A 48,713-nucleotide genomic window follows, 5' to 3' on the forward strand; every position below is an offset into this window, starting at 1 on the left:
GACTATTTCTACTTCTTCTTCCTGACCCAGCCTTTTCCGGTACCGGACCGGCTGATCGCAGGCGACCCCCGAGCCTTCATGGGTGACATCCTGACGAGCCTTACAAAGCCGGGCTTCAACTACCATCCAGGCGCTCTGGAGGCCTATCTCGCCGCGTCGACGACCGAAGAATCGATCAACTCGATCTGCGAATGCTTCCGGGCTGGTATTTCAAGCGACGTGGAAGACGACAAGGCAAGCCGGTCGGCTGGCCGGCGGATCACCTGCCCGACGCTGGTCTTCTGGGGTGAACTGGGCGTGGTCGGCCGCTACTTCGACATGCAGCGAATCTGGTCGGATTGGGCAGCGCCGGTGTCCTTTGCGCCAATGCCGTGCGGCCATTTCATTCCCGAAGAGGAGCCTGAACTTACGGCCACTCATCTGATTCGATTTCTGCAGTAGCGGATCGCAGCGCGGCTGGTGATGCGGTGCCGTTGCTCGTCTGACACCCGAGCAACACGCTCATGCGGGATCGGGGCATGGAATTCTCGATCACTTGTATCGGCATCGACACCGACACCGGTGCGCACCTCGCAGCACGCCATTTCGGAGCCGGCACCGCGAAAGCATTTGCCCCGGCAATGCTGAGGACGCAGGCTGCCACGGTGAATTCCGTATCCTGGCTGCACGGCGGTTGCCGGTTAGGTCAGGAAAGCTTACCTTATTTGCCGTGTCCTCGACCCCACATCAGCCGTGGCGAGAAGCGGGGACCGGGAGGCGTAGAACGATGGCATTGGCCGAGGTATCGCTCGACGACAAGTACGTCCTGGACCGGGGGCGGGTGTTCCTGACCGGCGTGCAGGCGCTGGTCCGCCTGCCGCTGATCCAGCGCCGCCGCGACCTGGCGGCCGGCAAGAACACCGGCTGCTTCATCTCCGGCTATCGCGGCTCGCCGCTTGGCGGGTACGACCAGCAACTGTGGCGCGCCGGCAAACTGCTGAAGCAGCACCACGTGCATTTCCAGGCCGGGGTGAACGAGGAACTGGCGGCCACCGCGGTGTGGGGCAGCCAGCAGCCCAACCTGTTCCCCGGCGCCACCCACGACGGGGTGTTCGGCATCTGGTACGGCAAGGGACCGGGCGTCGACCGCTCCGGCGACGTGTTCAAGCACGGTAATTTCGCGGGCACTTCGCCCTGGGGCGGTGTCCTGGCGATCGCCGGCGACGACCACGTCGCCAAGTCGTCGACCGTTCCGCATCAGAGCGAGTTCGCCTTCCTCGACGCCTCGATCCCGGTGCTGAACCCGGCCGGGGTGCAGGACACCCTGGATTTCGGCCTGCTCGGTTTCGCCATGGGCCGGTTCGCCGGCTGCTGGGTCGGCTTCAAGACAACGGCGGAGATCATGGACAGCTCGGCCTCGGTCGAGGCCGATGCCGACGCCCTGAAGATCGTCACCCCGGACTTCGACATGCCGCCCGGTGGGCTGCACATCCGTTGGCCGGACCCCTGGCTGGAGCAGGAAGAGCGGCTGCAGAACTGGAAGCTGCCGGCGGTCGCCGCGTTCGCGCGGGCCAACGGCATCGACCGGGTGGTGATCGACACCCCGAAGCCGCGGCTGGTGATCGCCACCACCGGCAAATCCTATCTCGACGTCCGTCAGGCGCTCGACGACCTGGGCATCGATGCCGAGCTGGCGGCCGAGATCGGGTTGCGGGTGTTCAAGGTCGGCATGCCCTGGCCGCTGGAGCCGCAGGGCGCGCGCGCCGCCTGCGCCGGAGCCGAACGGGTGCTGGTGATCGAGGAGAAGCGCTCGCTGATCGAGTGGCAGCTCAAGGAACAGCTGTACGACCTGCCGAACGGCCAGCGCCCGCGCGTCGAGGGCAAGCAGGACGACGCCGGCCGCACCCTGTTCCGGGCCAACGGTGAGCTGAACGCCACCGAGGTCGCCCTGGCGATCGCCGAGCGGATCCTGGCGTATGCCGACGTCGAGCGGATCAAGGCGCGCCGCGCGCTGATCGCCCAGCGGGTCGAGGGCGGCAAGGCGAAGCCGAGCGAGTTCCAGCGGACCCCGTATTTCTGCTCGGGCTGCCCGCACAACACCTCGACCCGGGTGCCGGAGGGCTCGCGCGCCGTCGCCGGGATCGGCTGCCACTTCATGGCGGCGTGGATGCCGGAGCGCACCACCGAGACCTTCACCCAGATGGGCGGCGAGGGGGTGTCCTGGGTCGGCCAAGCGCCGTTCACCGAGACCGGCCACATCTTCGCCAATCTGGGCGACGGCACCTACAACCACTCCGGCATCCTGGCGATCCGCATGGCGGTCGCCTCCAAGGTCACCATGACCTACAAGATCCTGTTCAACGACGCGGTCGCCATGACCGGCGGCCAGCCGTCGGACAACGGCCTGACCCCGTGGATCATCGCCCAGCAGGTGGCGGCCGAGGGTGCGGCACGGGTCGACGTGGTTACCGACGATCCGGACAAGTATCCGTCGGGCGACATCTGGCCGAAGGGCACCAGCATCCACCACCGAGACGACCTGGACGAGGTGCAGCGCACGCTGCGCGAGACCCCCGGCGTCACCGTCCTGATCTACGACCAGACCTGCGCCGCCGAGAAGCGCCGCCGTCGCAAGCGCGGCACCATGGAGGACCCGAACCGACGGGTGTTCATCAACGAGGCGGTCTGCGAGGGCTGCGGCGACTGTGGTGTGAAGTCGAACTGCGTGTCGGTGCTGCCGGTCGAGACCGAGTTCGGCCGCAAGCGCCAGATCGACCAGTCGAGCTGCAACAAGGACTTCTCCTGCGTGAAGGGCTTCTGCCCGAGCTTCGTCGACGTGATCGGCGGCAAGGTCCGCAAGGGCGCATCCGCCGCTGCCGCGAAGCCGGCGGCCGGGGTTCCCGACGTGTTCGAGGCACTGCCCGAGCCGACGCTGCCGGGGCTGGACGAGCCCTACGGCATCCTGGTGACCGGGATCGGCGGCACCGGCGTGGTGACGATCGGCGCCCTGCTCGGCATGGCCGCCCATCTCGAGGGCAAGGGCACCAGCGTGCTCGACATGACCGGCCTCGCCCAGAAGGGCGGCTCGGTGATGAGCCATGTGAAGATCGCGGCCACGCCGGCTGCCGTGCACGCGCCGCGGATCGCGGCCGGTGCGGCCGACCTGCTGCTGGCCTGCGACATCGCCACCGCGGCGTCGAAGGACGGGCTGGAGGCGATCAGCCGGGACAAGACCCGCGCGGTGGTCAATACCCACCAGACCATGACCGGCCGGTTCACCCAGAATCCGGACATGCAGTTCCCGGCCGCCTCGATGATGGACATCCTGCGCAAGGCTGCCGGCGACAACTCCACCGAGTTCGTCGATGCCTATGGGACTGCCACCCGGCTGTTGGGCGACTCGATCGCCTCCAACCTGTTCATGCTGGGCTACGCCTGGCAGCGCGGGTTGGTGCCGCTGTCGCGCGAGGCGATCGAGCGGGCGATCGAGTTGAACGCGGTGGCCGTGGCCTTCAACACGCAGGCGTTCCTGTGGGGACGTCGCGCGGCCCACGATCCGGCCGCGGTGCAGCGGCTGACCGAACCGAAGCCGACGCCCGCTTCGCTGCGTCCGGAGATCGCGACCACCCTGGACGAGATCGTCAAGGTGCGGGTCGCGGAGCTCACCGCCTACCAGGACGCCGCCTACGCGGAGCGCTACAAGGCGCTGGTCGACAAGGTTGCCGCAGCCGAACGCAAGACCGTGCCGGGCAAGGACGACCTGGCCCAGGCAGTGGCGCGCTATGCCTTCAAGCTGATGGCGATCAAGGACGAGTATGAGGTCGCACGGCTGTACGCCGACGGAAGCTTCGAGCGCAAGCTGCGCCAGCAGTTCGAGGGCGACTTCAAGCTGCGTTTCCACCTGGCGCCGCCGAGCTTCGCGCCGCGCGACCCGCAGACCGGGCACCTGAAGAAGTTGACCTTCGGGGCCTGGATCATGCCGGCGTTCCGGGTGCTGGCATCGCTCAAGGGTTTGCGTGGAGGGCGCTTCGATCCGTTCGGCCGCAGCGAGGAGCGCGTGATGGAGCGCCGCCTGCGCGACGAGTACTTCCAGACGGTGGAAGAGATCGTCTCACGCCTGACGCCGCAGACCCATGCGATCGGTGTGGAGCTGGCGCGGCTGCCGGAGCAGATCCGCGGCTTCGGTCACGTGAAGGAAGCCCACGTGGCTCGCGCCGAATCGAGCAGGGCGGCTCTGCTGGGCCAGCTGCGCAACCCGCAGGCGGCAAAGACCGCGGCGGAGTAGCGACTTCGTTGCGTGTTCGGTGCCCTGCCTCGCAGGTCACTCCATGCCGAGCGCGCGCTTGTACAGGTCGAGGACGGTTTCCTGCTCGTCGCGGTCGTCCTTGTCGAGTTTCCGCAGCTTCAGGACCTGCCGCATGATCTTGACGTCGAAGCCGTTGCCCTTGGCCTCGGCGAACACGTCGCGGATGTCGGCCGCCAGGGCCGCCTTCTCTTCTTCCAGACGCTCGATCCGCTCAATGTAGGAGCGGAGCTGATCGCCCGCGATGCCGCCCACGTCCACCATGTCATCCTCGATTCGGCCACTTGAACAGGGGCCGGAACCTAGCGGCCTGCACTCGGGCGTTCAAGCGGCAAACGGCGCTTGACAGAACGAGAACAAAAAAAGAACAATCAGGTCATGTTGGCAACCATGATCTCCGATCCCACCGACCCGGTCCGCGCCTTGTGGGAGCGGATGAACGCCCGCGACTGGGACGGCATCCAGCGCCTGCTGGACGGCGGGTTCCAGGCGGTGTGGCCGCAGACCGGGGAGCGGATCCCGACCCCGGTGGCCTATGTCGGGCTGAACCGGACCTATCCGGGGGTGTGGCGCTGCACGGTGCTGGCGGTCGACGCCACCGCCGAGGGGGCGGTCGCGCGGGTCCGGATCAGCGACGGGACAGTGTCGCTGTTCGCCATCGGCTTCTACCGGGTGATGGGCGGGCGGATCCTGGCGGCGGAGGAGTACTTCGGCGATGCCGGCCTGCCGCCGTACGACCGTTCGGAGTGGACGGAGAAGCTGCCAGCCCCGCGGTGAGAGTTCCATCCGGGTTCCCTGAGCGCCGGATTGGCGTGGCCGTGCACGGACAATACATCGATTAATTCGAATTCTTGAATGTTTTTGTCTGCCGCCGCATAATCGGTCCGCTGATGAAGCGCTCCGACCAGAGAGCGCTCGATGCGGGAGGAAAGGACAGAGACATGAGAAAGCTGGCAGTTCTTCTGGCGGCTCTCGCCGTCATGGCCCTGCAGGTCGGAACGGCGACAGCCGAGAGCCGGTACGGGAAGCAGAAGGTCGTCTACCACATCAACTACACGGGTGGCGAAGAGGACAAGGCGTACCGTGCCGCCCTGCGCAACATCCAGAACCACATCAACGCCGTTGGCGCCGACAACATGGACATCAAGGTAGTCCTGCACGGCAATGGCGTATCGCTCTTGAAGAGTGCCGTGTCGAACCAGAAGCTGCAGGGCGACGTGCTCGGCCTCAAGGCCCACCGGGTAGCATTCAACGTCTGCAACAACACCCTGGTCGGCCGCAAGATCGACTACACCAAGGATCTGTTCGAGGTCTTCGACGACGACATCGTCCCCAGCGGGGTTGCCGAACTGTCGCACCTGCAGCAGCAGGGCTACACCTACATCAAGCCGTGACGGCCGCCGCCGCGGCACCCGGTGGAGGCCGCGGCGGACTGCCCGGGCCGACGATGGCCCCGGCTCAATGCCCTGGATTGGCGGCGGCGAACTTGGTCTTCTGCTCGTGCGTTGCCTCGTTCTGGTGCTTGGCCTTCCATTCCGGGTAGGGCATGCCGTAGACGATCTCGCGGGCCTGCTCGTAGTCGATGTCCAGGCCCTTCTCATCGGCCGCTGCTCGGTACCATTTCGACAGGCAGTTCCGGCAGAACCCGGCGAGGTTCATCAGGTCGATGTTCTGCACGTCGGTACGCTCGCGCAGGTGTTCCACCAGGGTGCGGAACGCAGCGGCCTCCAACTCTGTGCGGGTCTGCTTGTCGAGGTTCTGGTCGGCGGCCATCGGGTCTCTCCATGCGGTCGTGGTGTATAGGGAATATCGGTGGTCGGGGCGGGTTTCGCTACCCCCTCAGCCGGGCAGGCCCTGTTCCAGCAAGGCATCAAGCGCGTCGCCGAAGCGCCCGGCCCAGGCGTCGGCACCATCGGGATCTGACACCAGATCCTGGCGGAACTCCGGCGTGATGTTGTGCAGGCCGCGCCGCTCGGCGTGCACCGGGATGGTGTAGCCCTCCGGACTGCCGCCGGAATACGGCTGGTTGGCGCCGACCACCGCGTCGGGGTTCAGTTTGGCGAACAGCATGATCATTGGCGCCGTCGCCCGGTCGTCGGCGCCCCACAGGAAGCCGATGTGCCAGGGCCGCTCGCCGCCGTTGTCCCTCAGCCTGGGCGTGAAACTGTGCAGGGCTATCACCAGCGGCCGGGTGCCGGTTGCGACGACACGGTCCAGATGCCAGGTGATCGCCGCATGGTACGGCGCGAACAGCGCGTCGTAGCGCGCCTGCCTGGCCGCGTCGTCCAGCGCGTGGTTGCCGGGCACCGCTGTGCCGTCCGAGACCGCGGGGATCGAGCCCGGGGTGAACGGCACGCGATTGCAGTCGACCACCAGCCGCGAGTAGCTGGTGGCGATCATCGGCGCATCGAACCGTTCGGTCAGGCGCCTGCCGATCCGCGCAATGCCGGGGTCGTAGGCGATGTGGCGCGCCAGTTCGTCGTCCGGCAGGCCAAGCCGGTTCAGGCCGGCCGGCACCTGATTGGAATCGTGATCGGACACCAGCAGGATCGGCGCGCGGCCGTCCGGATTCTCGATCCGGAACGCCGGCGGATCGTCGGGTGACAGCAGGGACAACTCGGTCTCCAGAGGGTTCAGGCCGATCGCTGCAGCTCGGCGTGCCGGCGCATCAGGTCCTTGTTGTTCGGAACCGCGTCCGGATCAATGGCGCGCATCCGGGTTCCCTCCGCATCCGGAGCGTAGGCGGCCGCCAATGCGGCGAGGTCGCCGATCGGGTCGCTGGAGCGGTCGACCCGCAGGTCCATCCAGGCGAAGGCGTCGTCACGTACGATCAGCAGGGCGGCGGAGCCAAGCGGATCGAGCTCACCGCCGGCCGACAGGCCCGCGGTCAAGGCCGACACAAGCCGGGTCTCCATCGGAGCCGTGCGGTCGTCGAGGAAGGCATCGAGCATGGCCTGGGGGATAGCCTCGCTGCGCAGGATGTTGCCGATCGCGATGGCGCCGTCGGCGGCAGCGTGGCCGTGCCAGGAATAGATCGCGTCGCCGTGGAACGCGGCCGTGCGCCCGGCCGCATCGACTACCGCGATCTGCCGCCATTTGGCGTCGTCGCGTCCCTCGGTCAGGGCGGCCACGGTCTGCTCGGCGGTCAGTCCGCGCTCCAGCAGCTGCAGGCCGAGCGGGCCGAGCCGAGGGTCGGTGCGGTGCTGGGTCAGGACGGCGCCGACGCCGGCTAACGCGTAGGGGCAGCGGGCGCCGACGCACAGGCCCGAGGTGGTGACGGCCAGCCCGAAGGCACCGGTCAGCGGGTCGCGGGCGGCGATCGAGAAGGTCATGGGGCGAGGCTCCGGCGTGACGCGGGCGCGACGGTGCGCTAAGGACGGTTGGCGAATCCAACCACAGGAGGGCGCCGTGAACCAGATCGAATGGAGCGGGTGAGGGTGGCGTTGCGCGTTCTGTTCGGGTGGGAGTTCGGTGCCGGCCTTGGCCATCTGACGCGATTCAGGCCGATCGGTGATCGGCTGGTGGCGGCCGGGGCCGAAGTGGTGCTGGCGCTGCAGGACGTCGACCGGGCCGGACCGTTCCTGGATCCGGCGACCGGCCGGCCGCGGCCGGGCTACCGCCTGCTGCAGGCGCCGCGCTGGAACATCCCGTCCGACCCGGCGATCCGCAAGATTCCGACCCACAGCTTCGCGGACGTGCTGCGGCTGATCGGCTACGGCCACCGTGCCGCCCTGGCTCACCGGCTGACCGCCTGGGAGGGGTTGCTCGATACGATCCGCCCGGACCTGGTGATGGGCGACTTCTCGCCGACCCTGAACCTGGCGGCGCGCGGCCGGGTGCCGCGGGTCGTGATCGGCAACGGCTACACGATCCCGCCGGCGGGCCGGCCGATGCCGCCGATCCGGCCCTGGCAGGATGCGCTGGAGCCGTTCAGCGTGCGGCACGAGGCCGAGTTGCTGGATGCCGCCAATACAGGGCTGCGCGCCCGCGGCTCGGCGCCGATCGACCATCTGGCCGACGCGCTGCACGGCGACACCACCTTCGTGTTCTCGCTGCCGATGGTCGATCCGTACGCTCGATACCGGCCGGAGCCGACCCTGGCACCGTTCAACATGCCGCGCGGCATCAAGCCGCTGCCGTGGAGCCAGCGCCGCAAGGACGGGGTGTTCCTGTACATGCCTGGCGCCCACACCCGCACGCGGCTGGCGCTGGATGCCTTGGCAAGCGCCGGGGTGGCGGGAGAGGCCTATGTCAGCGACCTGCCGGAAGCGGCGGTGCGGGAATTGGCCAAGCCCGGACTGGCAATGCACACCACACCCCAGGATTTCGCCGCCGTCATGCCGGCGGCCCGGCTGGTGATCCACCATGGCGGCCTGTCAACCGCGGTTGCCGCCCTGATGGCGGGCACGCCGCAGCTCATCCTGCCGTGGAACCTGGAGCATCTGGTGACGGCGCGCGGGGTGGAGGCGACCGGCGGCGCTGCGGTGGCATCCGCCGACGACCTGGACGCCGGCAAACTGGCGAACGCGATCCGCAATCTGCTGGCCGATCCGACGCGCGCCCGCAAGGCCGCCGCCGCGGCGGCCACCGTCGACCTCGGCGATCCGGAGGCCGGCGTCGCGGCGGTGCTGGCCGAGGTGCAGTGCCGGGCCGGCATCGCCTGATACCGGCCCCAGGGTTTGGCTTCAGTCGTCGGCGCCGGTCTCGTTGGCTTCCGACTGCAGATGCGTGAAGTGCTCGGGGCCGATGCGGCCGAGCAGGTCGAGTTGGGTTTCCAGGTAGTCGACATGCTCCTCCTCGGCGTCGAGGATCTTCCGGAACAGGTCGCGGGAGACGTAGTCCTGGACCGACTCGGCGTGGAGAATCGCGGCCTTGAGGTCGGGGATGCCCTTGTGCTCAAGCCGCAGGTCGCACTCCAGGATCTCCTTCACCGACTCGCCGATCTGGAGTTTGTCGAGTTCCTGCAGGTTCGGCAGGCCTTCCAGGAACAGCACGCGCTTGATCAGCCAGTCGGCGTGCCGCATCTCCTCCAGCGACTCGTCGTATTCGTGCTTCGCCAGCTTCGACACGCCCCAGTCGGCGAGGATCCGCGAATGCAGGAAGTACTGGTTGATCGCCGTCAACTCGTTCTTGAGGATGCGATTCAGGTGCTCGATGACCTTCTTGTCGCCCTTCATGGCAAAAATCCTTCTCGATGAAAACGTCGCAAGGATACTCTCAGATGGCTTGTTCGAAAATAATCTTTATAAAATAAATACTTAACTGATAATCACTTGCATTAACCAGTTGGAGGCGACCGTGTCGGACGCGTCGGCAAGAGACGGCAACACCCTGGTTCTGTTGCCGGGTTTCATGTGCGACGCCGACCTGTGGACTGATGTGACCCCGCACCTCGACACGCGTTGGCGAGCCGAACACGGCGATCTGTTCCAGGATTCCTCGATCGAAGCGATGGCGGCCCGGGTGCTGGCGGCGGCGCCGCGACGCTTCGTGGCGGTCGGGTTCTCCATGGGCGGGTTCGTCGCGCGCGAGATGGCGCTCCGCGCGCCGGAGCGGATAAGCGCGCTGGTCCTGATCGCCACCTCGGCCATGGGCACGTCGCCGGAACGCTCGGCCGTGAACCGGCAGCGGCGGGCGAGGATTGCCGACGCGCCGTTCCGCGGTCTGTCCCGCACCGACTTGCGGCGTGCCCTGCACCCGTCGCGCCAGGGCGAGGAACGACTGGTGGAGCGGATGCTGGCCATGGGCGCTCGGCTCGGCAAGGACGTGCTGCTGCGGCAACTTGCGGCCGAGCGCGAGGACGGGCATGGCCGGCTGAAGGACATCGGCTGCCCGACTTTGGTGATCGCTGCCGACGCCGATGCTCTGCGGCCGCGCGGCGAGACCGACCGTCTGGCTGCCGGCATACCCGGCGCCCGCTACGAGATCATCGCCGATTGCGGACACATGATCCCGATGGAGCGGCCGGCAGCGCTGGCCGAACAGCTGAACGGCTGGCTGCCTCAGGCGGTGCCGGCAACCGCCAGCGGTTGATCCATCAGCCGGGACAGGTGCGATCCGCGCCGGCGCAGGAAGTCCAGCAGGCGGGCCGGGTAGTCGACGGCAACCGCGGAACGGACCGACGGACGTGCCGCCAGCGCGGTCCGGTAGGCGGCAACCCTGCGGGCGCCGTCCTGCAGGCCGAAGGCGCCGATCGCCTCGAACGCGTCGAGATAGCGGAACACCGGCGCCCAGGCCGCGTCGACCAGACGGAACGCGGGGCCGGAAAAGTACGGGCCTTCGCCAAGACCGTCGTTCAGACGGGCCAGCCGGTCGGCGAGCGCCGTTCGCTTGGCTTCAAAGACCGGTGCGTCGGGAGCGGCGTACAGCCCGGCGATCGTGTCGAGCGTGGCGGACGCCATTTCGATCCAGGCGCGGTGCCGGGCCTTGTCCAGCGGGTCGGCCGGGTGCATCGGGCCACCGGTCACTTCCTCCAGGTACTCCACGATCACCGCCGACTCGAACAGCGCAGCGTCGCCGACCTGCAGCACCGGCACCCGGCCGAGCGGGGAGACCGCGCGGAACCAGTCGGGCTTGCTGGCCAGATCGATGTCGATGCGGCGGAACGGCACGGCCTTTTCGGTCAGGGTGATGACGGCGCGCTGCACATACGGACACAGCGCGTGGCTGATCAGGACATAGGGTTCGGTTGTCACGACGGTTTCTTCCTTCCTCAAACTGGAATGGCGCGGCGCAGAGCGCCGAGCGACGGGGTGCGACGGGCGGCCCAGGCGCCGTCGCCGATCAGGGCCTGGGCGATCGACGCCACGATCAGGTAGGCCGGGTACTCCCAGCCGCCGCCGGTGTTCGTGAACAGCCAGCCGTTCGGCAGGTGGGTCCACATGGCGACCGCCAGGATCGGGATCAGGATGGGCGCCACCAGCCGCGGCCACACGCCGAGGATGAGGGCGGTACCGCCGACGATCTCTAGCACCAGGACCGGACCGGCCAGGAAGCCGGGAAGGCCGAGGCCGTCCAGCCAGGCGGCGAAGCCGGGGACCGTGAACACAACGATCTTCATGAGCGCGTGCGACAGCCACATGGCACCGAGCGCGAGACGGAGAAGCAGGGCGCCGATCGAGACGGCGCCGTCATCCGGAGACATCGCAAACCTCCATGTTAGATGCGATTGCATGAATAAATATGCAAATGCATTTAACTGTCAAGATTGATGCAGATGCATATTTATCCGATACTCCGGGCATGAACGGGAAACCATCCGATGCCGCGGTGTCCGCCTGGGTCGCCCTGGTGCGCGCCGGCCAGAGCGTGCTGGCGGCGGTCGAGGCCGACCTGAAGACGGCGGGGTTTCCGCCACTCGCCTGGTATGACGCGCTGCTGGAACTGCGGGGTGCCGGCGAGACGGGGTTGCGGCCGGTGGATCTGGAGCGCCGGATGCTGCTGGCGCAGTACAACGTGTCCCGGCTGGTCGATCGGCTGGTGCGTGCCGGGCATGTCGCGCGTCGGCCCTGCCCGGAGGATGCGCGCGCCAGCCTGCTGACCGTGACGCCGGCCGGGCGGGATCTGCAGAAGCGGATGTGGCCGGCCTACGCGGCGGCGATCGAGCGGCACCTTGGGGCCAGGCTCAGCGACGGCGAGGCAACGGAACTCGCCCGGTTGCTGGGCAGCCTGCGGAAGGGCTGAGCCGAAGCCGGGTTCAGGCGATGGCCGGTTCGGCCGGCATGCCGAACGGCCGCGCCGCCTCGGCCGGACTCTGCAGAGCATGCCGGTCGGTGATCATCTCGCGGATCATGTCCTTGCACTTGCCGCATTGCGGGACGGCCTGCAGGGTCTTGTAGACTTGGCCGACGGTGTGGGCGCCGGTGTCGATCGCGCGGTTCACGTCGCGGTCGGTGAAGGCGTTGCAGAGACAGACGTACATGCGGCATCCCTCAAGGAAGTCACGCTAACCTGTCTCTGCTGCGAACGATTGTCAATATCAGACGTTTGCGGGTCAGACGGCGTGAGCGCGCTTGAGGGCGGCGATGTCGAGCTTGGTCATCGTCAGTATCGCCTCCATCACCCGGTTGGACTTCACCGGGTCGGGATCGCTCATCAATTCGCCGAGCACCGTCGGTACAATCTGCCAGGACACCCCGAACTTGTCCTTGAGCCAGCCGCACTGGCTGGTCTGGCCGCCGTCGCTCAATTGTTCCCACAGGCGGTCGATCTCCGCCTGATCGTCGCAGTCGACCATGAACGAGACCGCCTCATTGAACTTGAAGTGGGGACCGCCGTTGAGTGCCTTGAACGGTTGGCCGTCGAGTTCGAACGACGCCACCATCACGCTGCCCTTCGGCCCGGGGCCGGTGTCGCCATAGCGCGAGACCGCGCCGATCTTGGAGTTCTTGAAGATCGAGGCGTAGAAATTCATCGCCTCCTCGGCCTGGGTGTCGAACCACAGAAACGGGGTGATCCTGTGCATCGCTTCGTCCTTCAACGTGGATGATTGAATAAGTTGATATCAACATAATAAAACTAGACCCGTCAACCCCTAAGCGAACCGGGGTCGTCTAGCGTTTGCCGCCGGCCATCCGCACCGATTCCGGCATGGCCCGTAGCTTCAGCATGGCCCACACGCCGAACACCGGACCGAGAGCGAGCGGGGCGAACGCCCATCGCCAGCCGACGATATCGGCGACGGCGGGAACCAGATGAATGGTCGCCAGGGTCAGCAGGAAGCCGACCGAGGTCTGCAGGGTCAGCATGGTGCCGACAGTCTCCGGCGCCGACAGTTCGGCCACGCCGGCGGAGAACTGGGCGGAGTCGGCGACGATCGTCAGGCCCCACACCATCACCACGACGGTCAGCAGGACCGGCCAGTCGGTGAACAGGAACCCGACCAGCAGGGCGCAGCCGCCGCTGACCACCATGCAGCCACCGGCGACCAGGGTCCTGCCCAGCCGGTCGGCGGCATAGCCGGCAATCACCGCGCCGATCCCGCCAACCGCGATCGCGGCAAAGGTGGCGACCGTGGCGTAAGTGCCGGCGCTGGCTCCGGCGGCGGGGGCGTAGGCCTTGCCCAGGAACACCGCGAGCCAGGCCCACATGGCGTACAGCTCCCACATGTGGCCGAGGTAGCCGAAGTTGGCGTAGCGAACCGGCCGGTCGGTCCAGTACCGCAGGATGTGCCGGGGGTCGAACCGTGCGGCGCGGCGGGTGGCCGGTCCCTCCTGGACCAGCAGGATCAGTGCCGCGCCGGTTGCGGCGGCGGCCGATCCGGCGATCAGGGTCAGGCGCCAGTCGAGCCCGCCGAGCGCCAGGAACAGGTGCGGGCTGGCGGAGCCCAGCGTTACCGCTCCGACCAGGAGCCCGACCACCAGCCCCATGTCGCCCAGCGCCCAGCCGGCGGCCAGGCGCATGCCCACCGGATAGATCCCGGCCATGCAGAACCCGGTTGCCAGGCGCAGTCCGACGATGGCCCAGGAGTCCGGCGGCAGGGCGAGGATCGCGAGGTTGGCGGCCGATGCGAGCAGGGCGCTGGCGCAGAACAGATGGCGGCCGTCGATCCGGTCGGAGAGGCCGAGGAAGGCGCTGACAAGCGTCCCAAGGACGAAACCCAGCTGGACCCCGCCGGTGAACCACGAGGCCAGCGCCGCCGGGATCGCCACCTCGGCCCGCATCGCCGGGACGACGGCGGTGGCGGAGAACCACAGCGTCATGGCCGCCACCTGGGCAACCACGATCAGGGTCAGCGAGAACAGGCGCGACGGAGGCACTGCCGTCGCCGGGATCCTGCTCATGGGTCGCCCGGCACGCCGTAGGCCGGCGCGGTTGACGGGTCGAGCGCCCGGGTGATGTAGGCGTCCATCTCCGGCGCCCAGCGCGCCCACAGCGCCGCCAACTCGCCGATCGGATCGGCGGACCAGTCGACCCGCAGATCGGCGACCGGCCACGCGGCGTCCTTGACCAGCAGGAGTCCGGCGGAATGCACCGACCCGGCCTCGCCGCCGGCGTCGAGCCCGCTGCGCAGCGCGGCAACCAGCCGGTCGCCGAGGGCCTGCCCGGCGGCCCCTTCGAACGCCGCGACCATGGCTGCCGGCACGCCGTCATTGGCGAGCAGGTTGCCGGCCGCAACGCAGTCGCGGCCCCGGGCAGTGGCGTGGATGCCGAGGGTCTTGGCGCCGCTGTAGGCGGCCGTTCCGCCGTTGCGGTCGATCAGCGCCAGTTGCCGGTAGGCAACGTCGGGGGCTTCGGCGACCAGCCGGTCGAGCGCGGCTTGCGCGGTCGCTCCCGATGCCAGCAGGTCGAGGCCGGCCGGCCCCAGCCGGGGGTCGGTGATGTTCTGGCTGGCGACCGCCCCGACCCCGGCCCTTGCGAACGCACAGCGCGCGGCGACCGCCGTGGAGGACGAACTGACGACCATGCCGAACGCGCCGGTGTCGGCGCAGCGGCCCAGGAGGGAGAAGGTCATCGCGGTGGTTCCATCGTGCTGGTTTGGCGGATGTGCAACGCAAGCTCGGCATGGGCAGGCACCCGCCAGGGACGCTATACCGGTCGGCGACTGCGGTAAACGGATCGACGGAGGTACAGGCATGCGCATCGGCATCGTTGGGGCAGGGGCGGTCGGCGGGTTCCTGGCCGGGCATCTGGCACGGGCCGGAACCGAGGTGGCGCTGCTGGCGCGCGGCCCGCATCTGGCGGCACTGCGCGAGCGTGGGCTGACGGTGGAAAGCCAGGGGCAGCGCTGGACGGTCCGGGTGCTGGCCTCCGATCGGGCGGGCGACCTGGGGGAAATGGATGCAGTGGTGGTCACCGCCAAGGCGCCGGCCCTGCCGGCGATCGCGGCGGCGATCGCGCCGATGCTCGGCCCGGACACTCCGGTGATCTGCGCCATGAACGGCATTCCCTGGTGGTACGATCACGGGCGCGCCGGCGCGGCCGCGGACCGGACGATCGCTCGGCTCGATCCCGACGGCGCGATCTGGCGCGGCATCGGCCCGCAGCGGGCAATCGGCTGCGTGGTCGACTGCCCGGCCCAGGTGGTGGAACCGGGACTGGTGCGGCATGTGGCCCCGCGGCCCGGCGCGCTGACCCTGGGCGAGCCGGAGGGCGGCACCTCGGAGCGGATGACCCGGCTGGCGGCGGCGATCGAGGCATCCGGGGTGAAGGCGCCGATGGTCGACGACATCCGCGCCGCCCTGTGGTCCAAGCTGTTCGTGAACATCTCGCGCTCGCCGCTTGGCGTGCTGACCGGTGCGACCGAGCGGGAACTCGCCGCCGATCCGGGCACCTTGTCGGTTACCCTGGCGATCATGCGCGAGGCCCAGGCGGTGGCCCGGGCCCACGGCATCGAGGTCGCGATCGACGTGGACCGGCAGAGCGACCCGCAGAACCGGTCGGAGCACCGCTCGTCGATGCTGCAGGACTGGGACCTCGGCCGGCCGATGGAGATCGACGGCATCGTACGGGTCGTCCAGGACTTTGCCCGCGCCGCCGACGTGCCGACGCCGACCCTGGACGTGGTCGCGACCCTGCTGGAGGCGAAGGCGCGCGGGGCGGGTACCTACGAGGGGTGACGTCGGGGTGGGACGGGTCGAGAGTTACTCGGCCGCTTCCCGATTGAAGAACTTGTTCGGGCTGAGGAAGGTGCCGAGCAGGAGCGCGCCGTTGCGCGACTTGGCGACGTGGCGCGAGCCGGCGGGGCGCCACACGAAGTTTCCGGCAGTCGCCTCGCCTTCCTCGTCCTCGATCGAGCCTTCCAGCACGAAGGTCTGCTCGATCTCCACATGCTCGTGCAGCGGCAGCTCGGAACCGGGCGCCCATTTGAACAGCGCGGTCAGCAGGCCGGTCTCCTCGTCCTTCAGCAGGACCTTCCACTCGACGCCAGGATACGGTGTCGGCTCCCACGGCATGGCGTTGACGTCGACGTAGCGCGAAGCGAGCGCGCCGAGCCCGGCGTGGTTGGGAGCTTTCGGAGTATGGGCCGTCATGATGTCCTCCCTCGGACGGGGTTGGCCTGAACCGGTGGGCCATTGTTCCGCCGACCGCCGCCGACTACAAGGTTGAAGCTGGTGCGATAAAAACCTGGAAAATAGAAATTATGCCGGTAATATTCCGGATATGGATGATATTGACCGTAAGATTATCGACACCGTGCAATCCGACGGGCGTGTAACCAGCGCCGCGCTGGCGGAGGCGACCGGCCTGTCGGTATCGGCGGCGAACGATCGGCTGCGCCGGCTGGGCGAGCGCGGGGTGATCGCCGGGTGGACCGCCCTTATCGATCCCGAAGCGGTCGGCCTGGGCCTCCTGGCCTTCGTGTTCGTGCTGATCGACCGCACCGAGCGCAACGCGCCTTTTCTGGCGGCGGCGTCGGCGCTGCCGGAGGTGCTGGAACTGCATCACGTCACCGGCGAATGGTCCTACCTGCTGAAGGTCCGAGCGGCCAGCCCGCGTGCCCTGGAGGGACTGATCAGCGACCGCATCAAGGCGATCCCGGGGGTGGCGCGCAGCCTGACCGTGATCGCTTTGTCCAGCAGCAAGGAGACCTCGGCCCTGCCGGTGGAGGCGATGCATGATGGCCGGCGCTGATCTTGCGCTGTCGGCGTCAGGCGCATCGGCTTTCCTGACCGGGCTGCTGTTCGGGCTGGCGCTTGCCATGCCGGTCGGGCCGATCGGCCTGCTGTGCATACGGCGCAGCCTGGACGACGGCTTCACGGTCGGCTTTGCGACCGGCCTGGGGGCCGCGGTGGCCGATGCCGGGTACGGTGCGGTCGCTGCGTTCGGATTGACCGCGGTCTCGGCGTTCCTGCTGGCGTGGCAAGGACCGTTGGCGCTGCTGGGCGGCGGGCTGCTGGTGTGGCTGGGCGTTGCGTCCTGGCGAGTTCGCCCTGCGGCGGACGCGGCACCGGGGTCCCGTGCCGGACGGCCGATCGCGGCGTTCGCCCAGACCGTGCTGCTGACCGCCGGCAACCCGCAGACCGTCCTGACCTTCGTGGCGCTGTTCGCCGGGCTCGGCCTCGCCACAGCCGCTGATGCCGGATGGCAGCGGGCAGCCGCTCTGGTGCTTGGGGTGTTCCTTGGCTCGGCGGCATGGTGGCTGGTGCTGGCCGGCGGAGTAGCCGGCCTTCTGCGCGGCCGATTGAGCGCGGTCCGAATGCTGTGGATCAACCGCGGCGCCGGCGCGGTGATCGCCGGTTTCGGATTGGTCGCGATCGCCCGCGGGCTGGGGATGATCTGACCGTGGAGCCGTGCGTCGACGGAACGGGTGTCTGCATCGAAGCGCCGTAGGACGCTGCGGCGACGATCCGCTAGGTTTCGTCTCCCACCGCCAGGAGGCTTCATCGTGACCGACCGCGCCCGCATTCTGCTCTGGACCGACGCCGCCGCGCGCTATGTCGAAGCCATCGATGCCGCCGGGCTGTCCGGCCGGGTCGCGGTCGACCAGCTGTCGCGCAAGGACAAGCCCTCGGCCGACCAGCTTGCCAACACCGAGGCGCTGATGGCGGTCGGCGTGCCGGCCGGGATGCTGCCGGCGATGCCGAAGCTGCGCTGGGCCCAGTCGATGACCGCGGGGGTCGAGGGATGGCTGGCGCTGCCCGACCTGCCGGCCGGCCTGACGCTGACCTGCGCGCGCGGCACCCACCGCGAGTCGATGCCGGAGAACATCATCGGCGCGCTGATGTTCGTCGCCAAGCCCTACGCGGTGAACGCCGAGAACCAGAAGCGCCGGCAGTGGGTGCAGACCGTGGCCCAGCCGATCAACGGCAAGACCCTCGGCATCCTCGGTCTCGGCGAGATCGGCCAGGAGGTGGCGCGGATCGCCGCCGCGCTCGGCATGCGGGTGATCGGCACCAAGCGCCGCCCGCAGCCGATGGACCATGTTGCCGAGGTCCTGCCGCCGGAACGGACCGCCGAGGTGCTGGCACAGTCCGATTTCGTGCTGCTGCTGCTGCCGGCGACGCCGGAGACCGACAGTCTGATGAACGCCGAACGGTTGGCGATGATGAAGCCGAGCGCGTGGCTGCTGAACTTCGGCCGCGGCCACCTGATCGACGACGATGCCCTGATCGCGGCGGCGAAGGCCAAGACCATCGCCGGCGCGGTGCTCGACGTGTACCGCCAGGAGCCGCTGCCGGCCGACCACCCGTTCTGGATCACCGACGGCATCGTGGTGCTGCCGCACATCGGCGGCCCGCACCCCCAGCGTGATTCGATCGTGGCCAAACTGTTCGTGGAGAACCTGCGCCGCTTCCTCGATGGCGAACCGCTGAAGGAAGTGGTGGACCGCGCCGCCGGTTACTGATCGAGTCACTCCGACCCGTTTGACGTTATCCCATTCCAGGAGACTGCCATGAAGACCGTCAAGCAGATGCTCGCCGACGCCGAAGCCGCGGTGCCGCGGATCAGCCCCGATGAAGCCAAGGGGCTGGTCGGCAAGCCCGACGTGCTGTTCCTCGACGTGCGCGAACCGGCTGAGGTGGCGACCTCCGGCAAGGTGCCGGGTGCGGTTGCCATCCCGCGCGGCCTGGTGGAGTTCCGCGCCGACCCGGAATCCGCGCTGCACGACGCGGCGTTCGACCGGGCCAAGACCGTGGTCGCCTACTGCGCCTCCGGCGGCCGCTCGGCCCTGGTCGGCAAAACTCTGAAGGACATGGGCTACACCAACGTTCGCAACCTCGGCGGCTTCAAGGGCTGGGTCGACGCCGGCGGCGAGGTCGAGAAGGGCTGAGAAGGCCTGTCCTTCGGAGCGCTACCCGATCTGCGAGGACAGCCCGCCGTCGACCGGCATGATCAGGCTGGTGATGTACTGGGCCTCGTCCGAGGCCAGGAACACCGCGGCGTTGGCGACGTCCCAGGCGGTGCCCATCCGGCGCAGCAGCGGCACCCGGTCGTCGCGCTCGCGGCGCACGGTGTCGCGGTCGACGTTGCGTTCCCGCGCCCGCCGCTCGATGGCCATCGGGGTGTCGATCAGGCCGGGCAGGATGGCGTTGGCCCGGATGCCGAACTCGGCATTCTCCAGCGCGAGATGGTGGGTCATGGTGTTCACCGCGCCCTTGCCGGTCTTGTAGGCGATCCCGGAGCGGTGGCCGGGCTCGCGCCGGGCGCAGATCGAGGCGATCGACGAGACGTTCAGGATCACGCCCGAGCGCTGTTCGCGCATCACCGGCAGGACGTGCTTGCAGGTCATGAACATGCCTTTGAGGTTCATGGCGAACAACTGGTCCCAGATCCCGGCGTCCATCTCGGTGGTCGCGGCGTCGCCCTGGGATCGGCCGACGTTGTTGTGCAGGATGTCGATGCGGCGGTAGCGCTCCACGCAGGCCCGGGCGATCGCGCGGCAATCGTCCTCGCGGGTGATGTCGGCGACCAGCACGGATGCCTCGCCCCCGGAGTCGGCGATGATCCGCCCGGACTCCAGCGCCGCCTCTTCGTTGAGATCGACCAGCAGCACCTTGGCGCCCTCCTGGGCGAAGCGGATCGCAGTCGCGCGGCCGTTGCCCATGGTCTCGCCCGGCTGCTGGCCGGCACCGACCACGATCGCCACCTTGTCCTGAAGTCGCATGGCCGGTTCCTTCCTGTTGATGGGGCGGTCAGGCCGGCGGTGTCGCGGGCAGCGGGAAACGCTCCAGGTACGGCGCGTAGTCGTCCTCGACGTCGATCTGCAGGCTGGCCAGGATCCGCACCACGCCGCAGTAGAATCCGACGGTGACGATCAGATCGGTCAGCATGTCGCGCTCCAGCGCCCGCTCCAGGACCGCGAAGGTGGCGTCGGAGACCGCGAGTTCGGTGACCATCTCGCGGGCCGCCCGCAGCACGGCGGTCTCCAGTTCCGGCAAGCCGCCATCGCCGTGGTCGGTTTCGCGGGCGATGGCGTGGATATCCTCGGGCGTCACCCCGAACTGTTCGATCCCGAGCTTGGCGTGGTGGGAGTACTCGTACGGGCTGCGGGTCAGGTAGCCGACCTGGATGATCGCCAGCTCGCGCAGCCGCGCGTCGAGCCGGCTGCCGTAGCGGATGTATTGGGCGAGCCCGCTCCATCCGCGCGCCAGGCCGGGGCTGTTGGCCAGCGCCCGGTTCAGCGCAATCGGCCGCTTCAGCAGGTCGCGGTCGGCTTCGGCGAGGTCTTCGACGTCCAGATAGGGGATACGGGCCATGCGGACGGCTCCTGCTGCTGCGGCGGGTCTCGCAGTGTGGCGCAATATCGCGACGGAACGAGTCGCTTTCAGTGCACGACGGCGGTGCGGGAAACGCGTTGTTAGGATTGTCGACAATCCTATTAATTGACAATCCTAACAAGTACTCTCATGGTTTCGCTGCTGCCCGCGAACCCTGTGGGGACCCGATGTCGCTCTCGTCGATCAGGTTTGTCTCGTTCGATTGCTACGGCACGTTGACCAACTTCCGGGTCGGCGACGTGACGCGTGACCGTTTGGCCGGGCGGGTCGCGCCGGACCGGATGCCGGCGTTCCTGTCGGATTTCAGCGCCTACCGGTTCGATGAAGTGCTCGGCGCCTGGAAGCCCTACGCCGAGGTGCTGCACCGATCGCTGGAGCGGACCTGCCGATGCTGGGGCGTGGACTTCGATCCGACCGATGCTCAGGCGATCGTGGACGCAGTGCCCACCTGGGGTCCGCACGCCGACGTTCCGGCGGCGCTGGCCCGGCTGGCGGGCGAGGTGCCGCTGGTGATCCTGTCGAATGCCGCCGACCACCAGATCCAGGCCAATGTCGACAAACTGGGCGCGCCGTTCCACGCCGTGCTGACCGCCCAGCAGGCCCAAGCCTACAAGCCGCGTTTCCAGGCGTTCGAGTACATGTTCGACACCCTGGGCTGCGGGCCGGAGCACTTCCTCCACGTCTCGTCCAGCCTGCGTTACGACCTGATGTCGGCCCACGACCTGCACATCGGCCGGCGGGTGTTCGTCGACCGCGGGCACGGACCGGGCAACCCTGAATACGGTTACCAGCGCATCGACGACCTGGGCGGGCTGCCCGGCGTGCTGGGGCTGGGGAACGGCGGCCGATGACGGCAGCCGCCCCGTCGCGCCGTCCGCTGCCGCGGGCCACCTTGTCGGTGCAGATCGCCGAGCGGGTCCGCGAGGACATCCTGTCCGGGGCCTACCAGCCGGGAGCGCAGTTGAGCGAGGCGGAGCTGGCGCTGAGCTTCGGGGTCAGCCGCGGCCCGCTGCGCGAGGCCATGCAACGGCTGATCCAGGAAGGCCTGCTGCGCAGCGAGCCGCATCACGGCGTGTTCGTCCCCGACCTGACCGAGGATGACCTGGCCGACGTATTCTTCGTGCGGGCGACCATCGAGGCGGCCGCGATCCGCCGGATCGTCACCCGCTCGGCACGCGGCACGGTATCCCGCGACCTCTCCGGGATCGCCGACCAGATGGACCGGGCGATGAAGGCCGGGGACTGGAGCGTCGGCGGCGAGCTCGACTTCGCGTTCCACCGCACCCTGGTCGATGCCGCCGGCAGCGACCGGCTGTCTCGGACCTACGCCACCGTCCAGGCCGAGACCCGGCTGTGCCTGCACCGTTTGATGGGTGGTTACCGACGCAGCGAGGACCTGGCCGATGAGCATCACCGGCTGGCACGGCTGGTCGGCACGGCGCCGCTCGACGAGGTGCTGGCGGAGCTGGAGCGCCATTTCGGCGATCCGGCCGAGACGCTCCGCAAGATGCGCGCGGCGCGGGCCGCCGGTACCAACGCGAACCCTTCCTGGGCCGACATGACCGATACCATCACGCTGCCGCCGGTATCGATGGCGGATCTGGACCCGATCCTGGACCTGGTGGCCGCGGTGCGCTGGCCGCACCGGCGCGCCGACGTCTCGCCGCTGATCGAACTCGGCTTCGGGCGCGTGGCGCGCGACGAGGCGGATGGCCGGACGGTGGCGGCCGGGCTGTGGTGGCCGTTCGGCGAGGCGTCGGCGCGGCTCGGACTCGTGATCGTCGCACCGGACAGCCAGGGCCGGGGCGTCGGGCGCCGGCTGGTTGAGGCGCTGCTCGCCGACGCGGCGCCCCGGTCGGTCATGCTGCTGGCGACAACGGCCGGCCGGCCGCTCTACGACGCCCTCGGCTTCGTCCAGGTCGGCGCCAATACCCAGTACCAGGGCGTCTACAGGGGCACACCGGTTCGGGATCCCCGCGTACGTCCGGCCACCGCCGCGGATCGTTCGGCGCTGCACGCATTGGACTCGTCGGCCCTTGGCAGCGAGCGGCCGGATGTTCTTGACCATCTGCTGGCGGTTGGGCGGACCATCGTGCTGGCAGACGGTGACACGCTGACCGGCTATGCGGTCGAACGCGAGTACGGCCGCGGCTTGAGCATCGGCCCGATCGTCGCCGGGTCCGAGGCGGATGCGGTCGCATTGTTTCAGTCGCTCGCCCGGCCGGGGTTCGTGCGGGTCGACTGCGCGTCCGAGGCATCGCTGTTGTCCGGGCACCTGATCCAGGCCGGGTTGGAATCGGTCGGCGAGTCGCCGGTGATGCTGCGCGGCACCTGGTCACCGCCGGCAGGACCCGCCCGCATCTTCGGGCTGGCCAGTCATGCCTTGGGATAGGGAGTGGAACGGATGCACCGGGTGATCGTGATCGGACGCGGGTTGATCGGCAGTGCCGCCGGGCGGCACCTGTCGGAACGGATGGACGGCATCGCCCTGCTGGGTCCGGATGAGCCGGCCGACCGGCAGACGCACACCGGCGTGTTCGCCAGCCACTACGACGAAGGCCGGATGACCCGGATCGTCGATCCGGACCCGGCCTGGGCGGTCACCGCGAGGCGTTCGATCGAACGTTATGCGGACCTGGAGGCGCGCAGCGGCGTCCCATTCTTCACCAACGCCGGCTATCTGGGGATCGGCGAGCCGGGATCCGATTACCTGGATCGCAGCGAAGCGGCCGGGCGCGAACTGGGCGCCGATGTCACCCGGCTGGATGCCGCAGGGATCAGGCAGCGGTTCCCGTTCCTGACTGTGCCGGACGACGCCGACGGGCTGCACGAGGGGAGCCGGGCCGGCCACATCAGCCCGCGCGCCATGATCCGTGCCCAGACGACTGTCGCCCGGCGCCAGGGCGCCGAGATCATCGCCGATGAAGCCAAGGCGATCCGCGTCACTGCCAGCGGCGTGGAGGTGGACACCGCCAACGGCGCCACCCTGCGGGCCGAGCGGGTCCTGGTCGCCACCGGCGCATTCACCGATGCCTGCGGCCTGTCGCCGGTTGCCCTCGACCTGCGGGTGTTCGGCCGCACCGTGGTGCTGGCCAGGATCGAGGATGACGTCATGGCGGAGCTCGAGGGAATGCCGACCCTCGGCCACGCCGGGACCGGTGCCTACATCCTGCCGCCGATCCGCTACCCCGACGGCCAGCGCTACCTGAAGATCGGCATCGGCACGACCGCCGACGCCGACCTGCGCTCGCTTGCCGACCTGACCGGCTGGTTCAAGAGCAGCGGCTCAGCCGCCAACCGCCGGGACTTCCAAGCCTTTCTCACCGCGCTGATCCCGGCGCTGCAGCGTTGCCGGGACTGGCACACCGACACCTGCGCGGTGGCCTGGACCGGAACCGGCCTGCCCTACATCGACTACGCGGTAGACGGGCGGATCGCGGTCGCGGTCGGCGGCAACGGCAAGGGGGCCAAGTCCTCCGACGATTGGGGCTGGCTGGCGGCGCAACTGGTGGGCGGAGGCGGTTGGGACCACCCGGTGCCCAGGGACAGGCTGCGGCTGCCAAAGCGGTAGACGCCCGGGCAGAGCCTCTCGTTGGCACTCGTTGACGGCGAGTGCCAAAATTTGAACGCGCTGATCTTGAACCGGGGTGCGGCGCCGACTAACTCGATTTCTGCCTCCGGCCGAAACCGGCCGTCGAGGCGACTGACAGCTCATTCCTGCACGGAGGAACCCATGCGTTTCCGCCCTCTGCACGACCGTGTTGTCGTGCGCCGCATTGAAGCCGACCAGAAGACGGCCGGCGGAATCATCATCCCCGACACCGCCAAGGAAAAGCCGCAGCATGGCGAAGTGCTGGCGGTCGGTCCGGGCGCCCGTGACGACCGGGGCGAGATCGTCGCGCTCGACCTGCGGGTCGGGGACACGGTGCTGTTCGGCAAGTGGTCCGGCACCGAGGTCAGGATTGATGGCGAGGACCTGTTGATCATGAAGGAGTCGGACATCTTCGGCGTGATCGAGAGCGCCGAGAACGCCCGGCGGGCTGCGTGACGCGCGCCTGGCAGGTGAGGAGGGAAGATCATGGCTGCCAAGGAAGTGAAGTTTTCGACTGACGCCCGCGAGAAGATGCTGCGCGGCGTCGATACCCTGGCGAACGCGGTCAAGGTTACCCTGGGCCCGAAAGGCCGCAACGTGGTGATCGAGAAATCGTTCGGCGCGCCGCGGATCACCAAGGACGGCGTCACCGTCGCCAAGGAGATCGAGCTCTCGGACAAGTTCGAGAACATGGGCGCGCAGATGGTGCGCGAGGTGGCGACCAAGACCAGCGACGCCGCCGGCGACGGCACCACCACCGCAACGATCCTTGCCCAGGCGATCGTCAAGGAAGGGGCGAAGGCGGTCGCGGCCGGCATGAATCCGATGGACCTGAAGCGCGGCGTCGACCTGGCCGTCGAAGCGGTGGTCGCGGAACTGACCAGCCGGGCCAAGAAGATCACCAACAACGCCGAGATCGCCCAGGTGGGATCGATTTCCGCCAACGGCGACGCCGAGATCGGCCGCTTCCTGGCCGATGCCATGCAGAAGGTCGGCAACGAGGGGGTGATCACCGTCGAGGAGGCGAAGTCCCTGACGACCGAGTTGGAGGTCGTCGAGGGCATGCAGTTCGATCGCGGCTACCTCTCCCCGTACTTCGTCACCAACGCCGACAAGATGCGGGTCGAGCTTGAGAGCGCCAACATCCTGATCCACGAGAAAAAGCTCTCGAGCCTGCAGCCGATGCTGCCGCTGCTGGAAGCGGTCGTGCAGTCAGGCAAGCCGCTGCTGATCATCGCCGAGGACGTCGAAGGCGAGGCGCTGGCGACATTGGTGGTCAACCGCCTGCGCGGCGGTCTCAAGGTCGCGGCCGTCAAGGCCCCGGGCTTCGGTGATCGTCGCAAGGCGATGCTGCAGGACATTGCCGTCCTGACCGGCGGGACGGTCGTCTCGGAGGATCTCGGCTTCAAGTTGGAGAACGTGACGATCGACATACTCGGCAAGGCCAAGAAGGTGGTGATCGACAAGGACAGCACGACCATCGTCGACGGTGCCGGGTCCAGGGACGAGATCCAGGGCCGGGTCGCTCAGATCCGCGCCGAGATCGAGGAGACGACCTCCGACTACGACCGCGAGAAACTGCAGGAGCGGCTGGCCAAGCTGGCCGGCGGCGTCGCGGTGATCCGGGTCGGCGGCGCCACCGAGGTCGAGGTGAAGGAGCGCAAGGACCGGGTCGACGACGCGATGCACGCGACCCGGGCCGCGGTCGAGGAAGGCATCCTGCCGGGCGGCGGGGTGGCGTTGTTGCGGGCCACCAAGGTGCTCGACGACGTGAAGCCGGCGAACGACGACCAGAAGGTCGGTGTCGGCATCATCCGCCGCGCCATCCAGGTGCCGGCCCGGCAGATCGCCATGAACGCCGGCACCGACGGCTCGATCGTCGTCGGCAAGCTGCTGGAGAAGACCGAGTACAACTGGGGCTACAACGCCGCGACCGGCGAATACCAGGATCTGGTCGCCGCCGGGGTCGTGGATCCCACCAAGGTGGTGCGCACCGCGCTGCAGGACGCCGCGTCCGTGGCCTCGCTGCTGATCACCACCGAGGCCCTGGTCGCCGAGAAGCCGAAGAAGGAGACCGCCCCGGCGCCCGCCGGTGCCGGCATGGACGACATGGACTACTGATTGACCTGAACGTCGGTTGCTGGCGGAGGGTCCGGCCGATGCCCGGGCCCTCCGTCCCTGCCCCTCTTTCCCGGCCCCGAATCGTTGACGCGGCGCCGCCCGGGCATTAGTGCTCCAGGTCGTTTTCACCTGGAGGCTCCGATGGCCCAGTCCCCGCTTCGACCGCTCGCCCAGAACGCCCGCGCCTGGCCGTTCGAGGAGGCGCGCAAACTGGTCGAGCGGATCGGCGGCAAGACCCCGGACAAAGGCTATGTTCTGCTGGAGACCGGTTACGGCCCATCCGGCCTGCCGCACATCGGCACCTTCGGCGAGGTGGTGCGCACCACGATGGTGCGCCGCGCGTTCGAGACCATGTCCGACGTGCCGACCCGGGTGTTCGCGTTCTCCGACGACATGGACGGCCTGCGCAAGGTGCCGGACAACATTCCGAACAAGGAACTGATCGCCCCGCATCTCGGCAAGCCGCTGACCCGGGTGCCGGATCCGTTCGGCACCCACGAGAGCTTCGGCCACCACAACAACGCCCGGCTCCGCGCATTCCTCGACAGCTTCGGCTTCGACTACGAGTTCAAGAGCGCCACCGACTGCTACGCCAGCGGCGAGTTCGACGCCGCCCTGCTGCAGACGCTTCGGCACTACGACAAGGTCATCAAGGTGGTGCTGCCGACCCTGGGGGCCGAGCGGCAGGCGACCTATTCGCCGTTCCTGCCGGTGTGCCCGCGCACCGGCGTGGTCCTGCAGGTGCCGATCGTCGAGCACGACCTGGATGCCGGCACGGTGTCCTACGACGACCCGGAGACCGGCGACCGGACGACCGTCAAGGTCACCGGCGGGGCCTGCAAGCTCCAGTGGAAGTGCGACTGGGCGATGCGCTGGTACGCGCTGGATGTCGACTACGAGATGTCGGGCAAGGACCTGATCGACTCGGTCAAGCTGTCGAGCCGGATCACCTCGATCCTCGGCGGCCGTCCGCCCGAAGGTTTCAACTACGAGCTGTTCCTGGACGAGGCGGGCCAGAAGGTCAGCAAGTCCAAGGGCAACGGCCTATCGGTCGACGAGTGGCTGGCCTACGGCCCGCCGGAGAGCCTGTCGCTGTTCATGTACCAGCAGCCGCGGCGGGCCAAGCGTCTGTACTTCGACCAGATCCCCAAGGCGGTCGACGACTACCTGACGTTCCTGGCGAAAGTCCAGGACGAGGAGCCGGCGGCTCGGCTGGAGAACCCGGTCTGGCACATCCACGAGGGCAACCCGCCGGCCCCGGAGGCCTCGGGATTGAGCTTCGGGCTGCTGCTGAACCTCGCCAGCGTGTGCCACGCCGAGGACAAGGCGGTGATCTGGGGCTACATCGCCCGCTACGCGCCGGGCGCCAACGCCGAGGCAAATCCGCTGCTCGACCGACTGGCGGGCTACGCGGTGCGCTACTACCAGGACTTCGTGCGCCCGGCCAAGGTGTACCGCGCGCCGACCGACGTGGAGCGGGCCGCCCTGGAAGACCTCAAGGCGGCGTTGGAGAACACCGCCCCCGGAACCTCGGCCGAGGATATCCAGACCGAGGTCTACGAGGTCGGCAAGCGCCACCCGTTCGAGAATCTGCGCGACTGGTTCAAGGCGCTGTACGAGGTCCTGCTGGGCCAGTCCCAGGGGCCGCGCTTCGGCTCGTTCGTGGCGCTGTACGGGATTCCGGAAAGCGTGGCGCTGATCGACCGGGCCCTCAAAGGCGAGGACATGGCCGCCTGAGGCGACGGCCGGTCAGGGGCAGCGGTCGATCCGGATGACGGCGAAGCGGTCGCACTTCTGCGAGCCGGTGCGGCTGCTTTCGGCCCGTCGCTGCTTGACCCCCTGCTCGATGCAGGAATCCAGGTTGCGGCGCTGGGATTCGTCCATCCAGGCATCCGGCACCCTGCCGATGTAGGCGAAGCTACGCAGCCGCTTGCAGACGAACTCGTCCGACTCCTGCGCGATCTCGCCCTGTGACATCGCACGGGCGCGGTCCATTCCGCTGACCCCGCAGCCTGCCACCGCGCCGCCGAGGATCAGGACGGACAGCATCGGTCCGATGGTCTTGTATGATAGGCTCATCATGTCCCCTTGCCGAGCATGGGTGCCGGCGGCCGCGCCGGGGAACCCCGCCGGCGGGCCGGCCGTTGTACGGTCTGCCAGCCCACAACTCCGACAACCGACAGCCGAGGTCAACATGGCATTGCGGCCACATTCATCGACCGGCTTCGAACGGGCGCGCCGGTGAGCTACCGCGGGCCGACGACCTATGTGCTGTACCGCCTGCGCGCCAGCTTCTGGTTCGTGCCCGGCGCGATGGCGGTCGTCGCGTTCATTGCGGCGGCGCTCAGCCTGTGGGCCGACGGCGCCGGGGTCTCGGAACTGCTGAAGCCGCTGGGGGCGCCGTTCAGCATAGAGAAGGATACCGCCCGCGACCTGCTGTCGACCCTGGCCGGAGCCACCGTGACGGTTGTCAGCCTGGTGATCTCGCTGACCCTGGTCACCCTGACGGTGGCCGCCGGCAATCTCGGCGCCCGGCTCTTGGAGCGCTACATGCAGAACCGGGTGACCCAGGTCACCATGGGGTTGTTCGTCGGGACCTTCGTCTACACCGTCGTGGTGCTGTCGGCGGTCGGGATCGGCCCGGTCGAGGTGCCACGGTTGTCGGTCGTCACCGCCCTGGTGATGTCGATCTTCAGCGTCGGCTGGCTGATGTATGCGTTCCACGACCTCGCTCGCTCGCTGCAGGTCGACCAGGCGGCTGCCGAGATCGGCGCGACGCTACGCCGGGATATTTCCGTGGCGGCCGCGCGAGCCCGCGAGCTCGGGATTGCCGGCTCCGACGACCTGCCGACCGGAGGGCCGCAATGCGTCGTCGATGCCCGCGCCATCGGGTACGTGGAGTCGATTGACTGGCTGATCCTGGGCGCGGTCGCCCGCGAGCACGGCCTGGTACTCGACGTGCCGATCGCGCAAGGCGCCTACGTCACATCGGTCGATCCGATCGCCACGGTGTACGGCCGTGCCGAGGCCGACGATGCGTTGTGCGCGCAGATCCGCGAGGCCGTGATTCTCGGCAGCGTGCGCACCGAGGCCGACGACCTGATGTTCCTGCTGCATCTGCTGGTCGAGATTGCGTCGCGGGCCCTGTCGCCCGGCATCAACGACCTCTATACGGCGCTGGCCTGCGTCGACCATGTGACCGGCAGTCTGGCGCAGGCGATAAAGGAAGGACTGGAGCGTATCAGCGTGCGTGACGACGTCGGCCGGTTGCTGGTTCGCACCCGGTCGGCGGATGTGTCCCGGATGGCCAGTACGGCGCTGTCGACCCTGCGCCGCAACGGCATGCACAACCCGACCTTCGCGCTCCGTCTGATCCGCAACATCGAGCGTCTCGCTCCGCTGGCACGCAGCCACCCGACCGGGCCGGTTTTCCTTGAACACCTGGACCGGATTGCCGAACACGCCGCCGCCAACGTTCCGCAGGTCGACCGCGAAGCAATCGAGGCGGCGGCCGATCGTGCCCGGGAGGCGTTCGGAGTTTGATCGACACGGACAGTCCGGCGATTGGCAACTTTACAAACCCACGGCGGGCGCCCTGACGGACCTGTCATCGGGTGGACCAAGTGGGACACAATGTGACGCCATGGGACGTAGTGGGACGAAACGGCATCAGACGGCATTTTGAATTTTTCAGAGAATCAGGTACAAAGTGCGTAATCCGCACATCATATGCGGAAGGTGACTCGGGCATCATCGCCCGTACGGCAACGAGGTTCCATAAGAGCCCAGCCGGGGAGGAGGCGTCAGGAAGCCGAAGCAGCCGCTTTGGGTATTCGTTCGGAAATTTAGGTGGTGGCGTCGGCGGGACTTGAACCCGCAATCCGTCGGAGGAGCCCGGTTCCAAACCGGGTGCGTTTACCAGTTTCGCCACGACGCCACCATATCGGGAAGGCCTCCGCTCTGGTGCGCAAACACCGTATGAGCGGAGGCCCCCACCCCGACCAGCACCGGAGTAGCGAATCAGGCGCTCTGGTGCTGGGTGAATATACGCGATGAGCAACCGGAAGTGGCGTCTATGTCAGCGACCGCGAGCGACAAGAAGCGACGACAAGACGGTACGCGCGATACTTCGAGTAAAACTTTAACTACCTCGGACCCCGTCGCCGGCGCGACTCGGCAGAAGCCTGCCGAAAAGCCGGTGTCGCTTTCCCCGCTGGCATTCGAGGACGCGCTTCGCGGATTGCTGAAGGTTGGGCGGCGGGAAAAGGACGGTAGGTGAAGGCCCTTTCAGCGGGGGTGGTCGCGGGCATCCTGATCGCCGAGGTGGCTGTCGCCGCGTTGCTCGCATACCTGTATTTCAGGGGCGACCTGATCGTATTCGAGTATCCGACTGATCTTGCCGCGATCTCCCTGACTGCAGCCGGCGTGATAGTGACGATAGCGATGCTGTTCATCGCGTTGTTTGCGATCTACGGAATCAGGGAGATGGCAGATAGGGCGGCGGCGGCTGGAAGGAACGCTGGGGTGGAGTTTCTGGAGACCCCAGAGTTTAAGGCGATGGTGTATCGAGCAGCCTCGGACGCGGTGCGTAACGATTTAGAAAGCGGGGTTGATACAGACAAGAACACGGACTTGACCGCCAAGGCACTGATGAGCGGAGACGGAGATGACGGAGCATAAGAGCGCGCTAGAGGTCATTCGCAGTCACCAGATGGCTGCGCCGGTCGACGTGCACGCCATTGCCCGAAATCTAGGGCTTCGGATTAGGTCGCTCGACCTCGGTGAGAACGTTGGAGGGCGCATCAAAAGGGCGTGGAGCGGAGGGTATGAGGTCCATGTCAATGAGCGCGACCACCCGCGACGACAACGCTTCACGATAGCCCACGAAATTGCGCACTTCGTTATGCATCGCGACCTGATTGGCGATGGCATCACCGAGGACGCTTTGTTTCGTGGGCCATGGGGCGATCCGCATGTTGAAACGCAAGCGAATCGTTTGGCAGCCGATATTTTGATGCCGTACTTCCTGATTCAGATCTATTGGCTTCGTGCCGAACGGTCGGTTGATCAGTTGGCGCGTCGGTTCGACGTGTCGAAGCAGGCAATGGAGATCCGGCTGGAGGGTTTTAGGCGTAGTGCGGTCAGTTGGCCCGCTGGTCGGATGGCATCCGATACAGGAGCCGCTTTCCCCGGGCTTGCCTGATTGCGGCGAAAGCGCGGTCGCCGTCGTCCTCCTTCCGGGTGTTCCACCGGTATTCGAACTCGCGCAGATACCTGTGAAGGTGCTTCTCGCTGACGTGATGATACGCGCCGATCAGGCCGCGCTTCAGCAGCGAGTGGTAGGACTCCGCGAAGTTCGTATGGAAGATGATCGACCGGACGTAGGTCTTGCTGTGGTCGACCGTGTGGTGGCTGGCGAAGTGCTTTGCGATGCCGCGATATGACGGGTTCTCGTCGGTCACGATGTGGGCGGTACCGCTGACCACTGGCCGGGCGATGGTCTGAAGGGTCGACTTCTTCGTGTTCGGGACCACGAACGTGCGGGCGTCGCCCTCGCGGTCGACCAGCGTCATGACGATGGTCTTCTTGCCGGCGGCGGCTGTCTTGTTCTTGTGCTTGTTGTTCTGGACCTTCCCGCCGACGTACGTCTCATCGATCTCAATGATGCCGCCGCCGCCGCCCAGCATGCCGCGCAGTGGCTCAACGTTCATCGCCTCGCGAACGCGATTACACAGGAGCCAAGCCGACTTGTAGCTGATCCCGAGTTCGCGCTTCAGCTGGTTGGCGCTCACGCCCTTCTTGGACGAGCACATCAGGTAGATCGCGAAGAGCCACTTGTTCAGGCCGATATGCGAGCCCTCGAAGATCGTCCCGACCTTGACGGTGTACTGCTTCCGGCAGTGACCGCACTTCCACAGTCCCTTGCGGGTGGCCTGGCCCTGAAGGCGGAACTGACGGTCGGTCGCTTCGCAGTGGGGGCACACGGCGCCGTTCGGCCACATCAGGCTTTCGACAAGCTCGATAGCCTTGTCTTCGTCGGCGAAGTAAGCGGCAAGTTGGATCGCGTTCATATCGGCCCCCGATTCGCTCGGGCCGCGATCTGATGATCTACGCTAACCCGATGATTTGTAGATGGGAATCGGGCGTGGGTTTGTAAAGGTGATAATCGCCGACAGTCCAGCAACAGGAACTTTGCCGTCGGTGCGGGGTTGTCAAGGCGAACCACAGTAATTCGCTATGCAATCCAGGAGATTCGATAATGACTTCCGTGCGGGCTCTTATGGCTGTTCTGATGTTGGGCGGAGCGCTCGGGCTCGCTGCCTGCGAGGAAGAGAAAGGGCCGGCGGAGAAAGCTGGTGCGGCCATCGACGAGGCGGTCAACGACACCAAGCGCGCCGTGCAGGACGCCAAGGACTGACGTCCAGGCGCCACGTTCTGTACATCCGATGCGAGGCCGGTGCCCCTCAGGCGCCGGCCTTCGCCGTGTGGCCCTCCAGCGCCTGGGTCATCGGAGCGTTTGCAGGATCGAGCGCGCGCTGCAGGTAACCCTCCATGACCACGTCCCACTTCCGCCACGCCACCCGCAGATCGGCGATCGGCGTCGCCGACAGGTCCACCCGCAGGTCAACGATCGGGAACCGGTAGCCGGGGTCGCAGACGATCAGTGCCGCCGACTGCAGCGGATCCAACTCGCCGCCTGCGGCCAGTCCGCCCTCCAGGCCCTGAATCAGCCGGTCGGCCAGGTCGGCGGCCGGGTCGGCTTCGTAGCCGGCCCCGATCGCCGCGATCACACTGTCGTCATGCACCCAGTTGCCGACCACCACTGCTCCATCCAGCGTCAATCCGCCGGCCGGACGGGCCACGTCGCCGCCGGTGGCGCAGGCGGCGTCGCCCGCGGCGGTCAGGGCGGCAATCTGTCGCCATCTGCCGTGCGAGGTGGAGGCCAGGATGCCGGTAATCGTCTCGGCAGCCGATCGACCGGCGGACAGCAGGTCCAGCCCGATGGGGCCGAGCCGGGGGTCGGTGCGGGCCTGGGTAAGGATCAGGCCGACGCCGGGCCGTACGTGCGGACAACGGCCGCCGGCCCCGATCGACGAGGTGGCGAGCGCTACGCCGAACCGGCCGGTGCGCTCGCAGCGCCCGGCGATCGAGAACGTCATGAAGCCCTCCGCGCTCTCACCCCGTTGACCCGGACGCGCCGGCCACCGGCCGACGGCTAGGGGTCAGGCATCCCCGTGGGCGAACGCCCAGTACATTTCCTTGGCCTTGGCGGCGACCGGGCCCGGTTGCAGGTTGCGGCCCTCGAACCTGTTCACCGGCTGGACCTTGCCGTGATTGCCGGACGAGAAGATCTCGTCGGCCGTCATCAGGTCGCCGACCGTGACCGCCCGTTCGTTCACCTCGTAGCCGGCCTTGCGCAGCAGGCCCATGACGCGCTGGCGGGTGATGCCGTTCAGGAAGGTGCCGTTCGGGACCGGGGTGTGGACCACGCCGTCCTTGGCGTAGAACAGGTTGGCGGTGGCGAACTCGGCGACGTTGCCGATCGGGTCCAGCACCACGGCGTTGTCGAAGCCCTTGTCGGCGGCTTCGTTCAGGGCGCGGCCGGCGTTGGCGTACTGGCAGGCCGCCTTGGCGTCGGTCGGTGCCTGGTCCGGGGCCGGGCGACGCCGGGTCGACACGCAAGCGCTGAAGCCGGCGCCGCCGGGCAGCGGGCTTTCGAACACGTTCAGCAGGAACCGGGTCGAGGCCGGGTCCGGGTAGATCCAGCCGGAATCGGCCCAGAACATCGGTTTGATGTAGAGCGCGGTGTCGCCGGAAAAGCGGGAGACCGCGTCCTTCACCAACTCGACGATTTCCTCGGGCCGGATCTTCGGCTCCAGCATCATGGTGCGCGCCGAGGCGCAGGCCCGGGCGCAGTGCTTCTCGATGTCGGGGGTGACGCCCTCGAAATGGCGGGCGCCGTCGAAGATCAGCGAGCCAAGCCAGGTGGACTGGGTCATCGGGCCCAGCACCATCGGGTTGCCGTCGTGCCAGGTTCCGTCGTCGACGTAGGTAACGACCTTCATGAAAGGGCTCCGGGGTGGCGGGAAACGGGATTTGAGCGACCTTAGCCCGGCGTCGCTGGCTTGCCAATGTGGGCGGGCAGCGATCTCCTGGTCCGGCGGGTATCCCTCGCCTAACCTTCCTTCCCAACCACAAGGATCCCATCGGAGGAAACCTCATGCCGGCCCACCCAAGCGTCACCGACGTTGCCGACCCGTCTGCCCTGTTCCGTCTCGACGGTGTCGTGGCGCTGGTGACCGGCGCCGGCAGCGGCATCGGGGCGTTGGCGGCGCGGGTGCTGGCGCGGGCCGGGGCGACGGCGATCGCGACGGACCGCGATCCGGTTACCGCACAGGCGACCGCCGACGCGATCCTGGCCGAGGGACTGGCGGCGGCGTCCTATACGCTGGACGTGTCCGACGAGGCGTCAGTGGTGGCGGCGTTCCGGGCGGTCGAAGCCGATCATGGACCGGTCGGCGTGCTGATCAACAACGCCGGCATTGCCAAGCGCGGTGCCAGCGAGGATCTGGATCTCGCGACCTGGGACGAGGTCGTGTCGGTCAACATGACCGGCGTGTTCCTGTGCGCCCGCGAGGCCGGCCGGCAGATGCTGGGGGCCGGCGGCGGCTCGATCGTGAACGTCTCGTCGATGTGGGGGCATGTCGGCGGCGGGTTCGCTCCGAACCTGTCGTATCACGCGACCAAGGGCGCGGTGGTGATGATGACCAAGGCGCTGGCGGTCGAGTGGGGCGGGCGCGGGGTGCGGGTCAACGATATCGCGCCGACCTTTCTGCGCACCAACCTGACCACTCATCTGTTCTCCGACCCGGATCTGATCCGGCGGTTCGATGAGCTGACGCCGCTCGGCCGCACCGGCGTGCCGAACGATCTGGCCGGCGCGCTGCTGTTCCTGGCCAGCCCGGCATCAGCATACGTTACCGGCCACAGCCTGCTGGTCGATGGTGGCTGGACGGCACGCTGAGTGGGTCGCGGGCGCATGGTCGGGGGCTAGCGCCCCTCGGCCGGCGAGCCCTGACGCCAGGCAGCGGTGCCCTTGCAGCGCGAACACACTCGTTCGCCCGACCACTGGCTGTGGAACTCGACCTGACAGCGCAGGCAATGCCGCAGTTTCGGAGCCGGGTGCTCGGGAGTCGCAACCTCGGTTTCGTCCGATGCGCCGTACTCGGCGTCTCTGCTCAATGTCGTGTGGGACATCAGAAATCCGATGCGGTTAGGGTGTAGGTGAATCCGCGGCCACGCGAGTAGACGGCGGTCGCGACCTCGTGAATGCGCTTCAGCCCGTCGTCGAACACCTGCAGCAGCGCTGCTTCGCCATTGTCCGAACCCGGGTCCATCTTCATCAGTGCTGCAGCCTCGACGAAAAACGAGATCTCGAGGGCACTGTCGTGCGCCCAGAACCGAACACGTTGCCGCGTGGTGTCGTAGCTGCGGGCCTGATTGGGGAAGTTCAGTGCCATGGGCACCTTCCTGAAACACCACCGGACTGCGCGCTGCGCGGAGCGTCACGCATGGATCGGTCGGTTAGATTACGCACCTGGAGCCACTCGCTCGCCGTTGCGGCGTTCTGCCTGGAGTGGAGTTTTGATCAGCGATATATGGGCTTAATTTGATGCTTTGGCAATAATTCAACCGAAAACATAAAACTCGGCCAGCGTATCGAGTGCCGGAATCGAACCGCGGCTATTTGCGGATTCCTACCGGAAAATTGGCCGCGATTCGGATTATCCGCTGATTCTATACGGACTATCGGTGCGGTGTTGTTGTGTTGCTAGCCGGAGAATGATCCGGACGCAGTCAACTCGTCCTCCGGCGCAATCCGCTCGTGCGGCTCGGCCTTGTTCTTGACCCGGTACTGCGGTCCCCGGCCGTCGGCCGGTAGCTGGGCGACAACCTTGTAGTCGCCGCGTGGCGCCCGCACCGGTCCGCGGCCGGCAAAGCCGACCATCTGACCGACCTTGTACTTGTGCGTCGTCATGGCTGTTCCTGGTTCCAGTTGTCGCGTTTGGGAACGGCCCGGGCTACCGGTCCAGGCCCGCGAAGAAGTCACGCGATGCATCGTCCGATACCTCGTCGGATGCGCCGTCCGTCGGGGCAAAAAGCTTTGTTCCGCGATCGACGTCCGGCCGGGTTGTCGGCTCGGCGGCATCGTTCGCGGCAGGACGGGACAGCAGCCCGCGACGCTTCGCTTCCTGGCCGCATTCATGCAGATCGGCCAGCAGACGCAGGAACATGTCGCGCGCCGCGGTATCGGCAATCGAACTCTCGGCCTTCCGCGCCATCACGCTGATTCGGTCGCTGCTGATGTCGAACCGGCGCATGTACCGTCGTACGCCCCGCTTCAGTTGGGCGAGATGCTTCATCAACTGCGCATCATCGTAGGTTGCCGGAGCCGCGGCACTGGAGGGGGGCTTGTCGTTGTGTCTCGTCGGATCGGGAGAGTTCGCCGAACCGTCTTGCTCACCGGATCCTGTTCTTCGCTCGCTCATCTCTCTCATATAAGCTCGAATCTCGACAATTCCACAAAGTGCCGCTGTGCCAGCGGGGACCGACTAGCCGATCAGCCGCTCGGCACAGGCTTGGGCGACGCGCCGGTTCACATCGGTGGAACCGGGCATGGTTGCCCAACCGGCCTTGGTGACGATGTCGCCGCGCTGATACGACGGGGCGTCCTTGAGTTCGGCGATCCTGGCGGTCATCTCCGGATCCTTGCCTGCCTGATCGACGCAGATCGGCATCAGAACCGCAACCACGTCGTCCCTGGACTGGTCGTTCGCGATCGCGGCGGCCGTTGTGGCCGTCATCCAGCCGCCCCAGGAGAACCCGACGATTGCGAGAGCGATGGCGCCGGCGACGGCGCCCACTGCGGCGGGTTTGGTCCATTCGGGAGTGTTCATAATGATTCCTTGCTCGGGGATAGAAATTCCATCCACCTTCACCGGATCATTATAATTAAATTTGCTGAAATGTAAATAGTGTTGCGTGAAATTCATAATCTTAAAAATATAATAATCATAGATGTGAGTTTTTGCTTCTGGAAGAATGGCGAAAGGAGGTGAAAACATTAAGGTATATCGTGAGGATTTTATCAATAAAACTGACGAATCGGATGGGATTTTTATTCGGTCGCTAGTGAAAGTTACTGCGCATTCACACTGATCGAGCAACGGCGTGACGGTTGATGTGACCGGGGCTGTGCATGGTGCTGCGGACCGGCCTGCTTCGGCACGGAACCAGCGTCATGCTTGGCAGGATTCTGGTGACGCCGGGCGTGTCAGCCCAGGATCAGGCAGGTCTCCGAGCCGTGCGCGTAGATCTTGCCGGCGGCATCGACGACCCGGCCCTCGGCGGTCGCGGTCCGGCGGCCGCGATGGACCACCCAGCCCTCGATGCGCAACAGGCCGGTATCGCCGGTGATCCCGCGGGTGATGTTCACCTTGTACTCGAGCGTGGTGTAGCCGACCCCGGCCGGCAGGGTGGTGTGCACCGCGCAGCCCATCGCGGAGTCGAGCACCAGCCCGTACCAGCCGCCGTGCAGGGTGCCGGCCGGGTTCAGCAGGTGCTCGCCCCATCCGCCCTCGAACACCGCGCGTCCTTCTTCCGCCTCGGCCAGCCGGAACCCGATGGTGGCGGCGATGCTGGGCGTCGGGAACTCACCGGCGGCGACCCGGCGCAGCAGCTCGATGCCGGACAGGGTGCGCACCGCCTCGGCCAGCGTCGAGGGTTCGTTCCAGGTGATGGTTCGGCTGCGCTCGGTCATCGGTGGCCTCACGGTTGATGTCGCCGTGACATGCCCGGAAGTCGTTCGGGAGACAATCGCAAACAACGGAATGGCGTCGTGTCGGATTTGAAGCGTTCCGCGACGGCGCGACACCATCACGCCGCGGCGTTTGGCCGCTTAGTGTCGCCGTGTTCAGGATGTCCGTGTGGTGGAGGGCGTGTCGCCGATGAGCCAAACGACTGGAATGCCGACCGTGACCGCCGCCGATGTCGTCGCCCTGCTGCGGGACTGGTCGGTGGAGACCACTCCGACGTCGGCAGCCAAGGTCAGCCGGTTTGCCGACCATCTGACACCGGGCACCGCGGTCAACGTGACGTTCCTGCCGGGCACCGATCCGCTGGATACGGTCGCGGTCGCGAAGCGGCTGCGGGCCGAGGGCTTCGAGCCGGTGCCGCACGTCGCGGCCCGTTCGCTCGCCGATCGGGCGGCACTGGATGGCTTTCTCGGCCGCTTGAAGGACGAAGCCGGCGTGACCCAGGCGCTGGTGATCGCCGGCGGGCTGGACCGCCCGGTCGGCGCGTTCGCCTCCTCGATGGACCTGCTGGCGACCGGCCTGTTCCAGGCGCACGGCATCACCCGGATCGGTGTCGCCGGTCACCCGGAGGGCACGCCCGACATTCCCGAAGCGGCGCTGCAGGATGCGCTGCTGTGGAAGAACCGGTTCGCCGCCGAGCACGGCATCGACATGTATATCGAGACCCAGTTCTGCTTCGACGCCGCCGCGATCATCGCCTGGGACCGCAAGATCCGCGGCTGGGGCAACCGGCTGCCGATCCATCTGGGCACGCCCGGCCTGGCGACGCTGAAGACCCTGCTGAAGTTCGCGCAGTCCTCCGGCGTCGGACCGTCGATCCGGGTGCTGACCCGGCAGGCCCGCAACCTTGCCAAGCTGCTGCTGGTGCAGGCGCCGGACCGGTTGCTGGTCGAGTTGGCGGCCTACAAGGCGTCGGATCCGGAGTGCGGGATCGAGAAGCTGCACTTCTACCCGTTCGGCGGCCTCGCCAAGACCGCCGACTGGGTCAATGCCGTCGCTGAGGGCCGCTTCGCCTTCGACAGCCGCGGCATCGGGCTGGTGGTCGGCGAGGCTGCACCTCTGCGCGTCGCCTCCTGATCCACCCGGTACCGCCACGCCCGTCCCTGGAGACAGCCTAATGGTCGACACCGTCGTCAGTTCCGCCACCAAGGAGATCGTGATCGGCTTCGACCAGCCGTTCTGCGTGATCGGTGAGCGCATCAACCCGACCGGGCGCAAGCTGCTGGCGGCCGAGATGGCGGCCGGCGACTACAGCCGGGTCGAGGCCGACGCGCTGGCCCAGGTGGCGGCCGGAGCGACCATGCTGGACGTCAACGCCGGCATCCCGATGGCCGACGAGCCGGCGATCCTGGCGCAGTCGATCAAGCTGGTGCAGTCGCTGACCGACGTGCCGCTGTCGATCGACAGCTCGATCGTGGCGGCCCTGGAAGCGGGCCTGGCGGTCTATCAGGGCAAGGCTCTGGTCAATTCGGTGACCGGCGAGGAGGAGCGGCTGGAGGTCGTGCTGCCGCTGGTCAAGAAGTACGGTGCCGCGGTGGTGGCGATCTCGAACGACGAGACCGGCATCTCCGAGGACCCGGACGTGCGCTACGAGGTCGCCAAGAAGATCGTCGAGCGCGCCGCCGACTTCGGCATCCCGCGCAGCGATGTGGTCGTCGATCCGCTGGCCATGCCGGTCGGCGCGCTGAACCTGGCGGGGATCTCGGCGATGCGCCTGATCCGCCGGCTGCGCGAGGAACTCGGCGTCAACACCACCTGCGGTGCCTCGAACATCTCGTTCGGCCTGCCGAACCGGCATGGGCTGAACGCCGCGTTCCTGACCATGGCGATCGCGTCCGGCATGACCTCGGCGATCATGAATCCGCTGCGCGACGAGGAGATGCAGGCGATCATGGGCGCCAACGTGATGATGGGCCACGACCCGGAGTGCCGGCGCTGGATCCGCAAGTACCGCGAGCCCGCGGCGGAAGGCGCCGATCTCGGCGCGCGCGGCGGGCGCGAGCGCCGTCGCCAGCGGGCTGCCGGGTAACGCCGGAGCGATGAACCGGAAGAGCGTGGAGATCGCAATACCCGAATGACCGAGTCCAACCTCGCGCGCGTGTTGCAGGACGATCCGGCCCCCGCGGCCGGTGACGGGGAGGCGTTTGTCGTCTTCACCCCGTCGGGGCGGCGTGGCCGTTTCAAACTGGGCACCCCGGTGCTGGAAGCGGCGCGCAAGCTCGGTGTCGACATCGACTCGGTGTGCGGCGGCCGCGGCATCTGCGGACGATGCCAGGTCGACGTGAACCAGGGCAGCTTCGCCAAGTTCCAGATCGAGTCCCGCTCCGACAACCTGACCCGTCCCGGCGCGCAGGAGATGCGCTACGCCGACAAGCGTGGTCTGGCCGCCGGCCGCCGGCTGTCGTGCTCGGCCAGGCTGGTCGGCGACGTGGTGATCGACGTGCCGGAGACCAGCCAGGTCCACCGGCAGATCGTGCGCAAGCGCGCCGAGGCGCGGGTCATCGACATCAAGCCGATCCTGAAGCTGCACTATGTCGAGGTGCGCGAGCCGGACATGCACGACCCGTCCGGCGACTTCCGTCGGCTGTGCGAGAGCCTGCGCGAGCAGTGGCCGGATTGGGGGATCGCCCAGGACGTGACCTGCGACCTGCCGGTGCTGGTGGAACTGCAGCGGGCGCTGCGCAAGGGCGCGTGGAAGGTCACCGTCTGTCTGCGCGAGGGGCGCCGGGTGGTGGCGGTCTGGCCGGGCTTTCGCGAGAAGATCTACGGGCTGGCGGTCGACATCGGCTCGACCACCATGTCGGCCCATCTGTGTGAGCTTGCCACCGGCGAGGTCGTGGCGTCCGGCGGGGTGATGAACCCGCAGATCCGCTACGGCGAAGACCTGATGAGCCGGGTCAGCTACGTGATGATGAATCCCGGCGGCGAGGTCGAACTGACCCGCGTGGTGCGCGAGGCGATCAACCACCTCGCGACCGAGGTCGCCGCCGAAGCCGGGATCGCGCGCGAGGACATCGTCGATCTGGTGTTCGTCGGCAACCCGATCATGCACCACCTGCTGCTCGGCATCGATCCGACCGAACTGGGCGGCGCGCCGTTTGCGCTCGCCATCGACACGTCGATCAACCTGAAGGCGGCCGAGCTCGGCTTGACCCTGCACCCGGACGCCCGGGTCTACGGCCTGCCGTGCATTGCCGGCCACGTCGGCGCCGACACCGCGGCGGTGATCCTGTCGGAGGCGCCGCACAACCAGGACGCCATGACGCTGATCGTTGATGTCGGGACCAACGCCGAGCTGGTGCTGGGCAACCGGCACCGGCTGCTGGCGGCCTCGTCGCCGACCGGCCCGGCCTTCGAGGGCGCGCAGATCTCGTCGGGCCAGCGCGCCGCGCCGGGCGCGATCGAACGGGTGCGGATCGACCCGGAAACCCTGGTGCCGCGCTTCAAGGTGATCGGCAGCGATCTGTGGTCGGACGAGCCCGGGTTCGAGGACGAGATACGCCGCACCGGCGTCACCGGCATCTGCGGGTCTGGCATCATCGAGGTGCTGGCCGAGATGTTCCTGGCCGGCATCCTGAAGGCCGACGGCACGATCGACGGGGCCGCCGCCGCCCGCTCGCCCCTGATCGAGGCGGACGGCCGGACCTTCGCCTACCGGCTGACCCCGGAAGTGTCGATCGTGCAGAACGACGTGCGGGCCATCCAGCTCGCCAAGGCGGCACTGTACGCAGGCGCCCGGCTGCTGATGGACAAGATGGGCGTCGACAGCGTGGAGCGCATCATTCTGGCCGGCGCCTTCGGCAGCCACATCGACACCAAGTACGCCATGGTGCTCGGCATGATCCCGGACTGCCGGCTCGACCGGGTGTGGTCGGTCGGCAACGCCGCCGGCACCGGCGCCCGCATCGCCCTGCTGAACGCCGAGGCGCGCCGCGAGATCGAGACCGTGGTGCGCCGGGTCGAGAAGATCGAGACCGCCGTCGAGCCGCGCTTCCAGGAGCACTTCGTCGGCGCGATGGCGCTCCCTCACGCCACCGCCGACTACAGCAATCTGGCCGCCGCGGTGACCCTGCCGGCGCGTGCCTCGGGTGACGACGGCTCCGGCGGCGGTGAAGGCGGTGGCGGTCGCCGGCGCGGCGGACGCCGGGGCCGCGGCGTCGAGTAGGGGCCGCTTGCCGACCGCCGCGATGACGGTGGGCGCCTACCTCAAAAACCGCTTCTCGTCGGCCTTGACCCGGTCCATGCCCTGCAGGCGGAAGATCTCGTCCACGCTGACGATGTCCCGGTCGGCGCCCTGGATGCCTCCGTCGTCAAGGATCTGGCGAAACACCTTCTGCATGGCGGTGACGGCGGCACGGATCGCGTGGTTGCCCCAGATCGCCACCGCGATCTTGCCCAGCGCCTTCATGCGCGCCACCGTGAACTCCGGGTAGGCGGTCGGGACCACCACGATCGGCGCTTGTCCGGTCCAGGCCCGCACGAAGCTCTCGACCTCGTCCGGGGTCTTCTGCTTGGAGTGGATCAGGATCATGTCGGCGCCGGCTTCCTCGTAGGCGGCCGACCGGGCCAGCGCCTCGGCCTCGCCGAGCCCGGCGATCAGCGCCTCGCAGCGGGCGATCACCAGGAAGTCGGGGTCCTTCCGGGTGGCGCAGGCCGCCTCGATCTTGCCCTGGAACTCCTCGACCCGCAGCAGGTCCTGGCGCCCGCCGGCGATCAGGCTGGTGACCTTGGGGAACGACTTGTCCTCGATCACCACGGCGGCGGCCCCGGCGCGCTCGTACTGCTCGATCGCGTGGATCACGTTGATGGCGTTGCCGAACCCGGTGTCGATGTCGGCTATCACCGGCAGGCCGCTGGATTCGGCCATCGCCCGCATGGTCTCCAGGTGCTGGCTCATCGAAACCAGGCTGACGTCCGGCAACCCGTGCAGGGCGGACAGCTCGAACCCGCTGGCCCAGATGCCGTCGAACCCGGCATCGGCTGCCAGCCGTGCCGACAACGGGCTGTGCCCGGCCATCACCTGGACCAGCCCGCGCTCGGCGATCCGGTCCTTCAACATCCTGCCCCTGCTCGTCACGCGCTTGCTCCCGTCCCGGCGGCGTCCATCCGCAGGCTAGGCCCAACCGGCGGGTGGATGCCATGGGGATCGGGCGACCGGCCGCATTCTTTTTGCGAATGACACTGAGAATCGTTTGCAATAGTGAATCGACCTGAGCATACTCCGCGCCGACCGGCACTCGCCGGATCCAGGGCAATCCTCTTGGGGGCAGGAGTTCGATGAAGGGCAAGGTCGTCGTCACGACCGCGGTGCTGCTTGCCGGCACCGCCATGGAGGCCACGCAGGCCGAAACGTTCAATCTGGAGCCGGTGCAGGTGGTGGGCTCCGACGTCCATCCCTCGCAGGAGGTGCGCACGCAGGTCGAGGAATCGTTCAACCAGAGCCGCTCGGCGTCCTACGTCAACGGCTCGGTGATCCAGAACCTGAACCCGGTGAACAAGGGTGACGCGCTGCGCTACAACGCGGTCGGCCTGATCAACCAGCCGGGCGACGGCGGCCGGTTCGGCGGCGGGACCAAGATCCGAACCTTCGGCGACTGGGGTGCCTCGGAGTCGATCGACGGCCTGCCGGCCTTCAAGTCGGCGGGCGAGGAGGGCGGCGGCTACGCCAACACCATCATCCCGTCGATCGCGGTCGATCGCATCGGCGTGCTGCGCGGCGGCCGGGCGGTGCAGTACGGCGACGGCACCGACGGCGGCGTGGTCGAGACCACCATCAAGTCGGGCCGCTACTACACCGATCACCAGGCGGTCAGCCTCGATGTCAGCACCGCCAAGGAGGCGATGACCCAGGGCGAGGTCGCCGATCACGGCGAGGCCTGGGACTACTACATGGCCGGCAACTGGCTGCAGGGCGAGTACAACGGCGACCCGGAGAACCTGGAGCGCCAGCGCGTGCTGGGCGGGCTCGGCAAGTTCGGCTGGAACATCGGCCCCGACACCCGCGGCGAGTTCCTGGCGATCGTCGACCGTTCCAGCCCGGACATCATCCGCAACGGCAACGTGGAATCGATCGAGGTGAACAGCGAGGTCGGCGCCGCCACCGTCGACCACAAGTTCTCGGACCGCAGCAGCGTGCGGGTCGGCGCGCTGGTGACCAACACCCGATCGACCTGGGACGCGAGGGCGCGCGACCGCAACGTCAACAACCGGATCGTGTTCGCCGACCACTACCTGACGACGCCGCTGGCCGAAGGCCTGCGCTACGACGGCTCGCTCGGCCTGGAGTACAAGCAGACCGGGTACCAGCGCGACCGCCTGTGGGACAACACCTTCGACGACATCGCGCTGAAGTCGGCCAACGCGCTGACGGTGAACGACAACCTCGTGCTCAGCGCAGGGTTGCGGCACACGTGGTTCTCCAACGACATCGTCTACGACGGGGCCGCGCAGCCCGACAACCTGGCCGAGGACAAGGTCTGGTCGTACGAGTTCGGGGCTTCCTACAGCGTGCTCGACAACACCCGGGTCCGCGGCTCGGTCGCGACCGGCTACAACCGCTTCATCGAGAAGTACGGTAATTTCGGCACCGACGCGCTGAAATCCAACGGCGCCGGCGACGACATCGTGGAATCCCGGACCTACGAACTCGGCATCAACCAGGGCTGGGCGGGCGGCTGGCTCGATGTCGCGCTCTACACCACCGAGCAGGACGGCGTGCCGCGGCGCAACAACGACGCGATCGAGAGCGTGAAGGTCGACCAATCGGGACTGGAGGTCGAGCTGTTCACCCGGATCACCTCCCAGCTGACCATGTCGGCGGGCTACATGCGGGTTCTGCAGCTGGAGACCACGCGGGCCGACGGCACCAAGGTCAACGGCAACATCTTCTGGGACGGCCAGTCGACGTCGGTGCCGGAGAACCAGTTCAACCTGCGCCTCGACTACCACCTGACTGAGACGGTGAACCTGTGGGGAGCCGGCTACTACAGCACCGGCTACGAGGCGGTGGCGGCCGATGATTCCGTGGTCGAACGCGACGGCTTCCTGCGGCTCGACCTCGGCGCCGGCTGGGCAATCACCCCGAACTGGGCGGTGCGCGCCCGGGTCGAGAACCTGACCGACGAGCGTGACTTCGGCCAGACCGTGAAGGGGGCCCCGGTCAACGACGAGGGCAAGCTCGGCCGGGTGTTCTGGCTGGGCACGGACATCACGTTCTGAGCCGCGGACCGAGAGGATTGCCATGCTGTACCGATGGCTGCGCCGGATCCACCTTGTGCTGTTCCTGGCAAGCGCTGCGCCGCTGCTGGTGCTCAGCCTGACCGGCGCGCTGCTGGTCTACGGTGCGGAGCTGCAGGAGGCGATCGAGCCGGAGATCTGGGTGGTCGAGCCGAGGGGCGCTCCGCTGCCGGTCCGGACCCTGCTGGCGCGGGTCGGCGAGCAGCGTCCCGACTTGGTGGTCTGGTCGGTGGCGATGGCCGACCGGCCGGACCGGGCATGGCGGCTGTGGCTGTCCGGTGGGCTGGGTGCGGTGAACGTCGACCCCTACGACGGACGGGTGCTGGCGCACTACCAGCCGAACCGAAACGCCCTGGGCATCGTCACCGCCCTGCACCGGCGCTGGCTGGTCGACGACAGGACGGCGGCCCCGTGGGTCCGGCACGCCGTGTCGACGGTCGCGCTGGTCCTGATGATCCAGGTGCTGGTCGGGATCGCGATCTGGCTGACGCCACCGCGCCGGCTGGCCCGGCTGCGGGTCGATTTCAGCAAGCGGCCGCGGATGGTGGTGATCCGCCTGCACCAGTTGTCGGGCGTGGCGACCGCGCTGCTGTTGCTGACGGTCGCGTTCACCGGGCTGGCGATGTACTGGCACACGCCGGCCCGCCACGTGATCGAGGCGGCGACCGGCAGCCGGGTGCAGGAACAGCCGGCGCTGCCCGACGGTCCGATGGCTCCGATCCGCGATCTCGATGCGGCGGTCGCGCTGGGGCAGGCGGCTTTTCCCGAGGCCCGCCTGCGTCATCTCCGGGTTCCGGCGCGACCCGGCGACGTCGCCGTCCTGCATCTGCAGGGCCCGACCATTGGCCCGCCGTCGCGGGTGTGGGTCGGCGACGACCCGCCGCGTGTCCTGGCGGCGCAGGACGGGGCGGCGGGGTCGCCGGCCAACTGGATCTGGCACATGCGCTACCCGCTGCATGTCGGCGAGTTCGCCGGTCCCGTCGTGCGGGCGTTCTGGGTGGTCGTCGCCCTGCTGCCGGCGGCCTTCGTGATCAGCGGCCTGTGGCTGTACGGAAATCGCCGCCGCTTCGCCTGGGCGGTCGCGGCCGGCGGCTACCGGCGCGCCAGTGCCCGCTCCACGTAGTCCAGCCGGTCCTGGCCGTAGAACGGCTCGTCGTCCACGAAGTAGGTCGGCGCTCCGATCACGCCGCGCACGATGGCTTCCTGGCAGTTGCGGGACAGTTCCGCCTGCACGCTCTCGCTCAGCGCCTCGTCGATCAGTGCGTCGGGCTTGGCGAAGCCGGCGTTGCGGCACAGCTTGGCCACGACCGTCTTGTCGGCGATGTCCAGATCGTCGCGCCACAGGGCCTGCAGGACGCCCAGGCTGAGTTCGTCGACGCTGCCGGCCTCGCCGCGGGCGGCGGCGCGCTGGCCGGCGATGACGATGCCGGACGGCAGTTCCACCGGTCCCATGTGATGGATCGGCTCGCGCAGCAGCGGGACGCCGAGGTGCTCGGCGCAGCGCAGGGCGTCGCGCATGGAGTAGTTGCGCAGCATGGTCGGCCGCTCGCCGAACGGCATCCCGCCGATCGGCGGCATCACCACCGACAGCAGGATCGGCCGGTGCACGATCCGTCGGCCGTGCTTCGCCGCCATCGCGTTAAGCCGGGCCGCGCCGATGTAGGTGAAGTTGGAGCGGGTCGAGTAGTAGTAGTCGATGGTCTTCTCAGGCGTCGGCACGGCGGGTCACTCCGGTTGCTGGACTGATCCCGACACTACGACGCGGCCTACGGCCACGCCAGCGGACCGGCCGGCACATCCAGGTGAAGTGGGTCAGCCCTTCTTCTGCTGCTTGGCCCAACTGTCGCGAAGGCCGACGGTGCGGTTGAACACCGGCCGGCCGGGGGCGGAATCCTTGTCGCGGCAGAAGTAGCCGAGCCGTTCGAACTGCACGGGGTCGGAGTCGTTGCCGGTCGCCAGGACCGGCTCGATCAGGGCGCCCGGCAGCACCTCGAGCGAGTTCGGATTGATGTCGTCGAAGATGTCGCCGTCGGATCCCGGCGTCGGGCTGGCGAACAGGTGGTCGTACAGCCGGACCTCCGCCGGCTTGGCGTCGACCGCCGACAGCCAGTGCATGGTGCCGCGCACCTTGCGCCCGTCAGGAGAGTCGCCGCCGCGGGTCGCCGGGTCGTAGCTGCAGCGCAGTTCGACGACAGTGCCGGCATCGTCCTTCACCACGCCGGTGCAGGTGACGTAATAGGCGTAGCGCAGCCGAACCTCCTGGCCGACGGTCATCCGGAAGAACTTCTTCGGGGCGTCCTCCATGAAGTCGTCCCGCTCGATCCACAGCTCGCGGCTGAACCGGATGGTGCGGGAGCCGGCTTCCGGATCTTCCGGGTTGTTGATCGCATCCAGTTCCTCGACCTGGCCTTCCGGATAGTTCTCGATCACGATCTTCAGCGGGCGCAGCACCGCCATCCGGCGCAGCGCGGTCTTGTTCAGCAGGTCGCGGATCGAGAAGTCGAACATCGCCATGTCGACCAGGCTGTTGGCGCGCGCCATCCCGATCCGCTTGATGAAGTCCTTCAGGGCGGCGGCCGGCACGCCGCGGCGCTGCAGTCCGGCCAGGGTCGGCATGCGGGGGTCGTCCCAGCCGGTGACGTGGCCGTCGCGCACCAGGGTGGTCAGCACCCGCTTGGACAGCACGGTGTGGGTCAGGTTCAGGCGCGCGAACTCGTACTGCCGTGGCTTCGACGGCACCGGCAGGTTGTCGAGCAGCCAGTCGTACAGCGGGCGGTGCGACTCGAATTCCAGGGTGCACAGCGAGTGGGTGATGCCTTCGATGGCGTCGGACTGGCCGTGGGCGTAGTCGTAGGTCGGGTAGATGCACCAGGCGTTGCCGGTGCGCGGGTGGGTGGCGTGCAGGATGCGGTACAGGGTCGGGTCGCGCAGGTTGATGTTCCCCGACGCCATGTCGATCTTGGCCCGCAGCACCCGGGTGCCGTTCGGGAACTCGCCGGCCCGCATGCGGTGGAACAGATCCAGGTTCTCCTCCACGCTGCGGCTGCGGTGCGGGCTTTCGGCGCCACCCTCGGTCAGGGTGCCGCGGGTCTGGCGCATCTCTTCCGCGCTCTGGTCGTCGACATAGGCCTTGCCGTTGCGGATCAGGTGCTCGGCCCAGGCGTACAACTGCTCGAAATAGTCCGACGCGTGGTGCAGGTGGTCGCCCCAGTCGAAGCCGAGCCAGCGGACGTCGCGCTCGATGGCGTCGATGAATTCCTGCTCCTCGCGGGTCGGGTTGGTGTCGTCGAAGCGCAGGTTGCAGCGACCGCCGAAGTCCTCGGCCAGGCCGAAGTTCAGGCAGATCGACTTGGCGTGGCCGATGTGGAGGTAGCCGTTGGGCTCCGGCGGGAAGCGGGTGTGCACGCGGTCGTTGCGGCCCGCGGCCAGGTCCGCGTCGATCTGCT

At 67.8% G+C, this 48,713-nt stretch carries 55 protein-coding genes and 1 tRNA gene (1 of these 56 only partly in view); 28 read left to right on the forward strand and 28 right to left on the reverse strand.

Annotated elements, in window-relative coordinates; all coding sequences use genetic code 11:
- Both RIC54_RS09490 and RIC54_RS09495 read left to right on the forward strand, forming a co-directional pair.
- Positions 1–441, forward strand: the 3' portion of a protein-coding gene (locus tag RIC54_RS09490; RefSeq protein ID WP_350150952.1) for an alpha/beta fold hydrolase. 411 nt of this gene lie to the left of the window's left edge; the window shows 441 of its 852 coding nt (coding positions 412–852); its start codon lies off the left edge, out of view; its stop codon occupies positions 439–441.
- Positions 442–766: 325 nt separating this feature from the next.
- Positions 767–4,264 carry an indolepyruvate ferredoxin oxidoreductase family protein gene (locus RIC54_RS09495; protein WP_350092889.1) on the forward strand — a complete coding sequence of 1,166 codons (3,498 nt, stop codon included), beginning with the start codon at positions 767–769 and terminating at the stop codon, positions 4,262–4,264.
- 36 nt (positions 4,265–4,300) lie between these two features.
- Here the strand turns inward: RIC54_RS09495 and RIC54_RS09500 are convergent, their stop codons facing one another.
- Entirely contained in the window at positions 4,301–4,546 is a 246-nt protein-coding gene (locus RIC54_RS09500) for a DUF2312 domain-containing protein (RefSeq protein WP_007668678.1), read from the reverse strand.
- A 114-nt stretch (positions 4,547–4,660) separates the two neighbouring features.
- On the opposite strand from RIC54_RS09500, the gene RIC54_RS09505 reads away from it, so the two are divergent.
- Together RIC54_RS09505 and RIC54_RS09510 are read left to right on the forward strand one after the other, a co-directional pair.
- On the forward strand, positions 4,661–5,059 hold the full coding sequence (locus RIC54_RS09505) for a nuclear transport factor 2 family protein (RefSeq protein ID WP_350092885.1): 399 nt from the start codon (positions 4,661–4,663) through the stop codon (positions 5,057–5,059).
- Between the two features lie 164 nt (positions 5,060–5,223).
- Positions 5,224–5,676 carry a DsrE family protein gene (locus tag RIC54_RS09510; protein ID WP_350092882.1) on the forward strand — a complete coding sequence of 151 codons (453 nt, stop codon included), beginning with the start codon at positions 5,224–5,226 and terminating at the stop codon, positions 5,674–5,676.
- A gap of 64 nt (positions 5,677–5,740) precedes the next feature.
- Here RIC54_RS09510 and RIC54_RS09515 read toward each other — a convergent pair whose 3' ends face one another.
- The 3 genes from RIC54_RS09515 to RIC54_RS09525 form a co-directional block, all read right to left on the reverse strand.
- Positions 5,741–6,055, reverse strand: coding sequence for a DUF1244 domain-containing protein (locus RIC54_RS09515; protein WP_350092879.1), 315 nt, complete (start codon positions 6,053–6,055; stop codon positions 5,741–5,743).
- Positions 6,056–6,121: 66 nt separating this feature from the next.
- Entirely contained in the window at positions 6,122–6,898 is a 777-nt protein-coding gene (locus tag RIC54_RS09520; RefSeq protein ID WP_350092876.1) for an N-formylglutamate amidohydrolase, read from the reverse strand.
- A gap of 17 nt (positions 6,899–6,915) precedes the next feature.
- Positions 6,916–7,614 carry a DUF1028 domain-containing protein gene (locus RIC54_RS09525; protein WP_350092873.1) on the reverse strand — a complete coding sequence of 233 codons (699 nt, stop codon included), beginning with the start codon at positions 7,612–7,614 and terminating at the stop codon, positions 6,916–6,918.
- A gap of 105 nt (positions 7,615–7,719) precedes the next feature.
- Here RIC54_RS09525 and RIC54_RS09530 point away from each other — a divergent pair, with 105 nt between their 5' ends.
- The gene (locus RIC54_RS09530; protein WP_350092870.1) at positions 7,720–8,946 is read left to right on the forward strand and encodes a nucleotide disphospho-sugar-binding domain-containing protein; all 1,227 of its coding nucleotides are present in this window, start codon (positions 7,720–7,722) and stop codon (positions 8,944–8,946) included.
- Positions 8,947–8,967: 21 nt separating this feature from the next.
- Here the strand turns inward: RIC54_RS09530 and bfr are convergent, their stop codons facing one another.
- Positions 8,968–9,459 carry a bacterioferritin gene (bfr, locus tag RIC54_RS09535; RefSeq protein WP_350092867.1) on the reverse strand — a complete coding sequence of 164 codons (492 nt, stop codon included), beginning with the start codon at positions 9,457–9,459 and terminating at the stop codon, positions 8,968–8,970.
- A 121-nt stretch (positions 9,460–9,580) separates the two neighbouring features.
- Between bfr and RIC54_RS09540 the strand changes: the two genes are divergently transcribed.
- Complete coding sequence (locus RIC54_RS09540; protein WP_350092864.1) at positions 9,581–10,315, forward strand: alpha/beta fold hydrolase; 735 nt, start codon at positions 9,581–9,583, stop codon at positions 10,313–10,315.
- Here RIC54_RS09540 and RIC54_RS09545 read toward each other — a convergent pair.
- Both RIC54_RS09545 and RIC54_RS09550 read right to left on the reverse strand, forming a co-directional pair.
- A complete protein-coding gene (locus tag RIC54_RS09545) occupies positions 10,285–10,977 on the reverse strand; it encodes a glutathione S-transferase family protein (RefSeq protein ID WP_350092861.1) in 693 nt (230 codons plus the stop codon). The genes RIC54_RS09540 and RIC54_RS09545 overlap by 31 nt on opposite strands.
- A 17-nt stretch (positions 10,978–10,994) precedes the next feature.
- Positions 10,995–11,426 carry a DoxX family protein gene (locus RIC54_RS09550; protein ID WP_350092858.1) on the reverse strand — a complete coding sequence of 144 codons (432 nt, stop codon included), beginning with the start codon at positions 11,424–11,426 and terminating at the stop codon, positions 10,995–10,997.
- 98 nt (positions 11,427–11,524) lie between these two features.
- On the opposite strand from RIC54_RS09550, the gene RIC54_RS09555 reads away from it, so the two are divergent.
- Positions 11,525–11,965, forward strand: a complete 441-nt coding sequence (locus RIC54_RS09555; protein ID WP_350092855.1) for a MarR family winged helix-turn-helix transcriptional regulator — start codon at positions 11,525–11,527, stop codon at positions 11,963–11,965.
- A 13-nt stretch (positions 11,966–11,978) separates the two neighbouring features.
- Here RIC54_RS09555 and RIC54_RS09560 read toward each other — a convergent pair whose 3' ends face one another.
- From RIC54_RS09560 to RIC54_RS09575, 4 genes are all read right to left on the reverse strand, one after another.
- Positions 11,979–12,203, reverse strand: coding sequence for a (2Fe-2S)-binding protein (locus tag RIC54_RS09560; RefSeq protein WP_350092852.1), 225 nt, complete (start codon positions 12,201–12,203; stop codon positions 11,979–11,981).
- Between the two features lie 72 nt (positions 12,204–12,275).
- Positions 12,276–12,746, reverse strand: coding sequence for a VOC family protein (locus tag RIC54_RS09565; protein WP_350092849.1), 471 nt, complete (start codon positions 12,744–12,746; stop codon positions 12,276–12,278).
- Positions 12,747–12,834: 88 nt separating this feature from the next.
- Complete coding sequence (locus RIC54_RS09570; RefSeq protein WP_350092847.1) at positions 12,835–14,064, reverse strand: MFS transporter; 1,230 nt, start codon at positions 14,062–14,064, stop codon at positions 12,835–12,837.
- Positions 14,061–14,735 (reverse strand): DUF1028 domain-containing protein, encoded by a 675-nt coding sequence (locus RIC54_RS09575; protein ID WP_350092844.1) that lies wholly within the window; start codon positions 14,733–14,735, stop codon positions 14,061–14,063. The genes RIC54_RS09570 and RIC54_RS09575 overlap by 4 nt, the downstream gene beginning before the upstream one ends.
- A 121-nt stretch (positions 14,736–14,856) precedes the next feature.
- Between RIC54_RS09575 and RIC54_RS09580 the strand changes: the two genes are divergently transcribed.
- Complete coding sequence (locus tag RIC54_RS09580) at positions 14,857–15,840, forward strand: ketopantoate reductase family protein (RefSeq protein ID WP_350092841.1); 984 nt, start codon at positions 14,857–14,859, stop codon at positions 15,838–15,840.
- Between the two features lie 24 nt (positions 15,841–15,864).
- Here the strand turns inward: RIC54_RS09580 and RIC54_RS09585 are convergent, their stop codons facing one another.
- Positions 15,865–16,254 (reverse strand): cupin domain-containing protein, encoded by a 390-nt coding sequence (locus RIC54_RS09585; RefSeq protein ID WP_350092838.1) that lies wholly within the window; start codon positions 16,252–16,254, stop codon positions 15,865–15,867.
- Positions 16,255–16,384: 130 nt separating this feature from the next.
- Between RIC54_RS09585 and RIC54_RS09590 the strand changes: the two genes are divergently transcribed.
- The 4 genes from RIC54_RS09590 (at position 16,385) to RIC54_RS09605 (ending at position 18,995) form a co-directional block, all read left to right on the forward strand.
- On the forward strand, positions 16,385–16,855 hold the full coding sequence (locus RIC54_RS09590) for an Lrp/AsnC family transcriptional regulator (protein ID WP_350092835.1): 471 nt from the start codon (positions 16,385–16,387) through the stop codon (positions 16,853–16,855).
- Positions 16,839–17,504, forward strand: a complete 666-nt coding sequence (locus tag RIC54_RS09595; protein WP_350150955.1) for a LysE family translocator — start codon at positions 16,839–16,841, stop codon at positions 17,502–17,504. The genes RIC54_RS09590 and RIC54_RS09595 overlap by 17 nt, the downstream gene beginning before the upstream one ends.
- Before the next feature lie 105 nt (positions 17,505–17,609).
- Positions 17,610–18,569 (forward strand): D-2-hydroxyacid dehydrogenase, encoded by a 960-nt coding sequence (locus tag RIC54_RS09600; RefSeq protein WP_350092829.1) that lies wholly within the window; start codon positions 17,610–17,612, stop codon positions 18,567–18,569.
- A 48-nt stretch (positions 18,570–18,617) separates the two neighbouring features.
- On the forward strand, positions 18,618–18,995 hold the full coding sequence (locus tag RIC54_RS09605) for a rhodanese-like domain-containing protein (RefSeq protein ID WP_350092826.1): 378 nt from the start codon (positions 18,618–18,620) through the stop codon (positions 18,993–18,995).
- A gap of 21 nt (positions 18,996–19,016) precedes the next feature.
- Here RIC54_RS09605 and RIC54_RS09610 read toward each other — a convergent pair whose 3' ends face one another.
- On the reverse strand, positions 19,017–19,829 hold the full coding sequence (locus RIC54_RS09610; protein WP_350092823.1) for an SDR family NAD(P)-dependent oxidoreductase: 813 nt from the start codon (positions 19,827–19,829) through the stop codon (positions 19,017–19,019).
- A gap of 28 nt (positions 19,830–19,857) precedes the next feature.
- Positions 19,858–20,421, reverse strand: a complete 564-nt coding sequence (locus RIC54_RS09615; protein ID WP_350092820.1) for a carboxymuconolactone decarboxylase family protein — start codon at positions 20,419–20,421, stop codon at positions 19,858–19,860.
- Positions 20,422–20,609: 188 nt separating this feature from the next.
- Between RIC54_RS09615 and RIC54_RS09620 the strand changes: the two genes are divergently transcribed.
- The 6 genes from RIC54_RS09620 to RIC54_RS09645 all read left to right on the forward strand — a co-directional run bounded on the left by RIC54_RS09620 (position 20,610) and on the right by RIC54_RS09645 (position 27,892).
- Positions 20,610–21,293 (forward strand): haloacid dehalogenase type II, encoded by a 684-nt coding sequence (locus RIC54_RS09620; RefSeq protein WP_350092817.1) that lies wholly within the window; start codon positions 20,610–20,612, stop codon positions 21,291–21,293.
- Positions 21,290–22,834 (forward strand): GNAT family N-acetyltransferase, encoded by a 1,545-nt coding sequence (locus RIC54_RS09625; RefSeq protein WP_350092814.1) that lies wholly within the window; start codon positions 21,290–21,292, stop codon positions 22,832–22,834. The genes RIC54_RS09620 and RIC54_RS09625 overlap by 4 nt, the downstream gene beginning before the upstream one ends.
- A 12-nt stretch (positions 22,835–22,846) precedes the next feature.
- On the forward strand, positions 22,847–24,013 hold the full coding sequence (locus RIC54_RS09630; RefSeq protein ID WP_350092811.1) for an FAD-dependent oxidoreductase: 1,167 nt from the start codon (positions 22,847–22,849) through the stop codon (positions 24,011–24,013).
- A 162-nt stretch (positions 24,014–24,175) separates the two neighbouring features.
- On the forward strand, positions 24,176–24,490 hold the full coding sequence (locus RIC54_RS09635; protein WP_350092808.1) for a co-chaperone GroES: 315 nt from the start codon (positions 24,176–24,178) through the stop codon (positions 24,488–24,490).
- Between the two features lie 30 nt (positions 24,491–24,520).
- Positions 24,521–26,155 carry a chaperonin GroEL gene (groL, locus tag RIC54_RS09640; protein WP_350150957.1) on the forward strand — a complete coding sequence of 545 codons (1,635 nt, stop codon included), beginning with the start codon at positions 24,521–24,523 and terminating at the stop codon, positions 26,153–26,155.
- 141 nt (positions 26,156–26,296) lie between these two features.
- Positions 26,297–27,892 carry a lysine--tRNA ligase gene (locus RIC54_RS09645; protein ID WP_350092802.1) on the forward strand — a complete coding sequence of 532 codons (1,596 nt, stop codon included), beginning with the start codon at positions 26,297–26,299 and terminating at the stop codon, positions 27,890–27,892.
- Positions 27,893–27,904: 12 nt separating this feature from the next.
- Here the strand turns inward: RIC54_RS09645 and RIC54_RS09650 are convergent, their stop codons facing one another.
- Positions 27,905–28,237, reverse strand: a complete 333-nt coding sequence (locus tag RIC54_RS09650; RefSeq protein ID WP_350150959.1) for a hypothetical protein — start codon at positions 28,235–28,237, stop codon at positions 27,905–27,907.
- Between the two features lie 159 nt (positions 28,238–28,396).
- On the opposite strand from RIC54_RS09650, the gene RIC54_RS09655 reads away from it, so the two are divergent.
- Positions 28,397–29,698: a DUF2254 domain-containing protein gene (locus RIC54_RS09655; RefSeq protein WP_350150961.1), complete on the forward strand. Its 1,302-nt coding sequence runs from the start codon at positions 28,397–28,399 to the stop codon at positions 29,696–29,698.
- Between the two features lie 307 nt (positions 29,699–30,005).
- On the opposite strand, the gene RIC54_RS09660 is transcribed toward RIC54_RS09655, so the two are convergent.
- A tRNA-Pro gene (locus tag RIC54_RS09660) sits at positions 30,006–30,092 on the reverse strand.
- Between the two features lie 338 nt (positions 30,093–30,430).
- Here RIC54_RS09660 and RIC54_RS09665 point away from each other — a divergent pair.
- Both RIC54_RS09665 and RIC54_RS09670 read left to right on the forward strand, forming a co-directional pair.
- On the forward strand, positions 30,431–30,835 hold the full coding sequence (locus RIC54_RS09665; protein ID WP_350092793.1) for a hypothetical protein: 405 nt from the start codon (positions 30,431–30,433) through the stop codon (positions 30,833–30,835).
- The gene (locus tag RIC54_RS09670) at positions 30,822–31,358 is read left to right on the forward strand and encodes an ImmA/IrrE family metallo-endopeptidase (protein WP_350092790.1); all 537 of its coding nucleotides are present in this window, start codon (positions 30,822–30,824) and stop codon (positions 31,356–31,358) included. The genes RIC54_RS09665 and RIC54_RS09670 overlap by 14 nt, the downstream gene beginning before the upstream one ends.
- Here RIC54_RS09670 and RIC54_RS09675 read toward each other — a convergent pair.
- Entirely contained in the window at positions 31,297–32,226 is a 930-nt protein-coding gene (locus RIC54_RS09675; protein ID WP_350092787.1) for an IS1595 family transposase, read from the reverse strand. The two genes, RIC54_RS09670 and RIC54_RS09675, sit on opposite strands and share 62 nt — an antisense overlap.
- Before the next feature lie 188 nt (positions 32,227–32,414).
- Between RIC54_RS09675 and RIC54_RS09680 the strand changes: the two genes are divergently transcribed.
- Positions 32,415–32,573: a hypothetical protein gene (locus RIC54_RS09680; RefSeq protein WP_350092784.1), complete on the forward strand. Its 159-nt coding sequence runs from the start codon at positions 32,415–32,417 to the stop codon at positions 32,571–32,573.
- A 46-nt stretch (positions 32,574–32,619) separates the two neighbouring features.
- On the opposite strand, the gene RIC54_RS09685 is transcribed toward RIC54_RS09680, so the two are convergent.
- Positions 32,620–33,315, reverse strand: a complete 696-nt coding sequence (locus tag RIC54_RS09685) for a DUF1028 domain-containing protein (protein WP_350092781.1) — start codon at positions 33,313–33,315, stop codon at positions 32,620–32,622.
- 63 nt (positions 33,316–33,378) lie between these two features.
- Complete coding sequence (locus RIC54_RS09690) at positions 33,379–34,221, reverse strand: branched-chain amino acid aminotransferase (protein ID WP_350150964.1); 843 nt, start codon at positions 34,219–34,221, stop codon at positions 33,379–33,381.
- A gap of 155 nt (positions 34,222–34,376) precedes the next feature.
- On the opposite strand from RIC54_RS09690, the gene RIC54_RS09695 reads away from it, so the two are divergent.
- Complete coding sequence (locus RIC54_RS09695) at positions 34,377–35,180, forward strand: SDR family NAD(P)-dependent oxidoreductase (protein ID WP_350092777.1); 804 nt, start codon at positions 34,377–34,379, stop codon at positions 35,178–35,180.
- A 26-nt stretch (positions 35,181–35,206) separates the two neighbouring features.
- Here RIC54_RS09695 and RIC54_RS09700 read toward each other — a convergent pair whose 3' ends face one another.
- The 6 genes from RIC54_RS09700 to RIC54_RS09725 form a co-directional block, all read right to left on the reverse strand.
- Entirely contained in the window at positions 35,207–35,413 is a 207-nt protein-coding gene (locus RIC54_RS09700) for a hypothetical protein (protein ID WP_350092774.1), read from the reverse strand.
- Complete coding sequence (locus RIC54_RS09705; RefSeq protein ID WP_350092771.1) at positions 35,413–35,676, reverse strand: DUF1488 family protein; 264 nt, start codon at positions 35,674–35,676, stop codon at positions 35,413–35,415. Before RIC54_RS09705 ends, RIC54_RS09700 begins: the two co-directional genes overlap by 1 nt.
- 311 nt (positions 35,677–35,987) lie before the next feature.
- The gene (locus RIC54_RS09710; protein WP_007668784.1) at positions 35,988–36,194 is read right to left on the reverse strand and encodes a hypothetical protein; all 207 of its coding nucleotides are present in this window, start codon (positions 36,192–36,194) and stop codon (positions 35,988–35,990) included.
- 43 nt (positions 36,195–36,237) lie between these two features.
- Positions 36,238–36,579 (reverse strand): hypothetical protein, encoded by a 342-nt coding sequence (locus RIC54_RS09715; protein WP_350092768.1) that lies wholly within the window; start codon positions 36,577–36,579, stop codon positions 36,238–36,240.
- A gap of 189 nt (positions 36,580–36,768) precedes the next feature.
- Positions 36,769–37,281 carry a hypothetical protein gene (locus RIC54_RS09720; RefSeq protein ID WP_350092765.1) on the reverse strand — a complete coding sequence of 171 codons (513 nt, stop codon included), beginning with the start codon at positions 37,279–37,281 and terminating at the stop codon, positions 36,769–36,771.
- 209 nt (positions 37,282–37,490) lie between these two features.
- Entirely contained in the window at positions 37,491–37,976 is a 486-nt protein-coding gene (locus RIC54_RS09725) for a PaaI family thioesterase (RefSeq protein ID WP_350092762.1), read from the reverse strand.
- A gap of 187 nt (positions 37,977–38,163) precedes the next feature.
- Between RIC54_RS09725 and RIC54_RS09730 the strand changes: the two genes are divergently transcribed.
- The 3 genes from RIC54_RS09730 to RIC54_RS09740 are packed head-to-tail and all read left to right on the forward strand — an operon-like array spanning position 38,164 to position 42,196.
- Complete coding sequence (locus RIC54_RS09730; RefSeq protein WP_350092759.1) at positions 38,164–39,108, forward strand: methylenetetrahydrofolate reductase; 945 nt, start codon at positions 38,164–38,166, stop codon at positions 39,106–39,108.
- A 40-nt stretch (positions 39,109–39,148) separates the two neighbouring features.
- Positions 39,149–40,060: a methyltetrahydrofolate cobalamin methyltransferase gene (locus RIC54_RS09735; protein WP_350150966.1), complete on the forward strand. Its 912-nt coding sequence runs from the start codon at positions 39,149–39,151 to the stop codon at positions 40,058–40,060.
- A 45-nt stretch (positions 40,061–40,105) separates the two neighbouring features.
- A complete protein-coding gene (locus RIC54_RS09740; protein WP_350092753.1) occupies positions 40,106–42,196 on the forward strand; it encodes an ASKHA domain-containing protein in 2,091 nt (696 codons plus the stop codon).
- Between the two features lie 36 nt (positions 42,197–42,232).
- Here the strand turns inward: RIC54_RS09740 and RIC54_RS09745 are convergent, their stop codons facing one another.
- Entirely contained in the window at positions 42,233–43,108 is an 876-nt protein-coding gene (locus RIC54_RS09745) for a phosphonopyruvate hydrolase (protein WP_350092750.1), read from the reverse strand.
- Positions 43,109–43,308: 200 nt separating this feature from the next.
- On the opposite strand from RIC54_RS09745, the gene RIC54_RS09750 reads away from it, so the two are divergent.
- Positions 43,309–45,249 (forward strand): TonB-dependent receptor, encoded by a 1,941-nt coding sequence (locus RIC54_RS09750; RefSeq protein WP_350150968.1) that lies wholly within the window; start codon positions 43,309–43,311, stop codon positions 45,247–45,249.
- Between the two features lie 22 nt (positions 45,250–45,271).
- The gene (locus tag RIC54_RS09755) at positions 45,272–46,390 is read left to right on the forward strand and encodes a PepSY-associated TM helix domain-containing protein (protein ID WP_350092744.1); all 1,119 of its coding nucleotides are present in this window, start codon (positions 45,272–45,274) and stop codon (positions 46,388–46,390) included.
- On the opposite strand, the gene RIC54_RS09760 is transcribed toward RIC54_RS09755, so the two are convergent.
- Positions 46,360–46,986: a 2-hydroxychromene-2-carboxylate isomerase gene (locus RIC54_RS09760; protein WP_350092741.1), complete on the reverse strand. Its 627-nt coding sequence runs from the start codon at positions 46,984–46,986 to the stop codon at positions 46,360–46,362. The genes RIC54_RS09755 and RIC54_RS09760 overlap by 31 nt on opposite strands.
- 93 nt (positions 46,987–47,079) lie before the next feature.
- Positions 47,080–48,713: glutamine--tRNA ligase/YqeY domain fusion protein (locus tag RIC54_RS09765; RefSeq protein WP_502990173.1), on the reverse strand; the 1,634-nt coding region annotated here is incomplete at its 5' end.

Source organism: Thalassobaculum sp. (assembly GCF_040219215.1).
GTDB lineage: Bacteria > Pseudomonadota > Alphaproteobacteria > Thalassobaculales > Thalassobaculaceae > Thalassobaculum_A.

What these genes read in the sequence shown, in the direction of transcription:
- RIC54_RS09495 (WP_350092889.1), top strand. Translation starts at nt 767, where the DNA reads ATGGCATTGGCCGAGGTATCGCTCGACGACAAGTACGTCCTGGACCGG.
- RIC54_RS09500 (WP_007668678.1), bottom strand. Translation starts at nt 4,546, where the DNA reads ATGGTGGACGTGGGCGGCATCGCGGGCGATCAGCTCCGCTCCTACATT.
- RIC54_RS09505 (WP_350092885.1), top strand. Translation starts at nt 4,661, where the DNA reads ATGTTGGCAACCATGATCTCCGATCCCACCGACCCGGTCCGCGCCTTG.
- RIC54_RS09510 (WP_350092882.1), top strand. Translation starts at nt 5,224, where the DNA reads ATGAGAAAGCTGGCAGTTCTTCTGGCGGCTCTCGCCGTCATGGCCCTG.
- RIC54_RS09515 (WP_350092879.1), bottom strand. Translation starts at nt 6,055, where the DNA reads ATGGCCGCCGACCAGAACCTCGACAAGCAGACCCGCACAGAGTTGGAG.
- RIC54_RS09525 (WP_350092873.1), bottom strand. Translation starts at nt 7,614, where the DNA reads ATGACCTTCTCGATCGCCGCCCGCGACCCGCTGACCGGTGCCTTCGGG.
- bfr (WP_350092867.1), bottom strand. Translation starts at nt 9,459, where the DNA reads ATGAAGGGCGACAAGAAGGTCATCGAGCACCTGAATCGCATCCTCAAG.
- RIC54_RS09550 (WP_350092858.1), bottom strand. Translation starts at nt 11,426, where the DNA reads ATGTCTCCGGATGACGGCGCCGTCTCGATCGGCGCCCTGCTTCTCCGT.
- RIC54_RS09555 (WP_350092855.1), top strand. Translation starts at nt 11,525, where the DNA reads ATGAACGGGAAACCATCCGATGCCGCGGTGTCCGCCTGGGTCGCCCTG.
- RIC54_RS09560 (WP_350092852.1), bottom strand. Translation starts at nt 12,203, where the DNA reads ATGTACGTCTGTCTCTGCAACGCCTTCACCGACCGCGACGTGAACCGC.
- RIC54_RS09565 (WP_350092849.1), bottom strand. Translation starts at nt 12,746, where the DNA reads ATGCACAGGATCACCCCGTTTCTGTGGTTCGACACCCAGGCCGAGGAG.
- RIC54_RS09570 (WP_350092847.1), bottom strand. Translation starts at nt 14,064, where the DNA reads ATGAGCAGGATCCCGGCGACGGCAGTGCCTCCGTCGCGCCTGTTCTCG.
- RIC54_RS09575 (WP_350092844.1), bottom strand. Translation starts at nt 14,735, where the DNA reads ATGACCTTCTCCCTCCTGGGCCGCTGCGCCGACACCGGCGCGTTCGGC.
- RIC54_RS09580 (WP_350092841.1), top strand. Translation starts at nt 14,857, where the DNA reads ATGCGCATCGGCATCGTTGGGGCAGGGGCGGTCGGCGGGTTCCTGGCC.
- RIC54_RS09585 (WP_350092838.1), bottom strand. Translation starts at nt 16,254, where the DNA reads ATGACGGCCCATACTCCGAAAGCTCCCAACCACGCCGGGCTCGGCGCG.
- RIC54_RS09590 (WP_350092835.1), top strand. Translation starts at nt 16,385, where the DNA reads ATGGATGATATTGACCGTAAGATTATCGACACCGTGCAATCCGACGGG.
- RIC54_RS09595 (WP_350150955.1), top strand. Translation starts at nt 16,839, where the DNA reads ATGATGGCCGGCGCTGATCTTGCGCTGTCGGCGTCAGGCGCATCGGCT.
- RIC54_RS09605 (WP_350092826.1), top strand. Translation starts at nt 18,618, where the DNA reads ATGAAGACCGTCAAGCAGATGCTCGCCGACGCCGAAGCCGCGGTGCCG.
- RIC54_RS09610 (WP_350092823.1), bottom strand. Translation starts at nt 19,829, where the DNA reads ATGCGACTTCAGGACAAGGTGGCGATCGTGGTCGGTGCCGGCCAGCAG.
- RIC54_RS09615 (WP_350092820.1), bottom strand. Translation starts at nt 20,421, where the DNA reads ATGGCCCGTATCCCCTATCTGGACGTCGAAGACCTCGCCGAAGCCGAC.
- RIC54_RS09620 (WP_350092817.1), top strand. Translation starts at nt 20,610, where the DNA reads ATGTCGCTCTCGTCGATCAGGTTTGTCTCGTTCGATTGCTACGGCACG.
- RIC54_RS09625 (WP_350092814.1), top strand. Translation starts at nt 21,290, where the DNA reads ATGACGGCAGCCGCCCCGTCGCGCCGTCCGCTGCCGCGGGCCACCTTG.
- RIC54_RS09630 (WP_350092811.1), top strand. Translation starts at nt 22,847, where the DNA reads ATGCACCGGGTGATCGTGATCGGACGCGGGTTGATCGGCAGTGCCGCC.
- RIC54_RS09635 (WP_350092808.1), top strand. Translation starts at nt 24,176, where the DNA reads ATGCGTTTCCGCCCTCTGCACGACCGTGTTGTCGTGCGCCGCATTGAA.
- groL (WP_350150957.1), top strand. Translation starts at nt 24,521, where the DNA reads ATGGCTGCCAAGGAAGTGAAGTTTTCGACTGACGCCCGCGAGAAGATG.
- RIC54_RS09645 (WP_350092802.1), top strand. Translation starts at nt 26,297, where the DNA reads ATGGCCCAGTCCCCGCTTCGACCGCTCGCCCAGAACGCCCGCGCCTGG.
- RIC54_RS09650 (WP_350150959.1), bottom strand. Translation starts at nt 28,237, where the DNA reads ATGATGAGCCTATCATACAAGACCATCGGACCGATGCTGTCCGTCCTG.
- RIC54_RS09670 (WP_350092790.1), top strand. Translation starts at nt 30,822, where the DNA reads ATGACGGAGCATAAGAGCGCGCTAGAGGTCATTCGCAGTCACCAGATG.
- RIC54_RS09675 (WP_350092787.1), bottom strand. Translation starts at nt 32,226, where the DNA reads ATGAACGCGATCCAACTTGCCGCTTACTTCGCCGACGAAGACAAGGCT.
- RIC54_RS09680 (WP_350092784.1), top strand. Translation starts at nt 32,415, where the DNA reads ATGACTTCCGTGCGGGCTCTTATGGCTGTTCTGATGTTGGGCGGAGCG.
- RIC54_RS09685 (WP_350092781.1), bottom strand. Translation starts at nt 33,315, where the DNA reads ATGACGTTCTCGATCGCCGGGCGCTGCGAGCGCACCGGCCGGTTCGGC.
- RIC54_RS09690 (WP_350150964.1), bottom strand. Translation starts at nt 34,221, where the DNA reads ATGAAGGTCGTTACCTACGTCGACGACGGAACCTGGCACGACGGCAAC.
- RIC54_RS09695 (WP_350092777.1), top strand. Translation starts at nt 34,377, where the DNA reads ATGCCGGCCCACCCAAGCGTCACCGACGTTGCCGACCCGTCTGCCCTG.
- RIC54_RS09700 (WP_350092774.1), bottom strand. Translation starts at nt 35,413, where the DNA reads ATGTCCCACACGACATTGAGCAGAGACGCCGAGTACGGCGCATCGGAC.
- RIC54_RS09705 (WP_350092771.1), bottom strand. Translation starts at nt 35,676, where the DNA reads ATGGCACTGAACTTCCCCAATCAGGCCCGCAGCTACGACACCACGCGG.
- RIC54_RS09710 (WP_007668784.1), bottom strand. Translation starts at nt 36,194, where the DNA reads ATGACGACGCACAAGTACAAGGTCGGTCAGATGGTCGGCTTTGCCGGC.
- RIC54_RS09715 (WP_350092768.1), bottom strand. Translation starts at nt 36,579, where the DNA reads ATGAAGCATCTCGCCCAACTGAAGCGGGGCGTACGACGGTACATGCGC.
- RIC54_RS09720 (WP_350092765.1), bottom strand. Translation starts at nt 37,281, where the DNA reads ATGTTTTCACCTCCTTTCGCCATTCTTCCAGAAGCAAAAACTCACATC.
- RIC54_RS09725 (WP_350092762.1), bottom strand. Translation starts at nt 37,976, where the DNA reads ATGACCGAGCGCAGCCGAACCATCACCTGGAACGAACCCTCGACGCTG.
- RIC54_RS09730 (WP_350092759.1), top strand. Translation starts at nt 38,164, where the DNA reads ATGAGCCAAACGACTGGAATGCCGACCGTGACCGCCGCCGATGTCGTC.
- RIC54_RS09735 (WP_350150966.1), top strand. Translation starts at nt 39,149, where the DNA reads ATGGTCGACACCGTCGTCAGTTCCGCCACCAAGGAGATCGTGATCGGC.
- RIC54_RS09740 (WP_350092753.1), top strand. Translation starts at nt 40,106, where the DNA reads ATGACCGAGTCCAACCTCGCGCGCGTGTTGCAGGACGATCCGGCCCCC.
- RIC54_RS09750 (WP_350150968.1), top strand. Translation starts at nt 43,309, where the DNA reads ATGAAGGGCAAGGTCGTCGTCACGACCGCGGTGCTGCTTGCCGGCACC.
- RIC54_RS09755 (WP_350092744.1), top strand. Translation starts at nt 45,272, where the DNA reads ATGCTGTACCGATGGCTGCGCCGGATCCACCTTGTGCTGTTCCTGGCA.